At 71.9% G+C, this 56,155-nt stretch carries 53 protein-coding genes and 1 tRNA gene (2 of these 54 only partly in view); 38 read left to right on the top strand and 16 right to left on the bottom strand.

Annotation, left to right across the window (positions count from 1 at the left end; translation table 11 throughout):
* From B4N89_RS51820 to B4N89_RS31760, 4 genes are all read left to right on the top strand, one after another.
* Positions 1–616, top strand: the 3' portion of a protein-coding gene (locus B4N89_RS51820; RefSeq protein ID WP_235619029.1) for an MFS transporter. The gene continues 62 nt to the left of window position 1, outside the view; only the last 616 of its 678 coding nucleotides appear in the window; its start codon lies beyond the left edge, outside the window; the stop codon is at positions 614–616.
* Positions 580–1,311 carry an MFS transporter gene (locus B4N89_RS51825; protein WP_235619030.1) on the top strand — a complete coding sequence of 244 codons (732 nt, stop codon included), beginning with the start codon at positions 580–582 and terminating at the stop codon, positions 1,309–1,311. The genes B4N89_RS51820 and B4N89_RS51825 overlap by 37 nt, the downstream gene beginning before the upstream one ends.
* Positions 1,312–1,416: 105 nt before the next feature.
* Positions 1,417–1,818 (top strand): DUF3224 domain-containing protein, encoded by a 402-nt coding sequence (locus B4N89_RS31755; RefSeq protein ID WP_078979932.1) that lies wholly within the window; start codon positions 1,417–1,419, stop codon positions 1,816–1,818.
* A gap of 151 nt (positions 1,819–1,969) precedes the next feature.
* Positions 1,970–2,761 carry a sugar phosphate isomerase/epimerase family protein gene (locus tag B4N89_RS31760; protein WP_078979933.1) on the top strand — a complete coding sequence of 264 codons (792 nt, stop codon included), beginning with the start codon at positions 1,970–1,972 and terminating at the stop codon, positions 2,759–2,761.
* Between the two features lie 239 nt (positions 2,762–3,000).
* Here the strand turns inward: B4N89_RS31760 and B4N89_RS31765 are convergent, their stop codons facing one another.
* Together B4N89_RS31765 and B4N89_RS31770 are read right to left on the bottom strand one after the other, a co-directional pair.
* Positions 3,001–3,912 (bottom strand): alpha/beta fold hydrolase, encoded by a 912-nt coding sequence (locus B4N89_RS31765; RefSeq protein ID WP_078979934.1) that lies wholly within the window; start codon positions 3,910–3,912, stop codon positions 3,001–3,003.
* 20 nt (positions 3,913–3,932) lie between these two features.
* The gene (locus B4N89_RS31770; protein WP_078979935.1) at positions 3,933–5,198 is read right to left on the bottom strand and encodes an MFS transporter; all 1,266 of its coding nucleotides are present in this window, start codon (positions 5,196–5,198) and stop codon (positions 3,933–3,935) included.
* Positions 5,199–5,337: 139 nt separating this feature from the next.
* On the opposite strand from B4N89_RS31770, the gene B4N89_RS31775 reads away from it, so the two are divergent.
* The 3 genes from B4N89_RS31775 to B4N89_RS31785 all read left to right on the top strand — a co-directional run bounded on the left by B4N89_RS31775 (position 5,338) and on the right by B4N89_RS31785 (position 8,249).
* A complete protein-coding gene (locus B4N89_RS31775; protein ID WP_078979936.1) occupies positions 5,338–5,871 on the top strand; it encodes a CGNR zinc finger domain-containing protein in 534 nt (177 codons plus the stop codon).
* A gap of 192 nt (positions 5,872–6,063) precedes the next feature.
* Entirely contained in the window at positions 6,064–6,543 is a 480-nt protein-coding gene (locus tag B4N89_RS31780) for an HIT family protein (RefSeq protein ID WP_078979937.1), read from the top strand.
* A 257-nt stretch (positions 6,544–6,800) separates the two neighbouring features.
* Positions 6,801–8,249, top strand: a complete 1,449-nt coding sequence (locus tag B4N89_RS31785; RefSeq protein WP_078979938.1) for an amidase — start codon at positions 6,801–6,803, stop codon at positions 8,247–8,249.
* Positions 8,250–8,354: 105 nt separating this feature from the next.
* Here the strand turns inward: B4N89_RS31785 and B4N89_RS31790 are convergent, their stop codons facing one another.
* Positions 8,355–8,978 (bottom strand): TetR/AcrR family transcriptional regulator, encoded by a 624-nt coding sequence (locus B4N89_RS31790; protein WP_078979939.1) that lies wholly within the window; start codon positions 8,976–8,978, stop codon positions 8,355–8,357.
* A gap of 81 nt (positions 8,979–9,059) precedes the next feature.
* Here B4N89_RS31790 and B4N89_RS31795 point away from each other — a divergent pair, with 81 nt between their 5' ends.
* Together B4N89_RS31795 and B4N89_RS50855 are read left to right on the top strand one after the other, a co-directional pair.
* Positions 9,060–9,884 carry a dienelactone hydrolase family protein gene (locus B4N89_RS31795; protein WP_078980645.1) on the top strand — a complete coding sequence of 275 codons (825 nt, stop codon included), beginning with the start codon at positions 9,060–9,062 and terminating at the stop codon, positions 9,882–9,884.
* 141 nt (positions 9,885–10,025) lie between these two features.
* Positions 10,026–10,604 (top strand): hypothetical protein, encoded by a 579-nt coding sequence (locus tag B4N89_RS50855; protein ID WP_201261040.1) that lies wholly within the window; start codon positions 10,026–10,028, stop codon positions 10,602–10,604.
* A gap of 306 nt (positions 10,605–10,910) precedes the next feature.
* Here B4N89_RS50855 and B4N89_RS31805 read toward each other — a convergent pair whose 3' ends face one another.
* Positions 10,911–11,771 (bottom strand): helix-turn-helix domain-containing protein, encoded by an 861-nt coding sequence (locus B4N89_RS31805; RefSeq protein WP_078979940.1) that lies wholly within the window; start codon positions 11,769–11,771, stop codon positions 10,911–10,913.
* Positions 11,772–12,043: 272 nt separating this feature from the next.
* Between B4N89_RS31805 and B4N89_RS31810 the strand changes: the two genes are divergently transcribed.
* Positions 12,044–13,570: an MFS transporter gene (locus B4N89_RS31810; protein WP_078980646.1), complete on the top strand. Its 1,527-nt coding sequence runs from the start codon at positions 12,044–12,046 to the stop codon at positions 13,568–13,570.
* On the opposite strand, the gene B4N89_RS31815 is transcribed toward B4N89_RS31810, so the two are convergent.
* The gene (locus tag B4N89_RS31815) at positions 13,507–14,091 is read right to left on the bottom strand and encodes a CGNR zinc finger domain-containing protein (protein ID WP_078979941.1); all 585 of its coding nucleotides are present in this window, start codon (positions 14,089–14,091) and stop codon (positions 13,507–13,509) included. The genes B4N89_RS31810 and B4N89_RS31815 overlap by 64 nt on opposite strands.
* A gap of 38 nt (positions 14,092–14,129) precedes the next feature.
* Between B4N89_RS31815 and B4N89_RS31820 the strand changes: the two genes are divergently transcribed.
* Positions 14,130–15,512: an MFS transporter gene (locus tag B4N89_RS31820; RefSeq protein WP_078980647.1), complete on the top strand. Its 1,383-nt coding sequence runs from the start codon at positions 14,130–14,132 to the stop codon at positions 15,510–15,512.
* A 2,468-nt stretch (positions 15,513–17,980) separates the two neighbouring features.
* Here B4N89_RS31820 and B4N89_RS31825 read toward each other — a convergent pair.
* A complete protein-coding gene (locus B4N89_RS31825) occupies positions 17,981–19,054 on the bottom strand; it encodes a LacI family DNA-binding transcriptional regulator (RefSeq protein ID WP_078979942.1) in 1,074 nt (357 codons plus the stop codon).
* Positions 19,055–19,217: 163 nt separating this feature from the next.
* On the opposite strand from B4N89_RS31825, the gene B4N89_RS31830 reads away from it, so the two are divergent.
* The 5 genes from B4N89_RS31830 (at position 19,218) to B4N89_RS31855 (ending at position 25,603) form a co-directional block, all read left to right on the top strand.
* On the top strand, positions 19,218–20,387 hold the full coding sequence (locus tag B4N89_RS31830) for a Gfo/Idh/MocA family protein (RefSeq protein ID WP_078979943.1): 1,170 nt from the start codon (positions 19,218–19,220) through the stop codon (positions 20,385–20,387).
* Positions 20,384–21,556, top strand: coding sequence for a dihydrodipicolinate synthase family protein (locus B4N89_RS31835; RefSeq protein ID WP_078979944.1), 1,173 nt, complete (start codon positions 20,384–20,386; stop codon positions 21,554–21,556). Before B4N89_RS31830 ends, B4N89_RS31835 begins: the two co-directional genes overlap by 4 nt.
* On the top strand, positions 21,553–22,527 hold the full coding sequence (locus tag B4N89_RS31840) for a sugar phosphate isomerase/epimerase family protein (RefSeq protein WP_235619031.1): 975 nt from the start codon (positions 21,553–21,555) through the stop codon (positions 22,525–22,527). Before B4N89_RS31835 ends, B4N89_RS31840 begins: the two co-directional genes overlap by 4 nt.
* Before the next feature lie 460 nt (positions 22,528–22,987).
* Positions 22,988–24,097: a glycerate kinase gene (locus B4N89_RS31850; protein ID WP_078979945.1), complete on the top strand. Its 1,110-nt coding sequence runs from the start codon at positions 22,988–22,990 to the stop codon at positions 24,095–24,097.
* A gap of 348 nt (positions 24,098–24,445) precedes the next feature.
* Positions 24,446–25,603 (top strand): methyltransferase, encoded by a 1,158-nt coding sequence (locus B4N89_RS31855; protein ID WP_078979946.1) that lies wholly within the window; start codon positions 24,446–24,448, stop codon positions 25,601–25,603.
* 66 nt (positions 25,604–25,669) lie between these two features.
* Here the strand turns inward: B4N89_RS31855 and B4N89_RS31860 are convergent, their stop codons facing one another.
* The gene (locus tag B4N89_RS31860) at positions 25,670–26,245 is read right to left on the bottom strand and encodes a MarR family winged helix-turn-helix transcriptional regulator (RefSeq protein WP_078979947.1); all 576 of its coding nucleotides are present in this window, start codon (positions 26,243–26,245) and stop codon (positions 25,670–25,672) included.
* A 67-nt stretch (positions 26,246–26,312) separates the two neighbouring features.
* On the opposite strand from B4N89_RS31860, the gene B4N89_RS31865 reads away from it, so the two are divergent.
* The 3 genes from B4N89_RS31865 (at position 26,313) to B4N89_RS31875 (ending at position 30,009) form a co-directional block, all read left to right on the top strand.
* Positions 26,313–27,548 carry an MFS transporter gene (locus B4N89_RS31865; RefSeq protein ID WP_078979948.1) on the top strand — a complete coding sequence of 412 codons (1,236 nt, stop codon included), beginning with the start codon at positions 26,313–26,315 and terminating at the stop codon, positions 27,546–27,548.
* A gap of 86 nt (positions 27,549–27,634) precedes the next feature.
* Positions 27,635–27,706: transfer RNA gene (locus B4N89_RS31870), tRNA-Arg, on the top strand.
* Positions 27,707–27,708: 2 nt separating this feature from the next.
* Positions 27,709–30,009, top strand: coding sequence for a hypothetical protein (locus tag B4N89_RS31875; RefSeq protein WP_078979949.1), 2,301 nt, complete (start codon positions 27,709–27,711; stop codon positions 30,007–30,009).
* A gap of 388 nt (positions 30,010–30,397) precedes the next feature.
* Here the strand turns inward: B4N89_RS31875 and B4N89_RS31880 are convergent, their stop codons facing one another.
* Positions 30,398–31,066: a hypothetical protein gene (locus tag B4N89_RS31880; protein WP_078979950.1), complete on the bottom strand. Its 669-nt coding sequence runs from the start codon at positions 31,064–31,066 to the stop codon at positions 30,398–30,400.
* A gap of 160 nt (positions 31,067–31,226) precedes the next feature.
* Here B4N89_RS31880 and B4N89_RS31885 point away from each other — a divergent pair, with 160 nt between their 5' ends.
* The 7 genes from B4N89_RS31885 to B4N89_RS31920 all read left to right on the top strand — a co-directional run bounded on the left by B4N89_RS31885 (position 31,227) and on the right by B4N89_RS31920 (position 36,914).
* A complete protein-coding gene (locus B4N89_RS31885; RefSeq protein WP_101897394.1) occupies positions 31,227–31,655 on the top strand; it encodes a hypothetical protein in 429 nt (142 codons plus the stop codon).
* Positions 31,652–31,885 (top strand): helix-turn-helix transcriptional regulator, encoded by a 234-nt coding sequence (locus tag B4N89_RS31890; RefSeq protein ID WP_078980649.1) that lies wholly within the window; start codon positions 31,652–31,654, stop codon positions 31,883–31,885. The genes B4N89_RS31885 and B4N89_RS31890 overlap by 4 nt, the downstream gene beginning before the upstream one ends.
* Positions 31,882–32,856, top strand: a complete 975-nt coding sequence (locus B4N89_RS31895; RefSeq protein ID WP_078979952.1) for an NAD(P)-dependent alcohol dehydrogenase — start codon at positions 31,882–31,884, stop codon at positions 32,854–32,856. Before B4N89_RS31890 ends, B4N89_RS31895 begins: the two co-directional genes overlap by 4 nt.
* 60 nt (positions 32,857–32,916) lie before the next feature.
* Complete coding sequence (locus tag B4N89_RS31900) at positions 32,917–33,618, top strand: HAD family hydrolase (RefSeq protein ID WP_078979953.1); 702 nt, start codon at positions 32,917–32,919, stop codon at positions 33,616–33,618.
* Between the two features lie 417 nt (positions 33,619–34,035).
* On the top strand, positions 34,036–34,512 hold the full coding sequence (locus B4N89_RS31910) for a hypothetical protein (protein WP_321170731.1): 477 nt from the start codon (positions 34,036–34,038) through the stop codon (positions 34,510–34,512).
* Between the two features lie 361 nt (positions 34,513–34,873).
* Positions 34,874–36,367, top strand: coding sequence for a LysR substrate-binding domain-containing protein (locus B4N89_RS31915; RefSeq protein ID WP_143658156.1), 1,494 nt, complete (start codon positions 34,874–34,876; stop codon positions 36,365–36,367).
* Positions 36,368–36,536: 169 nt separating this feature from the next.
* Complete coding sequence (locus B4N89_RS31920; RefSeq protein WP_107504191.1) at positions 36,537–36,914, top strand: peptidase inhibitor family I36 protein; 378 nt, start codon at positions 36,537–36,539, stop codon at positions 36,912–36,914.
* A gap of 337 nt (positions 36,915–37,251) precedes the next feature.
* Here the strand turns inward: B4N89_RS31920 and lpdA are convergent, their stop codons facing one another.
* A complete protein-coding gene (gene lpdA / locus B4N89_RS31925; RefSeq protein WP_078979957.1) occupies positions 37,252–38,658 on the bottom strand; it encodes a dihydrolipoyl dehydrogenase in 1,407 nt (468 codons plus the stop codon).
* Positions 38,659–38,745: 87 nt separating this feature from the next.
* Positions 38,746–39,432 (bottom strand): helix-turn-helix domain-containing protein, encoded by a 687-nt coding sequence (locus tag B4N89_RS31930; RefSeq protein ID WP_078979958.1) that lies wholly within the window; start codon positions 39,430–39,432, stop codon positions 38,746–38,748.
* Between the two features lie 213 nt (positions 39,433–39,645).
* Between B4N89_RS31930 and B4N89_RS31935 the strand changes: the two genes are divergently transcribed.
* Together B4N89_RS31935 and B4N89_RS31940 are read left to right on the top strand one after the other, a co-directional pair.
* Positions 39,646–41,079, top strand: a complete 1,434-nt coding sequence (locus B4N89_RS31935) for a pyridoxal phosphate-dependent decarboxylase family protein (RefSeq protein ID WP_078979959.1) — start codon at positions 39,646–39,648, stop codon at positions 41,077–41,079.
* A gap of 299 nt (positions 41,080–41,378) precedes the next feature.
* A complete protein-coding gene (locus B4N89_RS31940) occupies positions 41,379–41,633 on the top strand; it encodes an acyl carrier protein (RefSeq protein WP_078979960.1) in 255 nt (84 codons plus the stop codon).
* Between the two features lie 79 nt (positions 41,634–41,712).
* Here the strand turns inward: B4N89_RS31940 and B4N89_RS50120 are convergent, their stop codons facing one another.
* On the bottom strand, positions 41,713–42,078 hold the full coding sequence (locus tag B4N89_RS50120; protein WP_161500889.1) for a transposase: 366 nt from the start codon (positions 42,076–42,078) through the stop codon (positions 41,713–41,715).
* 173 nt (positions 42,079–42,251) lie between these two features.
* On the opposite strand from B4N89_RS50120, the gene B4N89_RS31950 reads away from it, so the two are divergent.
* On the top strand, positions 42,252–42,647 hold the full coding sequence (locus B4N89_RS31950; protein ID WP_078979962.1) for a Rid family hydrolase: 396 nt from the start codon (positions 42,252–42,254) through the stop codon (positions 42,645–42,647).
* 62 nt (positions 42,648–42,709) lie between these two features.
* Here B4N89_RS31950 and B4N89_RS31955 read toward each other — a convergent pair whose 3' ends face one another.
* Together B4N89_RS31955 and B4N89_RS31960 are read right to left on the bottom strand one after the other, a co-directional pair.
* Positions 42,710–43,975, bottom strand: a complete 1,266-nt coding sequence (locus B4N89_RS31955; protein ID WP_143658157.1) for a hypothetical protein — start codon at positions 43,973–43,975, stop codon at positions 42,710–42,712.
* 309 nt (positions 43,976–44,284) lie between these two features.
* Positions 44,285–44,524 (bottom strand): hypothetical protein, encoded by a 240-nt coding sequence (locus B4N89_RS31960; RefSeq protein ID WP_235619033.1) that lies wholly within the window; start codon positions 44,522–44,524, stop codon positions 44,285–44,287.
* Between the two features lie 524 nt (positions 44,525–45,048).
* Between B4N89_RS31960 and B4N89_RS31965 the strand changes: the two genes are divergently transcribed.
* Positions 45,049–46,281: a porin PorA family protein gene (locus B4N89_RS31965; protein WP_078979964.1), complete on the top strand. Its 1,233-nt coding sequence runs from the start codon at positions 45,049–45,051 to the stop codon at positions 46,279–46,281.
* A gap of 66 nt (positions 46,282–46,347) precedes the next feature.
* Here B4N89_RS31965 and B4N89_RS31970 read toward each other — a convergent pair whose 3' ends face one another.
* Positions 46,348–46,650 (bottom strand): hypothetical protein, encoded by a 303-nt coding sequence (locus B4N89_RS31970; protein WP_078979965.1) that lies wholly within the window; start codon positions 46,648–46,650, stop codon positions 46,348–46,350.
* An 81-nt stretch (positions 46,651–46,731) separates the two neighbouring features.
* Between B4N89_RS31970 and B4N89_RS31975 the strand changes: the two genes are divergently transcribed.
* The 6 genes from B4N89_RS31975 to B4N89_RS32000 all read left to right on the top strand — a co-directional run bounded on the left by B4N89_RS31975 (position 46,732) and on the right by B4N89_RS32000 (position 53,344).
* Complete coding sequence (locus B4N89_RS31975; protein ID WP_078979966.1) at positions 46,732–47,730, top strand: threonine ammonia-lyase; 999 nt, start codon at positions 46,732–46,734, stop codon at positions 47,728–47,730.
* A 376-nt stretch (positions 47,731–48,106) separates the two neighbouring features.
* On the top strand, positions 48,107–48,778 hold the full coding sequence (locus B4N89_RS31980; RefSeq protein WP_078979967.1) for a FadR/GntR family transcriptional regulator: 672 nt from the start codon (positions 48,107–48,109) through the stop codon (positions 48,776–48,778).
* Positions 48,779–49,258: 480 nt separating this feature from the next.
* Positions 49,259–50,650: an L-fuconate dehydratase gene (locus B4N89_RS31985; RefSeq protein WP_235619034.1), complete on the top strand. Its 1,392-nt coding sequence runs from the start codon at positions 49,259–49,261 to the stop codon at positions 50,648–50,650.
* Entirely contained in the window at positions 50,647–51,405 is a 759-nt protein-coding gene (locus B4N89_RS31990; protein WP_078979968.1) for an SDR family NAD(P)-dependent oxidoreductase, read from the top strand. The genes B4N89_RS31985 and B4N89_RS31990 overlap by 4 nt, the downstream gene beginning before the upstream one ends.
* A 66-nt stretch (positions 51,406–51,471) precedes the next feature.
* Entirely contained in the window at positions 51,472–52,413 is a 942-nt protein-coding gene (locus B4N89_RS31995; protein WP_078980653.1) for an aldo/keto reductase, read from the top strand.
* Between the two features lie 190 nt (positions 52,414–52,603).
* Entirely contained in the window at positions 52,604–53,344 is a 741-nt protein-coding gene (locus tag B4N89_RS32000; RefSeq protein WP_078979969.1) for an SDR family NAD(P)-dependent oxidoreductase, read from the top strand.
* Here the strand turns inward: B4N89_RS32000 and B4N89_RS32005 are convergent.
* Positions 53,334–53,783, bottom strand: a complete 450-nt coding sequence (locus tag B4N89_RS32005; RefSeq protein ID WP_078980654.1) for a MerR family transcriptional regulator — start codon at positions 53,781–53,783, stop codon at positions 53,334–53,336. The genes B4N89_RS32000 and B4N89_RS32005 overlap by 11 nt on opposite strands.
* Before the next feature lie 28 nt (positions 53,784–53,811).
* Here B4N89_RS32005 and B4N89_RS32010 point away from each other — a divergent pair, with 28 nt between their 5' ends.
* Entirely contained in the window at positions 53,812–54,669 is an 858-nt protein-coding gene (locus B4N89_RS32010) for a methyltransferase domain-containing protein (protein WP_078979970.1), read from the top strand.
* A gap of 102 nt (positions 54,670–54,771) precedes the next feature.
* A complete protein-coding gene (locus B4N89_RS32015) occupies positions 54,772–55,377 on the top strand; it encodes a short chain dehydrogenase (protein ID WP_078979972.1) in 606 nt (201 codons plus the stop codon).
* A 171-nt stretch (positions 55,378–55,548) separates the two neighbouring features.
* Here B4N89_RS32015 and B4N89_RS32020 read toward each other — a convergent pair whose 3' ends face one another.
* A protein-coding gene (locus tag B4N89_RS32020) for a hemerythrin domain-containing protein (protein WP_078979973.1) crosses the window boundary here: on the bottom strand, positions 55,549–56,155 show its 3' portion. It continues 53 nt past the right edge of the window; the window shows 607 of its 660 coding nt (coding positions 54–660); its start codon lies off the right edge, out of view — the gene reads right to left on this strand; the stop codon is at positions 55,549–55,551.

A 56,155-nucleotide genomic window follows, 5' to 3' on the forward strand; every position in this document is an offset into this window, starting at 1 on the left:
AGCCCTGATCGGCATCTCGCTCGGCTACTTCATGGTGTTGCTCGACATGACCGTGCTGTCCGTGGCCGAACCGGACCTGGCCCGGTCGCTGGGCGGTTCGGTGGCGGGGCTGCAGTGGACGGTGTCCGGGTACACGGTCGTCTTCGGCGCTCTGCTGCTGACCGCGGGGGCGGTGGCCGACCGGTTCGGCGCGCACCGGGCGTTCCGGGTCGGCATCGTCGGGTTCGGTGTCGGGTCGCTGCTGAGCGCGGCGGCGCCGAACCTGTGGACGTTGGTGGCGCTGCGCGGGCTGCTCGGGGCGGCTGCGGCCGCCTGCGTGCCGGCGTCGATGGCGATGATCACCCGGCTGTTCCCGATCCCCGCCGAGCGGGCGAAGGCGGTGTCGGTGTGGGCCGCGCTCAGCGGCGCGGCCCTCGCGGTGGGCCCGCTCGCCGGCGGCCTGCTCGTGGACGCGTACGGCTGGCGCGCCATCTTCTTGGTCAACGTCCCGATCGCCGCGCTCACCCTGGCGCTGACCGCCGGCCGCGCGGTGCGGTGCCCCGGGGCGGGCGGCCGATCGACTGGGCATCCCAACTCGTGGTGTGCGGGGCGCTGGGCCTGGCCACCGATGCGCTGATCGCGGCCGGGTCGGGGTCCGGGACGCACGCGGCCGGCTCGGGGGCGGCGGCGGTGCTCGCCGCACTGGTGTTCGTCCGGGCCGAACGGCGCAGCCCGCACCCGGTGCTGCCGGCGGCCGTGTTGCGCTCGCGCGCCACGAGGTCGGCGCTGCTCGCCGGGGCGGCGGTCAACTTCGCGATGACGGGGCTGCTGTTCGTCCTGCCGCTGCTGTTCCGGCAGAACCTGCACATGTCGCCGATGCGGACCGGGGTGGCGTTCCTGCCGATGACGCTGCCGTTCGCGGTGAACCCGCTGCTCACCGGCCGGATCCTGGCGCGGTCCGGGCCGCGGGCCCCGATGCTGGCCGGCCTGGGACTGCTGACGTCGGGCTGCGTGGTGTTCGCCGTCGCGGTGCTTGCCGGCTTCGGGTATCCGGTGCTGGCGATCGGGCTGGTGTGCACCGGCTTCGGGGTGTCCTTCGCGCTGCCCGCACTGGTCGGCACGGTGATCGCCACGGCGCCGGAGGGCACCGCCGGCGCGGCCGGTGGCCTGCTCAACGCGGTCCGCCAGATCGGTGCCACGGTCGGAGTCGCGGCGATGGGCGCGTTCGTCGGCGTCGACGGCGCGACGGGCACACACGATCCGGCCTGGGCCCTGTTGCTGCCGGCCGCGCTGTGCGCGGTGATGACAGTGGTGGTGGGGCGGCGGGCCTGACCCCGCGGGCGCGCCGGATCCTCGCCGGATGTCGGCGCCGTGTGCGAAGCTGCGTGCGACCAGCGGGTACGGAATCCTCACGCTTCCAGAAACGAGGGCTGCGCAATGGGCAGGGGCACCACCGCCACCGGGACATTCGAGCTCACCTCCTTCCAGCCGGAGGCGATCGACGAGGCCCCGGGCGCCGCACTCGGCCGGGTCGTCATCACCAAGGTCTTCACCGGCGACCTGGCCGGTGAGAGCACGGTGCACATGTCGTCGGTCATGGACGTCGAAGGCGCCCCTGCCGCCTATGTCGCAGTGGAACGCTTCACCGGCGAACTGGCGGGCCGCAAGGGCTCCTTCGTCTTTCTGCACTGCGCACCGGGCACCGCCGGCGAGGAACTGGCGATCCGGGTGGTCGCGGGTACCGGGACGGACGAACTCGCCGGGATCACCGGCTCGCTGGACATCACACGAACCGAGGACGGCGGTCACACGTACGTCCTGGACTACATACTCGGTTGACGTCCCGCTCCGGGGGTCGGGCGCAGGGGACGCCTCGACGCTCCGGTGTCGCCTTGACCCGGGAGCGGCGGCGACCTACGCTCCGAAACGGAAACGGGAAAGCGCTTTCCATATCGACGTGGAGCCCGCGAGGCGAAGGATTCGAGGACACGTGAGCACACCCGAGCGTCCGAGGTGGGCCTTCAGCACCCTCGGCGCCCCCGGCCGGCCGGTGCACGAACACCTCGTCCGCGCCCTCCGACACGGCTGCACCGGCCTCGAACTCCGGGTCCACCAGGACGAGTTCGTACACGTGGACCTGCCCCCGGGCGAGCGCCGGGCAATCCGCGCCCGGATCACGGACGCCGGCCTGGCCGTACCGTGCCTGGCCGGCTACGCGGGCATCTGCGCACCCACCCCCGACCCGGTCGTCCTCTCCGCCATCGACCGCCTCCTCGACCTGGCCTACGACCTGGGCGCATCGGCCGTCCGCATCTTCCCCGGCGGCACCGGCGACGGCGACACCGAACGCGCCCAACGCAGGCTGGCCGCCCTTCTCCCCGACGCCCGCGCCCGCGGCGTCACCATGCTCGTCGAAACCCACGACTCCCACCCCACGGGCACAGCCGTCGCAACCCTGATCCGCCCCTTCGCCGGCGCGGTCGGGGCGATCTGGGACGCCCTGCACCCCTGGCGCCACGGCGAACAACCCCCCGAAACCGCCGAGGCACTCGCGGGATTCCTGCACTACGTGCAAATCAAGGACGCGGCCTCCACGGTGGACACCACCCCGGTCCCCCTCGGCACCGGAGCGGTACCACTGACCACCATCGGCACCACCCTGCAGGAACACGCCTGGCAAGGCTGGGTCTCCCTGGAGTGGGAAAAAGCCTGGTACCCGGAAATCCCCACCCTCGACGAGGTCCTCCCAGGCGCAGCCGAATGGGTAGCCACCTACTTCTGAACCCACCCCGCCGAACGGCCCCGTGCCCACGCCGGGATGGCGCCCGAAGACGCCGAGGACCGAGCATGCTCGGCCTGTCCCGAACACCCGAGACCCGGCCCGCAACCGAGCAACCGACGTACCGCACGCCCCGACGCCTCGCATAAGGCCCGGCAACCCGCACCCGCCTGGCGCGATGCGGCGCCGCGTCCTCGGCCTGGGTGGCCGGGGGCGGCGCCGCGTGCGGGGGTGCGTGGTGGTCAGGCGATGGTGCGTCCGAGGAAGTCGCGGATCAGTGCCGCGATCTCCGGGGTGTGGGTGGCGAGCGCGAAGTGTCCGGCGTCGAGCAGGTGGATCTCCGCGTCGGGCAGGTCGCGGGCGAACGCTCGGGCTCCGTCCGGGCCGAAGATCTCGTCGCCGGCACCCCACGCGACCAGCGTCGGCGGCCGGTGGGTGCGGAAGTACTCCTGGAACGCCGGGTAGCCGTCCAGGTTGAACTGGTAGTCCCAGAACAGTTGCAGCTGGATCTCCTTGTTGCCGGGACGGTCCAGGTACGCCTGGTCCAGAACCCAGGCGTCCGGCGCCACTCGGGCCAGGCGGTCCGCCGGAATGCCGTGCGTGTGCTGCCACTTGGTGGCCTCGGCGGTCAGCAGCTCGCGCACGGCGGGCTCGTGCGTCTCGCGGTCCTGGGCGTGCGCGAAGAGGACGTCCCAGAACGGGGTGAAGCCCTCCAGGTAGGCGTTGCCGCTCTGGCTGATCAGCGCGGTGACCCGCTCGGGATGCGCGGCGGCGATCCGCAGGCCGATCGGGGCGCCGTAGTCCTGGATATACAGCGCGAACCGGTCCAGTCCGAGGTGGTCGACGAGCTTGACGGTGACCTCGGTCAACCTGTCGAAGCTGTACGGGAAGGCGTCCACCGCCGGCGCGTCCGACTGCCCGAAACCGATGTGGTCGGGGGCCACCAGGTGGTACTCGTCGGCGAGTTCGCCGATCAGGTCGCGGTACATCGCGGAGCTGGACGGGAAGCCGTGCAGCAGAAGCAGCGTGGGGTTCGCCGGGTCGCCGGCCTCGCGGTAGAAGACGTTCAGTCCGTCGATCTCCACGGTGACGTGGCGGATGGCGCGGTCGGCGGCGGGTGTGGTGGTGGTTGCGGGGGTGGTGACGGCGTTCATGGGGATCGTCCCTTTCCGGGTCACGAGGTGGATGCAGAGGATGCGAGGGATGCAGAGGACGCGAGGGATGGAGTCGACGCGAGGGATGGAGTCGGCGAGGTGGTGCGCGCGGCGGGGCGCGCCGCGCTCTCGGCGGTCGAGGTCAGGACGGCGGCGAGCAGGCTGAGCCCGACGCCGGCGGCGAAGTAGGCGCGGTAGCCGCCGGTGGCCGCATGTACGGCGGCAGCCAGGGCGAGGCCGAGTCCGGCCGAGCCCTGGTGGACCATCCAGGCGGGGGCGAGCGTGCGGCCCAGGCGTGCCGGGTCGAGGCCGCGGGTGACGATCGCCATGGTCAGTGGGATCACCGTGAACGACGCCGCGCCGAACAACACGGCGGCGACGACGAGCAGTCGCGGGTCGGGAGCCGCCGCCGCGAGCACGAGGGACATCGCGCGCAGCACGTGCATGACGGGCAGCAGGCGTTCGGGCGCGGTGTGACCGACAAGGCGCGCGGTCACCGCGGACGACACCGCGGCAGCGGCGGCGGCCACCGCGACCAGGCTGCCGCCGGCCGCGGCCGACCAGCCCAGTTCGACGGCGTGTTTGGGGAGCAGCAGGACCATCGCGTACAGGGTCGCGGCATGCAGCCCGAACGCGGCGAGGATACGCCCGCGACCGCGCAGCGATTGCCGCTTCGGCAGGTCCGGCCCCGCTCCCCCGGTCGCGAGGGAGGCGCCGGAAGCACCCACGGCCCCCGCAGTCCCGGCAACACCCGGCACGCCTGCGGCCCGGCGGTCCGGCGGGAGCGCCGCCGCGAGCACCGCGGTGGCGGCGAGCCCCGCCACACCGATCGCCACGTACGTACCACGCGTGCCCAACGGCCCGAACAGCCCGGCCGCCGCCCACGGGACGACCAGTTGCCCGAGGTTGATGCCGATCGCGGCGCGGGCCAACGCCGGTGCCGCACGGTCGCCTTCGGCCCGGGCGATCAGGGTGCTGACGGCGAGGCTGGAGGAACCCGCGAAGCCGAGGCCGCCGAGCACCACGTACGCCGCCACGAACTGCCCGGCACCGCGCGCCGCACCGAGCGCCGGGTAGCTCGCCGACAGCAGCAGGAGCGCCGCGACGATCACCCGCTTCGCGCCGAGCCGGTCGAGCAGGACGCCGACCAGCGGCTGGGCGGCGCCGGTGACCACCGTGGACAGCGCCGCCGCGACCGCGAGGGTCCCGGCACCGATGCCGTAGTCCTCCGCGACCGGCGCGAAGAACACCCCGGCGGAGAAGTTGAGGCCGAACGACACGGTCATGGCCGCCAACCCTGCCCCGGTACTGCCGATGCGCGGCACTACGGCCACCCCCTCGTTTCTAACGTCTAACTCGATGCTCAGACATTAGACAGTCGGAATCTAACCTGTCAACACACATTCATCGGTTAGATTGACCGGCATGGACATCCGGCCGCTGACCGGCGAACCCCTGGCGCTGGACCTCGCGAACACGCGTTGGCCGCTGCGCGGCGCCCTGCACGACCACCTGGACGACCCGGCCCTGCTGCGGGCCTGGCTGGCCGAACACGCCTTGGACGAACGCCCCGACACCACGCCCGAGGCGGCCATCGACGCGGTGCGCGACGCACTCGTCGCCACCCGGGAGGCGATCCGCGCGGCGCTGGAGGAAGGGGCGTACCAGGACCTGGACGCGGTCCTCGCACGCGGGACGGTCCGCCTCGGACTCGGCGCGCAGGGCCCGACCGAGCAGGTGGACGTCGTCGACCCGACCTGGCGGCCGGCCTGGGAAGTGGCGCGCGCCTACCTGGAGTTGCTCCGCACCGCGGATCCGGAGCGGATCAGGCGCTGCGCGAACCCGGAGTGCACGCTCTGGTTCGCGGACGTGTCGAAGAACGGACGGCGGCGGTGGTGTTCGATGGCCGAGTGCGGCAACCGGGCCAAGGCCCGGACGCACTACGCCCGGAGCCGGTGACCGCCGCCCGATCCGGGCACCCGAAGGCGGCCCGGGACGGCGCCGGGACGCGGCCATGGCCGTCGGTGGGGGCTTGTCGGATGCGGTTCAGGCCACCGATGCCGAAGCGGCGGCATGCGTGCAGCGGCGAGGCAGACGAGGCGAACTCGACGCCGCTCTCTCGGGTTTCACGCGCGGCCTACGCTCATGGGTATGACGACACCTTCCGAGACCTGCTTCTCCTGCCGGCAGAACGCCTCGTACGACACCCTCCCGCCTCGCGAGCGCATCGTTTCCGACGCACTGTGGAGGGTGACACACGCAGTCGGCACGAGCCTGCCGGGCTGGCTGGTCCTGGTCCCTCGGCGCCATGTGACCTCGATCGCGGACCTCACCGACGACGAGGCCGTCGGTCTGGGGTTGTTGCAGGTCCATGTGTCGCGGGCGCTGCGGGAGGTGACCGGTTGCGCCAAGACCTACGTGGCGCAGTTCGCCGAGAAACCGGGGTTCGAGCACGTGCACTTCCACATGGTGCCCCGTATGGCGGGCCTGGTTCCCGAGTTGCGCGGGCCGGGCGTGTTCGCCCTGTTGAACCCGACCGAGGCGGAGCAGGTGTCGACCGCGGAGATGGACGGCGTGGCCCTCGCGATCCGCGGGCACCTCGGCTCGGTGCCGAGCGCGCCAACGCCGTGAGTACGGCGGCGGACCGGTAGTCGCATATCGCGGCAACGCGGGCGGACGAGGACGGAGACGAGGCCGACCACCCGCCGACGCGACCTCGGGTCGCTGTCCCGAACACGGGACGAAGCCGCCGGTGAAAGTGACCAGGGCCACACGCCGAAATCATCGCCCACGCACGTTAGTCTCGGCCTCGACGGGCCCTGAGCTGGGCTTTTGCGTCGGCCGCAGGGGTGTGTTCGCCGCGGCACAGGTTTTCTCCGGAGGTTCGCATGACCGATCTGGCGTTTCGTTCCGCAGGCCGACTCGCCGCCGCCGTCGCGGCGAAGGAGGTGTCGAGCGTCGAGTTGCTCGACCACTACCTCGCCCGGCTGGAGCGGCTCGGCCCGAAGGTCAACGCCATCGTCGCCCGGGACGAGGAGGGCGCACGAACCGCGGCGCGGGCGGCCGACCTCGCGGTCTCGCGCGGCGAGCCGCTCGGCCGGCTGCACGGCGTCCCCGTAACGATCAAGGACAGTCTCGAGGTCGCGGGCATGCGGACCACCGGGGGTTCGACCCGCTGGGGACATCACGTCTCGACGCGCGACGCCGAGTCGGTCGCGCGGCTCAGGAACGCGGGAGCGATCGTGTTCGGCAAGTCGAATCTGCCGGCCGACGCCCGGGACTGGCAGACCCACAACGAGATCTACGGAACCACGAACAATCCGTGGGACCCGACCCGTGGAGCCGGCGGGTCGTCCGGCGGGTCCGCCGCGGCGGTGGCCGCGGGACTGACCGGCCTTGAACTCGGCGGCGACACGGCGGGCTCGATCCGGGTACCCGCCCACTTCTGCGGCGTCTACGGACTGCGCCCGTCGTACGGGATCGTGCCGAGGTACGGCAGCGTCTCGGGCCACGCACCCGGGACACTGGCGGACTTCGACATGGCGGTGCTCGGCCCGCTCGCCCGGCACGCCGACGACCTCGACCTGGGTCTCGACGTCCTCGCGGGGGCGGACCACGAACGCGCCCCGGCATGGCGGCTGGAGCTGCCCGCCGCCAGGGCCGGCACGCTGCGGGAGTTCCGGGTCGCGGCCTGGCTCGACGACCCGTTCTGCCCCGTCGACCGCGAGTTGGTCGCCATCATGCGGGCGGCGGTGGACGCGGTGCGGGCCGAGGGCGCCGCCGTGGTGGAGGGCGCGGGGCCGGTCGGGCTCGACGAGACGATGGCCCTGTACCAGCCGCTGCTGATGGCGCAGAGCGGATTGGTCGAGTCCGACGAGTCGTACGCCGGGCTGGTGGAACTCGCCGCGGCGGAAGGGCCGGCGGGCGGATTCGCGTCGGACCTGACGCTGCGCTTCCGGGACTGGCACGCGCTCGACGAACGCCGGCAACACTCGCGCCGCCGCTGGGCCGAGTTCTTCCGCGACGTCGACGTGCTCCTGTGCCCGGTGAGCCCGACGGCCGCCTTCCCGCACGACCATCGGCCCGACCCCGCCTGGTCCGTCCGGACGCTGCGGGTCGACGGCGCCGACCGGCCGTATCGCGAGATGCTCACATGGATGGCGCCTTCGGCGGTCAACCACCTGCCCGCGGCGGTGGCGCCCGTCGGGGCGACCCGGGACGGACTTCCGGTCGGCATCCAGGTGATCGCGCCCTACCTGCACGACCGCACGGCCGTTCGGTTCGTACAGTGCCTCGCGGAGGCAATCGGCGGGTTCCGCCGTCCTCCGGGGTTCTGAACACCGCCGACCACTCGCACCGGGACCGCCCGACCGGGCGCCCCCCGGCCCCGCCGGCGCGGGCGCCCGGGTTCCCTCTCGACGTCTCGGACGCCGACGCACCGCTCATCGGACGCCCAGCACGTCCAGGGACAGGCGTTTGGCGCGGTCCAAATCGGTGTCTTCGCCGAAGAGTTGGTAGCGGGTGTTGGCAGCGCGCAGGTACGCGTCGATGCGGAAGGCATCGTCGGCCGGGAAGCGACTGCCGCCGGCGGACAGTTCGGACTCCAGCAGGTGCAGCCACTCGCGGACGAGGTCGCGGACCGCGTCGGCGACGGGCCCTTCGCGGCGGCCGTATTCGACCGAGGTCGAGGTGATGAAACACCCGCCGGGAAAGACGCCGTCGCGCAGGTAGGCCACCCAGTTGTCGAGCAGGGCCCGGAGCCGGGGCCGGCCCGGGGCGGCGGGCCACGACGGCTCGACGACGTGCCGCAGGTACAGGGCACGGGCCTCGGCGACGGCGGCGATCTGGATGGCTTCCCGGTTGGCGAACACCGTGAGGATCCCGCTCTTGCTGTGCCCGGTCCGGGCGGCGAGCGCGCCGACGGTGATGGCGTCCAGCCCGTACACGGTCGCGGACATGGCGGCCTGCCGGGCGACTTCGTGCCGGGTCCGATCACCCCGGGCACGGCGGCCGTCGGCACGCGGCGTGGGGGAATCCGCGGCGGATTCGGTGGTGTCCTGGGCCATGGGCCGATTGTATGCGATCGATCGGTCGTGTAGCGTGCCGCGATAATCACGACCGATCGATCGCATAGCGGAGTGTGGATCATGAGTGTCGACGGCGGTGCCGTGCTGGACGGCTTTGCGAAACGCGTGGTCTCGCTGTCCGGAGGCGAGAAGACCGTCCACGTGGCCGGGAACGGGCCCGCGGTGGTCGTGATGCCGGAGATGCCGGGTATCAGCCCCGACGTGGTGCGCTTCGCCGGGTGGGTACGCGACGCGGGGTTCACCGTCTACGTGCCCTCGCTCTTCGGTGTCGACGGGGCGTATCCCACCGTCGAGCTCGCCGAGCCGATCCTCGAACGGGCGTGCGTCAGCAAGGAGTTCAGGGCGTTCGCGGGCGGCGGCACGAGCCCGGTGGCGGTGTGGCTGCGCGCGTTGGCCAGGACCGCGCACGACGAATGCGGCGGACCGGGTGTCGGCGCGGTGGGAATGTGCTTCACCGGCAACTTCGCGCTGAGCATGACGCTGGAACCGGCCGTCATCGCCCCGGTCCTCGGCCAACCCTCGCTACCGCTGGACGACCCGGCCGCCCTGGAGCTGTCGCCCGAGGACGCGGCCGCCATCCGCGAGCGGTTCGAACGCGACGGGCTCACCGCACTCGGCCTGCGCTTCGACAACGACAAGTGGTGTACCGGCCAACGCTTCGCCGCCTACGCGCGGCTCCTCGGCGACCGCTTCGACGGCCGCGTGCTCCCCGGCGAGTACGCGAACCCCGAGCCACCGCCGTTCTTCCGCGACCTGGTCCAGACCCCCCACAGCGTGGTCACCGCGCACCTCGTCGACGAGGAAGGCCACCCCACCGTGCGAGCCCGCGACGAAGTCCTCGCATTCCTCCGCGCCCGCCTGCTTCCCGATCGCACCACGGCCTGACGGCCGGGGGCAGCTCGAGCGGGAAGTGATTTCGGCAGGCGATGCGTCGCGCCTCCTTGCAAGACCCGCGCGCAACCCCGTGCGTCCCGGCCCGTCGAACCGAACCGAAGCGGGCCGGGCGTGGGCTGAATACCCTGGGTCATGCCATCGATCAGACTGAACAACGACACCGCCGAGATGCTGGCGATCTGGGTCGAGCCGTGGGGCACCGACCACTGGATGCGACCACACGAGAAGTTCACGCTCCTCACCGGCGACGGTCCCGAGCCGGATCCCGACGATGTGCCCTTCGACGTCGTCTTTCACGACGAGGGCGTCAGCGTCTGGGTCAACGGCGCCTACGAGGCCACGGTGCATGACGAAGCGGGTGCCGAGGTGTCGTGCGGACACCAGCGCCCCCTCGACGTCATGCGCGCCTGGACCGAGTCGGCCGAGGCGGCAGCGGTCGCCGACCGTCCGTACCTCACCCCGGATATCCGGGAGATGGCCCGGCGCCACGCCCAGGACATGCGCCGCGCACTCACCGAGGCCGAAGCGGCGGCGGCTGCGGCCTCGGCCCAGGCCGAAGTGGCGGCGGAGGTCGAGGCGCCGGCCGGGGCCGAACCGATAGCGGAGCCGGAGCCGGAGCCGGAGCCCTCAGTCGAAGCCGACACGACCGAACTCCGCGCCCACCCCGAGACCATCGCTCCGAGCGGGGCCGACACAACGGCCGGACACTGAGCAACCGAGAATCCGAGCGGCCAAGGATCCGAGCAGTCAAGAACCTGGGCGGCTGAGGACCGGAGCGGCTGACCTGGACGGCCGAGAACCTGAGCAGCCAAGGACTCGAGCGGCTGAGGACCCGGGCGGCCAAGGCCTTGAGCGGCTGAGGACCCGAGTACCCGAGCACGCGAGAACCCAGGCGCCAAGCCCCCACGGTCCCCAAACCCGCCGCCGCCCCACCCCGAAGCCGCCAGCCCAAGTCCCTTGCCCCGCCCGTCGCCCGCCCAGCGCCGACAACCCCACCACCCCGGGGCCGCCGGCCCCCTACTCCGTGGCCTCCGGCCTGACCTTCGTGGCCAGTTCGGACAGGCCCCGCAACACCCGGCGGCCCTCCTCGTCCGGCTCCTGCGGCTGGTAGATGGTGATCCGCTGGCCGCCCTCCATTCGCAGCACCTCGAACGCGAGTGTGATCTCGCCGAGTTGCGGATGCCGGTACGTCTCCTGGTCGCTACGCCGCCGACGTACGTCGTACCGTTGCCACTGCACCGCGAACTCGGGACTCCCCTCCGTGAGTTCGTCCACCAGTGCGGCCAACTCCCGGTCCCTGGGGTCGGCGGCGAGCAGCGAGCGCAGTTGCGCCGTGGTGCTGAGCGCGGCCCGCTCCCAGTCGGCGAACAACTCCCGTGCCATCGGGTGCAGGAACAGGTACCGAATGCTGTTGCGCCGCTCCGGCGCCCAGTCGGCCAGCCCGGGCAGCAGCGCGAACACCTCGGGGTTGGCGGCCAGGATGTCGCTGGTCCGACCGAGCAGGTACGCCGGCCAGGGTCGGACCCGCTCCAGAAGCGCCCGGATCGCCGGCCGTACCTCTCGATCGGCGGGCACACCACCGGCCGGCACCCGCTCCGCCGCGTGGTTGGCCAGGGCGTACAGGTGCGCGTGCTCCTCCTCGTTCAACCGCAGCGCGCTCGCGATCCCGTCCAGGACCGCACCACCGGGGTTGTTCTCGCGGCCCTGCTCCAGGCGCGTGTAGTACTGGATGCTCAGCCCCGCCAGCGCGGCCAGCTCCTCCCTGCGCAGCCCCTGGGTACGACGGAGTCCGGTGCCGGCGGGCAGCCCGACGTCGCCGGGCTGGAGACGGGCACGGCGGGCCTGTAGGAACTCTCCGAGCGGATGTGGTGACGTCACCTCTCGATTGTCCCAAAGCAGGGGTCTCGGTGCGTGTTCCCCACGGGGACAGGCAGGGCGGGCCGGCACCGGCACAGGGGTGGCCGTGCCGCCACCAGTCCCGGCACCGCACTCGCCGTTGGCGCGAATGACACGGCCTTCATGGCGACCCCGGCACGCGCGAAGCTGACAGCGCCGCCCCGGGCCCGGCTCCCGGCCCGACCTCCGACGCGACACCCGACCCGCATTCCGACCCGAATCCCGGCCTCCGCAGAACGGACGTGCCCGCCGCCATGCCCTCGACGGATCCGCTCCCGCTCCCGACACCCGCGCGCCGGCGCCGCCGATTCGCCGGCCCCGCCCCCGAACAGGCCGGATTCGGGGCCCGGTTCACCGCGGCAGCCGCCCTCGGATCAGTGCTGAATCCGATCAACTCGTCCATCATCGCGATCGCGCTGGTGTCGATCGGCCGGGCGTTCGGCGTGGACGCGGGGGCCACGACGTGGCTGGTGTCGGCGTTGTACCTGGCCACCGCGATCGGGCAGCCGACGGCCGGGCGGCTCGCGGATCTGTTCGGGCCCAGGCGGGTGTACCTCGCCGGCATGGCGCTGGTCGCGCTCGGGGGGCTGATCGGTTTCATGGGCACGTCGATCGGCATGCTCGTGGTCGCGCGTGTGGTGCTCGGGCTGGGTACGTCGGCGGCCTATCCGGCGGCGATGACGATGGTGCGCAGGCAGTCCGAACGCCTCGCTCGGCCCGCGCCGGGACGGGTGTTGAACGCGCTCGCGGTGGCCGGGCAGACCACGATGGCGATCGGGCCGCCGCTGGGCGGGCTGTTGATCGCGGTCGGCGGGTGGCGGTCGATGTTCCTGATCAACATCCCGCTGGCGGCGATCGCGGCCGGGTTCGCGGTGTGTTGGCTGCCGGCGGACGAGCGCCGGCGGCGTACCGGCTCGGCGGCGCGGGAGCTGGATCCCCCGGGCCTGCTGCTGTTCGCCGCGACCTTGACGAGCGTACTGCTGTTCCTGATGCGGCCCACCGCGTCGAGGTGGTGGCTGCTCGCCCTCGGTCTGCCGGCCGGACTGGCGCTGGCCCGTTGGGAGTTGCGTGCGTACTCGCCGTTCCTGGACGTGCGGATGGTGGCCCGCAACGGCGCGCTGACCAGGACGTACCTGCGACAGGCGGTGGCGATGGCCTCGACCTACTGCTTCATCTACGGCTGGACCATGTGGCTGGAGCAGAGCACGGGCCGATCCGCGTCCACCGCCGGACTGCTGATGACGCCGTCGTTCGTGGTGGCCGCCGGGGTCTCGGCCGTGCTGACGGGACCGGGGCTGCGTACTCCCCTGCTGGCCGGTGCGGGCGTGCTGACAGTGGGCAGTGCGACCCTATTGCTGCTGCGCGCCGACTCGCCGCTGTGGCTGCTGCTCGTGGTGAGCGTCGTCTTCGGACTCCAGAACGGCCTGGCCAACACGGCCAACCAGCGGGCGATGTTCCGCCAGGCGCCGGCCGCCGCGACGGGCACGGCGGCCGGGCTGCTGCGTACCTTCTCCTATCTGGGCGCGCTGGCGTCGGCGAGCCTGATCGGCGCGACCTTCGGCCCCCGGGCGACCGACGCGGGGCTGCACCATCTGGCGATGATCCTGACGGTGATGTCGGTCGTATTGGTGGCAGCCACCGCGCTGGACCCGGCGCTGCGCGCGGGGCGGGGGGTCGAGGGACCGGGTGCCGGGAAGCCGGAGGCCGGAAAGCCGCGCTATGCCCGGGCGCGGCGGTGGGCGGCGACCCGTTCGCGCGTGGCGCAGCGCCGGGAGCAGTAGCGGCGGGGCGGCCCTCCGCCCTCGTCGACGAAGACGTGTCGGCAGGTCGCCGAGGTACAGACGCCGCCGGGTGGGCGTTGCCGATCCCACAGCAGCATGGTCAGGGCCAGGCAGGACGAGGCGAGGAACCATTCGCCCCACGGCGCGTCGTCGTCGCGGTCGAGGTGCGGATGCCACGGGCTGCGACCGGCGTGCGAGGTGAGCCGAAGCCTGCCCCGGCCCCGACGAAGCAGGCGATTGAGCGCGTCGGCGGCGGCGTCGACGTCCTCGGCGGCGAAGACCGCACGCAGCAGCAGGGCGGCGGCACGCAGGTCGGCGACATCGGTCGGGGTGAGCTCGATCGGACCGGACTCGCCGTGTTCGCGCAGGAGTTCGGCCACGGCGGCGGGGGACGGGTCGGGCGTCGGATCATCCGCCGTCAGCGCGTTGACCAGGGCGACGGTGCGTCGGGTGACAGCCTGGACGGAGTGGCGGGTGGCCCGCTCGTCATTCGAGTGCAGCACCCGCCAAATGTAACGCATCTAGCCAATGATTGAGTTACTTACGTAACGTGCTGATCATGCAAAAGCGTTACGGAGGAATATGGCCCTACATCGCCGGAGCGGCCGCGGCGCGTACCGGTGACGAGATGTCGGGCCCGGCCCTGCTGCTGGCCGGCTTGGCGGCCACGGGGTCGGCCGCCACCGCCTCGGCACTCCTGGCCGCCGTCACCGCAGCGGCAGCACTCGGCGGTCCCGTCTTCGGCGTACTCCTGGACCGCACCCCCCGACCGGGCCGCCTGCTGACCGTCACGCTCGCGGGCTACGCGGCGGCACTCGGGGCAATCCTGGCAACGCTGGGCCGAACCCCGATCGCGTTCACACTGCTGATCGCCCTGACCGCAGGACTGGCCGGCCCGGCCCTGACCGGCGGCTGGACATCCCAGCTGCCCCACGTGGTCACCCCAGCCGACCTACCGCGCGCAACGACGTACGACGCAATGACATTCAATCTGGCCGCCCTGACCGGCCCGGCCCTGGCCGGAATCATCACGACCCTGGCGGGCGCACAGGCCGCAATGACAACGGCGATCGTCCTGATCTGTCTGGCCCTACCGGCCGCCCGAGCACTACCACCGGCCCGAACGCGGATGCCGTCCCGCACGCAGATGCGGCGGAGGCGCCCGACGCCACCATCAGCCAAGACATCACCCGACACCGGAGTACAGACCCCCCGGAACCACACGGCGCCACAACCGACCAAAGCGTCGCCCTCCACCCGCAGCCACGAACCCCAGGAGCACCCAGAACCACCGCCAGTTCCCGCCCCCACGCCCCGGAACGGCATCGGCGCCGACCTCGTCGCAGGCTTCCGGGCCATCGTGGGCTCACCATCCCTGGCCAGGGCCACGGCGGCGTCGATGTTGTCCTGTGTCGGACAGGGCATCCTGCTCGCCGGCAGCCCACTCCTCGGCGAACGCGCTTTCGGCTCAGCCGCCCACGGGACGACCTTGCTCTCACTGCTCGCCGCCTCGGCATTGGCAACCAACGCGCTCCTGGCCCGCCGACCGCGCCCACTGCGCCCGGAGACGGTGATCCAATACAGCACGCTGGTCCTCACCGGCGCCCTCCTGCTCGCGGCAACCGCCCACCCGATCCCACTGATCGCCGCGATGCTGCTCGCCGGCATGGCCGAAGGCCCGCAACTCACAGCCCTGTTCACAATCCGACACCGCGAGGCCCCCGAGGCCCTACGCAGCCGCATCTTCACCACCGGCGCGAGCCTGAAGATCACCACCTTCGCCCTCGGCGCAGCCCTCACCGGCCCCCTCCTCGCCCACTCCCTCACCACAGCCCTGGCCACGGCAGCCTTGTTCCAGACCCTGGCCACACTCAGCCTCACCGTAAAAATGCCGACCCACCAGGAAGGCGAAAGAACAAACACCGGACCCGAGGCCGAGTAAGTCGAAGATGCCTTCCGGGGTGGGTAAGGACGTATTCGGCGGACGCCGCACTGTCGGTTGCGGAGCGCCGGCGCGGGACCGGCCCGGCACATGGGTGGGCGGCCGTCGGCGTGCAGGACTCGGAGGCTCGAGTTCCCGACGAGGCGGCTGCGTTGGTTGGCGAAACCCGGCCGGCAGCGGGGAGCAGGGTGGGTGGTCGGGTCGAGCCGGGTCGCCGAGTCGCTTCCCCGAGTGGACCGGGTGCTTTGGGCGGGCGTCGCGCTCGTGGTCGCGGGTGGCCGGTGCGGGGTGTGTCCGAGTCGGTGGTGGGCCGCCGCCGGCGTTCGGGGCTCCAAGACAGGTGTTCCCGACGAGACCGGTGTGTTGCTCACCGAAAACCGGCTGGCAGCGGGGGGCAGAGAGGGCTGTCGGGTCGAGTCCCCGGGGTGCCTTCCCGAGTGGGTGGAGCGTTTCCGGCGGGCGTCGCGCTTGTGGTTGCGGGTGGCCGGTGCGGGGTGTGTCCGAGTCGGTGATGGGCCGCCGCCAGCGTTCGGGGCTCCGAGACCCGAAGCTCCCGACGAGATGGGCGCGTTGGTCGGCGAAAACCGGCTGGCAGCGGGGGGCGGGGAGGGCTGTCGGGTCGAGTCCTCCGGCGAGCCTTCCCGAGTGGGCCGGGTGTTTCCGGCGGGCGTTGTGCTTGTGGTTGCGGGGTGGCCGGGTTGGGGTTCGGAATCGGATCTCGGCGGGTGGTTGTGGGCTTCGAGTTTCTGTGACCTGCGGTTTTGTGCAGTCGTGGCGGAGAGTCGGGTGTCGGGTGCCGGTTTGGGGTGTTCCGGTCTTTTCGGTGCGCGTGCGGAGACCGGAACTGCCTGGTCGGCAGTCGGTTTCGCGCGCGGCGACGTCGTGGAGGCCGTCGAGGAGACCGAAAGTGACCACCGAGAGCCGAAACCGGATCCCGAGGCACCTCAAACGCCTCCTCCTTGACGCTGACCTGCGGTTATCCCTCACACCGACGCCACGGCACCTCACACCGTCCGGTTTCGTGAACCCTCGCCACCCACACGCCGACCGCACACCGAAACACCCGACCCACCCGGGAAGGCTCCCCGGCGAACTCAACCCGAGCCCCCTCCCGCCCGCCGCTGCCAGCCGGTTCTCGGTGATCAATGCGCCCGTCTCGTCGGGAGCTTCGGGTCTTGGAGCCCCGAACGCTGGCGGCGGCCCATCACCGACTCGGACCAACCCCGCACCGGCCACCCGCAACCCAAAGCGCAACGCCCGCCGGAAGCGCTCGACCCACTCGGGAACGCTCGCCGGAGGACTCGACCCGACCACCCACCCTGCCCCCGCTGCCAGCCGGTTTTCGGTGAGCAACACGCCCGTCTCGTCGGGAACACCTGTCTTGGAGCCCCGAACGCTGGCGGCGGCCCACCATCGACTCGGACCAACCCCGCACCGGCCACCCGCAACCACAAGCACAACACACGCCGGAAACGCTCCACCCACTCGGGAACGCTCGCCGGAGGACTCGACCCGACCGCTCTCCCCGCCCCCCGCTGCCAGCCGGTTTTCGGTAAGCAACACACCGGTCTCGTCGGGAACACCTGTCTTGGAGCCTCGAACGCTGGCGGCGGCCCACCACCGACTCGGACCAACCCCACACCGGCCACCCGCAACCCAAGGCGCAACGCCCGCCGGAAACACCCGCCCACTCGGGAACGCTCGTCGGAGGACTCGACCCGACCGCTCTCCCCGCCCCCCGCTGCCAGCCGGTTTTCGGTAAGCAACACACCGGTCTCGTCGGGAACACCTGTCTTGGAGCCCCGAACGCCGGCGGCGGCCCACCACCGACTCGGACCAGCCCCGCACCGGCCACCCGTGACCACAAGCGCAACGCCCGCCGGGCACACTCCACCCACTCGGGAAGGCACCCCGGGGACTCGACCCGACCGCCCTCTCTGCCCCCCGCTGCCGGCCGGTTTTCGGTGAGCAATGCGCCCGTCTCGTCGAGGACTTCGGGTCTCGGAGCCCTGAACGCCGGCGGCGGCCCATCACCGACTCGGAGCGGCCCCGCACCGGCCACCCGCGACCAGAGACGGAACGCACGCCTGACGCGCTCGGCATTCCCGTCGACCTGACCCCGCCCGACCGCCAACCCTGCCTCCTGCCGGCCGGTTTCGTCAGCCAACGCACCGCCTCGTCGAGGGCCCCGGGTCTCCGGGCTTTGCACGCCGGCTGGGGGTGCCTGCCAGAGGGGAGAGCTTGGCCGGCCTCTCCCCTCTCCCTCATGCCCCCGGCCCAGTCATCGCACGGGCCAGTGGACGCCACCGGCCGAGGTTCGGTGGGTCGGGGGGTTTGGGGCGTCCGTCGCACGGGGCCGGCTGCGTGGCCTCCCTGCCTTGGCGGTGTCGGGCGGTGCCGGGGTCGGTGATGGGGGCATGGTTCGTTGCGCCCGGTGGGTTGCCCGGATTGTGGGTGGGGTGTGGGGGTCAGGGCTGGGGGGCGGGGGCTGTGCTGCTTCTGGGGACCAGTTCCGCGTCCACGTCCACCGTGCGTGGGGTGACCGTTGGGCCGGTGAGGATCATGTGCATGGCCTGGGTGCCGATGTCGGCCAGGGGGAGGCGGATCGTGGTCAGCGGTGGGTTGAGGTCGGCGGCGAAGGGGACGTCGTCGAAGCCCACCACCGAGACCTGGTCCGGTACGCGCAGGCCCAGGTCCTCCCGCAGGGCGGCCAGTACGCCGGCGGCCATCACGTCGTTGAGGACGACGAGCGCGGTCGGTGCGGACGGGCCGGTCAGCAGGGTGCGGGCGGCGGTCCGGGCCTGTTCCCGGGTGAACCCGCCGTCGACCACTTGACCGGGGGTCAAGGGAAGTCCCAGCGCCCGGAGTTGCCGCCGGGCCCCGTCCAGGCGATCCCGGACCGTGGTCAGCGAGCGGGGGCCGGACACGATGCCGAAGCGCCGGTGGCCGAGGTCGTACAGGTGGCGCACGGCGAGGGCGGCGCCGGCGCGGTTCGCCGGGCGCACCGTGTCGGCCGCGATCCCGTGTGAGCCGACCGCGATGACGTGGCCGCCGTCGGCGCGGTAGGCGTCCGCCTCGGCGGCCAGGCGTCGGGTGAACTCGCGGTCGGCGAAGCCGCTGCCGGCCAGGATTACCGCGCGGGCGCGTTGGGCGCGCAGACGGGCCAGGTAGTCGAGTTCCAGTTCGGGGTCGCGGAAGGTGGCGGCCAGCATCACCAGCAGCCCGTGCTCACGCGCGACGCCCATCGCGCCGGCCGCGATCGCCGCGAAGTACGGGTCGGCGACGTCGTGCACCACCACGCCGACCACGCTCGTCGTGGAGCGGGCCAGTGCCTGCGCCGGGGCGTTGGAGACGTACCTGAGTTCGCGGGCGGCGTCGAGTACGCGCTTGCGCAGTTCCTCCCCCACGATCCGGGTCCCGCTGCTGCCGTGCAGAGCGCGGGAGGCGGTGGCGGAGGAGACCCCGGCGCGCTCGGCCACCTGCTGGAGGGTGACGGGGCCCGCCGGTCGGGCCGCGGGCGCGTCGGGCGTCGGAGTCGGCATGGGCACAGAGTAGCGATTGGAAAGCGCATACCCAAGTGGATGCCGGGAGCGGCATGCGGACAGTGCACCTCCGGCCCGACATCCCTTGACCTCGACGGCCACGCGCCCTAGCTTACGGGAAAGCGCTTTCCCATCCCGGTCCACCGCCTACCGAGAGGCCCCCATGACCACCCACACCCTCGGCGTCGTGATGAACGGCGTCACCGGCCGCATGGGCTACCGCCAGCACCTGGTCCGCTCGATCCTGGCCATCCGCGAGCAGGGCGGCGTGGCGCTGGCCGACGGGTCGCGGGTCGTGCTCGAGCCGGTGCTGGTCGGCCGTGACGCGGACAAGTTGCGCGCGATGGCCGACCGGCACGGCATCGCCGCCTGGACGACGAACCTGGACACCGCGCTCGCCGACCCCGCGAACACGATCTACTTCGACGCGCAGGTGACCACGGCGCGCGAGAAGGCGATCCACGCGGCGATCGCGGCGGGCAAGCACATCTACACCGAGAAGCCCACCGCCGAGACCCTGAGCGGCGCGCTGGACCTGGCCCGGGCCGCCGACGCCGCCGGGGTCAAGCACGGCGTGGTTCAGGACAAGCTGTTCCTGCCCGGACTGCTCAAGCTCCGCCGGTTGATCCAGGGCGGCTTCTTCGGCCGAATCCTCTCCATACGCGGCGAGTTCGGCTACTGGGTGTTCGAGGGCGACTGGCAGGCCGCACAGCGGCCGAGCTGGAACTACCGGGCCGAGGACGGCGGCGGCATCGTCGTGGACATGTTCTGCCACTGGTCGTACGTCCTGGAGAACCTGTTCGGCCGGGTCGAGGCGGTCACCGCCAAGGCCGTCACGCACATCCCCACCCGCTGGGACGAGCAGGGCCGGGAATACCCGGCCACCGCCGACGACGCGGCCTACGGCATCTTCGAACTCGCGGGCGGGGTCGTCGCGCAGATCAACTCGTCCTGGGCGGTGCGGGTCAACCGCGACGAACTGGTCGAGTTCCAGGTGGACGGTACCGAGGGCAGCGCTGTCGCCGGGCTGCGTCGATGCCGGGTCCAGCACCGCTCGGCGACGCCGACTCCGGTGTGGAACCCGGACCTTCCGGTCACCGAGTCCTTCCGGGACCAGTGGCAGGAGATCCCCGACAACGCGGGCGACAGCGGCTTCGACAACGGATTCAAGGTCCAGTGGGAGGACTTCGTCCGGCACGTGGTGGCCGACGCGCCGTTCGCCTTCGACTTCCTCGCGGGCGCGCGGGGCGTACAGCTGGCCGAGTGCGGCCTGCGCTCCTCGGCCGAGGGCCGGCGCATCGAGCTGCCCGTGCTCGACGGGAAGTCCGCATGACCGCCCGCCTGTTGCTGCCCACGATGTCCGGCACGGTCGAGCCGTACGACCTCACCGGCGTGCACCTGGGCGCGGCCCCCGGCGGCCCGGCCTTCCGCGAACGCACCGCGTACGCCGCCGCGCACGTAGTGGCCGACCCGCTCGCCGACAACACCCCGGGCCGGCCGGCGGCACCCGACTGGGACGCCACCCTCGCCTTCCGGCGCCACCTGTGGTCGCACGGCTTCGCCGTCGCCGACGCGATGGACACCGCGCAACGCAACATGGGCCTGGACTGGGCGGCCACCGCCGAGTTGATCCGCCGCAGCGCCGCCGAGGCGGCCACGATCGGCGATCCGTACGCGCTGATCGCCTGCGGCGCGGGCACGGACCACGCCGGCGTCGGGCTGACCGTGGACCAGGTGATCGCCGCCTACACGGAGCAGATCGCGGTGGTCGAGGAATCGGGCGCCAAGGTCGTGCTGATGGCGAGCCGGCAACTGGCCGCGGCGGCGCAGGGGCCGGAGGACTATCGGCGGGTGTACGACGCGCTGTTGCGCCAGGTACGGCGGCCGGTCGTGCTGCACTGGTTGGGCGAGGTCTTCGACCCGGCGCTGGCCGGCTACTGGGGCTCCGCCGACGTCGACGCGGCGACGGAGACGTTCCTGGATCTGGTGCGCGAGCACGCCGATCGGGTCGACGGGGTCAAGGTCTCGCTGCTCGACCGCGACCACGAGGTCCGGCTGCGCGCACAACTCCCCGCCGGAGTACGCCTCTACACCGGGGACGACTTCCACTACCCGGAGCTGATCCGGGGCGACGGGCGGCACTTCAGCCACGCCCTGCTCGGCATCTTCGACGCGATCGCGCCGGTCGCGGCGGGCGCGCTGCGGGCGTTGGACGCGGGTGACACGGATCGGTACGAGGCCCTGATGGCGCCGACGGTGCCGTTGTCCCGGCATCTGTTCGCGGCGCCGACCTACCACTACAAGACCGGCATCGTGTTCCTCGCGTGGCTGACCGGTCGTCAGTCCGCGTTCACCATGGTGGCGGGTGCGCAATCGGCGCGCTCGGTACCGCACTTGGCCGAGGCGTTCCGACTGGCCGACGCCGCGGGCCTGTTCCCGGATCCGGAGTTGGCGGCGTCCCGGATGCGGGCGCTGCTGATCGTGGCGGGGGTGGCATCGTGAGTGCGAACGAGGCGATGGGCGCGGAGGCGCGGGACGTGCCGGCAGCGGCAGGCGCAGCGGCGTCACACCGAACCGCCTCCGACGCGACGGCGCTGGACGTCCCGAGCGGGCGACCCGCCGGCGTGCCCACGCCCGCGGTCGGCGACGCGCGGCTGGCGCGGCTTGCGCTCAACCAGTGGACGACGCGGGAGTGGTCGCTGCGCGAGGCGGTCGAGGGGTGTGTACGAGCCGGGCTGCCGGCGATCGGGCTGTGGCGGGACAAGGTCGCCGACGCTGGGCTCGCCGAGTCGGCGAAGCTCGTGCGCGAGGCCGGGTTGCGCGTCTCGTCGTTGTGCCGGGGCGGGTTCCTGACCGCGAGCGAACCGGCCGCGCGGGCCGAGGCGATCGCGGACAACCGTCGTGCGATCGAGGAGGCCGCGGCGTTGGAGGCGGCCTGTCTGGTCCTGGTCGTCGGCGGACTGCCCGCCGAGGAGCGGGACTTGCCGGGGGCGCGGGAGCGGGTGGCCGAGGCGTTGGCCGAACTCGCGCCGTACGCCGGGGCGCACGGGGTTCGGCTCGCGTTGGAGCCGCTGCACCCGATGTACTGCGCGGACCGCGCGGTGCTCTCCACCCTGGACCAGGCGCTGGACCTGGCCGAGCCGCATCCGGTCGAGCAGGTCGGCGTGGTCGTGGACGCGTTCCACGTGTGGTGGGATCCGTACCTGCCGGCGGCAATCCGTCGGGCCGGCGCGCGGATCGCCTCGTTCCAGATCTGCGACTGGGTGCTCCCGCTGCCTGCCGACACCCTCCTCGCCCGGGGCATGATGGGCGACGGCACGATCGACTTCCGCGCGATGGCGGCGATGGTCGAGGCGGCCGGGTACCGAGGCGACATCGAGGTGGAGATCTTCAACGCCGACGTCTGGTCCGCCGACCCGAACGCGGTCGTGGACACGATGAAGCGCCGGTACGTGACGGAACTGCTGGGCTGAGCCCGCGAGTCGGCGGCTCGGCGGCGTACCGTCGACCGGCTCGCGGATCGACCATGGTCCGCACCCGGTCGGCCTCGGGGTCGAAGCCGAGGACCGGGTATCGATGACCGAGCCGCCGTCCGAGCCTGCCGGGGCGACACCCGCAACCGTGGACACTCGGCGTCGGCGGGGCGGGCGAGGATGGTCTCGGGTCGAGGCAGTGGCCTGGGGTCGAGGCCTTCCGAATACTCGTACGGCCACCCGTCCGCCACGACCACATCGAGCACCGCCTGCCAGTCCCGGACCGAGGTGTCGGGGATCCTGAGATCCGGTAAGGCGCCCATCAGGGCCGGGTCGAAGAGGTCCTCGACCTCGGTCCAGAGCAGTTCGGGCATCGGGCCATCCTGCCCGGGGCACGCCGGCCCGGGCGAAGCGTTTTCGGCGCACGTCGCCGTACCGATACGAAAGTGGACCCGTCTTCATGCGCATCGTGCTTGCTCCCGACTCGTTCAAGGGGACCGTCGAGGCTTCGGTGGTGGCCGAGGTGTGGGCGGAGGGGTGGTCGCGGGCACGGCCGGGGGACGAGGTGGTGTGCGTGCCGTTGGCGGATGGGGGTGAGGGGACGCTCGATGCGGTGGCGCGGGCCGTGCCGGGGGCGGTTCGGGTGCCGGTGGGGCCGGTGCCGGGGCCCGATGGGCGGCCCGTGGACGGCGCGTGGTTGCGGCTGCCGGACGGTACGGGCGTGGTCGAACTCGCCGCCGTGTCGGGGCTGCCGCTGATGGCCGCACCCGATCCGACCGGGGCGCATACCGCCGGCCTCGGCGTGGTCGTCGGCACGGCGCTGCGGGCCGGCGTGTCCGCCCTGGTGGTCGCGGTGGGCGGTTCGGCCTCGACCGACGGCGGCACCGGCGCCCTGGCCGCGCTCGGAACCCGCTTCCACGACTCCGACGGCCGGGAACTACCGTACGGCGGCGGCCCCTTGGCCCGACTCGCCGGCATCGACACGAGCGGCCTCGCGGCGCCTCCGCCCGGCGGCGTACAGATCCTCACCGACGTCACCAATCCACTGCTCGGCCCGACCGGCGCGGCGGCCGTCTTCGGCCCGCAGAAGGGCGCGACCCCGGCCGACATCGCGGTCCTGGACGCCGCCCTCGCCCGCCTGGCCGCGCTCCTCGGCGGCAGCCCGTCCGCCCCCGGCGCCGGTGCGGCCGGGGGTACCGCGTACGGCCTCGCCACCGCCTGGAACGCCTCGATCGTGCCCGGCGCCCTCCGCGTCGCCGAACTCGCGGGCCTGCCGGACGCGCTCGTCGGCGCCGACCTCGTGATCACCGGCGAGGGCCGCTTCGACGCCACGTCCGCGCAGGGCAAGGTGGTCGGCACGGTCCTCGACCTGGTCCACCACGGGGCCGGCGTCCCCGTGGCCCTGATCGCCGGCTCGATCGCCGCCCCCTTGCCTCCGGGCGTGCCGACCGCCATCGACCTGACCGCGTTGTCCGGCTCCTCCACCGAAGCCCGAACCAACCCCACCCACTGGCTCCGCGAGGCCGCCACCCGCTTGGCCGGCGAAGTCCGCCCCACGGCCGCAACCTGACCGCCCTGCGGCCGATTTCGACGCGGCGGCCATGGCGAGCCGACCTCGCGCCGGACCGGCGGCGGGGCGGATGAGGGTCGACGCGAGCGCCGAGGAGCGCGCCGACGAAGGTCCACCGACCCCGGCCGTGCCGGCGGGAGCCGATTCCGGGGCGCGGTGCCGTGGCCGCCCCGAGCCGGATGCCCGTCGGCCGCCCCCGGACCGGCTGCGGCGGGTCGCCGAGGTCACCGCGTCGCCCGACCGCGCAGCCCCGAAATCCGGCCACTCGGCGGCCCGGCGGCCCGGCCTGCCCCACGGCCCCGCGCATGCGTCCGCGTGGCCGGTGCGGGCGGCTAGGGTAAAGGGATAATGAATTGGTTTTCTGCGCCTTCGGGCGAGTTCGAGCTCGGCCGGTACCCCGAGGATCCCCGTGATCTGCTGCGCGCCTGGGATGCCGCCGACGAGTACGTTTTGCGCTACCTCGCCGGCATCGACGACGCCGCGCCGACGGACCTGTCCGGCTCCGTCGTGGTCGTGGGCGACCGATGGGGTGCCCTGGCGACCGCGCTGGCCGAGTCCCGGCCGGTACAGATCAGCGACTCGTTCCTCGGCCAGGAGGCCACGCGGGCGAATCTGGCCCGCAACGACGCCGACCCGGATTGGGTGCGGCTGCTCTCCACGCGGGACGCGCCGCCGGAGCGGATCGACGTACTGATCGTCCGCGTCCCGAAGAACCTGGCCCTGCTGGAGGACCAGCTGCACCGGCTCGCACCCGGGGTGCACGCCGACGCCGTGGTGGTCGGCACCGGGATGACCACCGAGATCCATACGTCCACGCTCAAGCTGTTCGAGCGGATCATCGGCCCGACCCGGACCTCGCTCGCGGTGAAGAAGGCCCGGCTGATCTTCGCCACGCCCGACCCCGCGCTGCCGCGTACCCCGAGCCCGTGGCCGCACGGCTACACGTTGCCGGACGGCCTGGGCGCGGCGTCCGGAATCGTGACCGTCAACCACGCGGGCATCTTCTGTGCCGACCGGCTCGACATCGGTACCCGCTTCCTGCTGCGCAACCTGCCGCGTCGCGTCGGCCGCGACCGGGTGGTGGACCTGGGCTGCGGCAACGGCGTGGTGGGTACGGCGGCGATGCTGGCCAATCGGCGCTCGGAGGTGTTGTTCGTCGACGAGTCGCATCAGGCGGTGGCGTCGGCGCGGGCCACCTTCGAGGCGAACCTCGGGACCGACGCGGGCGCCGAGTTCGTGGTGGGCGACGGGGTGACCGACGTGGCGCCCGAGAGTGTCGACCTGATCCTGAACAATCCGCCGTTCCACACCCACCGGGCCACCACCGAGGGGATCTCGTGGCGGATGTTCGCCGGTTCGCGCGCGGCACTGCGCTCCGGCGGCGAACTGTGGGTGATCGGCAATCGGCACCTGGGCTACCACGTGAAGCTGCGCCGGTTGTTCGGCAACTGCGAGATCGTGGCGAGCGACCCGAAGTTCGTCGTGCTGCGGGCCGTGAAGAAGTAGCGGTCGGGGCCGTCCCTGGGCGGGCCGCAGGGCCCGCCCGGCTTGCCCCGCCCTGGCCGGCCCCGCTCAGTCCTCGTTCTCCACCCGCAACAACATCCGCTTCAGCAGCGCGTTCAGTACATCCCGATCCGCCTCGTCGAGCGGCCCGGCCATCGCCCGCTCGGCCCGGTCGAGCAGTTTCATCGCGGCCGTCCACCGCTCGCGGCCGGTGTCGGTCAGTTCGACGTCGACCCGGCGGCGGTCCTCGGTGCCCCGGATGCGGCGGATCAGGCCGGCCTTCTCCAGAGTGTCCAGCCGCCCGGTGATGCCGGCGGGCGACACCATCAGCTCGCCGGCCAATTCGGACGGGGTGGCCCGGTACGGCGCGCCCCGCGAGGACAGTCGGTGCAGCGTCTCGAACTCGAAGCCCTGGAGCCCCACCTCGGCGAGCACGCGTTCCTTGACCTGTCGCATGTGCCGGTTCAGCATCTGGATGCGGGTGACGATGCCCTCCACCCGTTCGTCGAAGGGCGCCTTGTCCCGCCAGCGCGCGATGTGCCGGTCGACCGAGTCCTCGGTATCGGGCGGCCTCGGCTCCGCGCGCTCGGCGCTTCGCGTCCGCCGATCCTGGTCCGGTGTCCGGTCCCGACGCTCACCTTCCATCCGCTCATTATGCTACGCGGTCGCTGATTCGCTGGCGAAAGATTCGCTGACGAATTATATTCCGGGCATGACGTCCTCGACCCGACGGCTGGTCCTCGGCCGCTCCTGCGCGGCCTTCGCAACCGCGCTGATCCCGACCACGCTGACCCTGGCGCTCGTACACACCGGTTCCAACGGCGATCTGGGCCTGGTCCTGGCGTGCGAGCTGATCCCGATGTTGCTTCTGCTGCCGGTGGCCGGGGTCATGGCGGACCGCTTCCCTCCACACCGGGTGGTACTGATCGCCGACCTGGTACGCGCCGCCGCCCAGTCGGCGATCGGGGTCGAACTGCTCTCGGCTCCGCCCCGGATCGCCGACCTGGCCGTACTGTCCGCGCTCACCGGCGCCGCCGTCGCCTTCGGCACGTCGGCGATCCATACCCTCGTGGTGTCGGTGGTGCCCGAGCCGGAGCGGATGCGGACCAACTCCCGCCTCGGCGTGGTCCAGGGCCTGGCCCAGATGGCGGCGCCCGCGGCCGCCGGCGGGCTGATGCTGGCGGTCGGCGCCGGCTGGTCCTCGCTGCTCACCGGTCTGCTGTTCGTCGGATCGGCCTGCACGTTCGGCGGCCTGCGTCCCGAGCGGGTCGTGCGACGGGCCGAACCGGCGCCGTTCCTCAGCGAGTTGCGGGCCGGGTGGCAGGAGACCAGGCGCCATCCCTGGTTCCTGGCGAGCGTGGTCACGCACGGCGTCTGGCACTTGGCGGCCGGCTTTCTGCTCACCCTCGGGCCGATCATCGCGGTGGAGCGGCTCGGTGGCGACCGGTCGTGGGTGATCATCGCCCAAGTGGGCACCGTGGGGCTGCTGTTCGGCGTATGGGTCTGCTCCCGCCTGCCGATTCGCCGCCCCTTGGTGGCCGCCTCGTTCGGCGCCGCGCTCTACGCCGTCCCGCTCGGCACGCTGGCCCTGCATGCGCCGATGCCGGTCGTCGCGGCCGGCTACTTCGTCGCCATGCTCGGTCTCGGCGTGCTCAGCCCGCTGTGGGAAACCACGGTGCAGCGCCGGATCCCGGCGGAGGCGCTGGGCCGGGTCGGCTCGTTCGACACACTGATCTCCTTCGCGGCCCGCCCGCTCGGCCTTGCCGTGGCCGCTCCGGTCGCGGCGGCGATCGGCAGCACGACACCGCTGCTGGTGGCCGCCGTGCTCGTACTGGCCTCGAACCTGGCCCTGTTGCTGCTGCCGGACGTCCGGATGACCACGCATGCGCCGGAGGACGCCGTCGTGGCGGAAGCCCCGGCCGGGGCCGTCCCCACGAAGCAGGCCTGATCCACCCGACGCGGACCGAGCCACGCCGAAAATGCGATTGTTCCGCCCCCACATCCACCTCTAGCCTGAGCCCGCAACCACGACAACGGCGTGTAGCTCAGCAGTAGAGCACCGGGCTTCGGACCCGGAGGGCGCGGGGGCGGAACCCGCCATGCCGGCTATGGACCACAACGAAGAGCAGCGACAGGGGCCCACGCCCGAGAGCGCCGGCGGCAGCTATGTCGGTGGGCAACTGGCCCGAGCCCTCCGCACCGCCACGACACACGAGGACGCGGACACCCGCCGCCGTGCCGAACTCCGCCTCGGGCGTTGGCGCCGAGTGCTGGACGGCCTGCGCGACGGGTCGTTGCACATCGGCTCGCGTACGCCCGTCGCCGGCTTCCCGGCCTGGGTGACCCCCGAGGTCGTTCGCGGCGGCTTCGCCACCGGAGCGGCGAGCGCCGGCGGCCCGCTGCTGCCGCACGAGGTCGAACTCGCGCGCCGCGCCGGCGTACCCGCCGATCGGCGCGCCCTGTTCGAGTACCACCTGAGCGATGCGGGTCTGGCCGAACTCACCACGATGCTCGACGGCGGGCATTACGAGGTGACCGTGCCGGAGGAGGCCGCGCTGCTCGCGGTGGCCTGGCTGGCCCGGTCGGGTGAGCGGGCTGCGGCGCTCGAACTCCTGGAGGCGATCGCGCCGTTCTCGGACCGTCTGCGCTTTGCGCCGCGCTCGACGTCCGCCCCCGCGCCCGACCCCTCGACGGCCTGCCGGCGTACGGTCGGCGAGGCGCGCGCCGACGTGGCCCGGCGGCAGCCGAAGCACGCGGTCGAGGCGATGCGCGAGGCCCTGGCCGTCTGGAATCCGTTCACGGACGAACTGCTCACGCTCTGGCTGGATGTCACCGACGTCGACACCGGCCATGTGCTCACCCGCGAGCCCACCCCGGACTGGCGGCTGCGCGGACGGGAACTACTCAACCGTTACGAGAAGCTGGCCGCCGAGCATCGCCTGTGCGGCAAGCACCGCGACCCGAAGCAGAACCAGAGCATCCTGCGTACCGCCCTCGCGGACACCCTCGCCGGACGCCCGCTCGACGCGCGCCGGCTCGGACTGGTCCGGCACGGCATCGTGTCGATGGTGGGTCGGCGCGGACTCCCCGGATCGTCCGAACACACACGGCTGCGCGAGTGGCAGGCGGCCGATGCGAAGCGACCGACCCACCACGACTTGGCTCGCGTCGTGGTGCGGCGGCTGGCCGACCTTCCGCAGGATGCCGGGGCAACCGACACCGGCGCGCTCCTCGGGCCGGTGACGACGGCCGAGCAGGCGGCGACCGGTGTGCCGGCCGACGCGGAAATCCCGGAGACGATCCGGCGGTTGGTCGAGCGAGCGCTGAGTGCGCCGATCGGGACGCTGATCGAACGCGGCATCGTGCCGTCGGCCGAGGTGCTGGCCGAGTTGGTACCGCAGTTGGTCGCCTCGACGACCGCGCAGGCGTACCCCGACGCGTCGTTGCGGGCGCTGATGAGCGCGCATCACCGGGCGTTCGGCAGGCGTCGCTCGTTGTTGCTGGTGAATCTGCACCATCAGGTCCGGGCCGAGGAACTGCCCTGGGTGGCGGCGGTGTCCGGACAACGCGAGCGCGGCATCGAGGCCCGGGGGCAGGCCCGTACGGTGCTGACCCACGTCGGCGAGTTGGCCCTGACCGGCTTTCCGGCGACGATCCTGCCCAACCCGATGATCGCTCGGCTGTCCGCGCTCGCCGACGGCGCGGAGGTGCGGATGCCGTGGGTGGAGGAGTTGGCGGCGGACATCTTCATGGGCCGGTTCTCCCGGAAGTTCCTGGGTGCCGCGGTGCTGGCCGGCGGCCTCCTGGAAGGGTCGTTGTACGAGCGGTACTTCGGTATCGACTACGCCGCGATGGCGGCGTGGGTGAACGGGGACCCGGACTGGCGTGCCTACTCCGACGCGTCGGTCGCCCGGTTCGGCGAGATGTGCCGGTCGCGGGGCGATATCGGCACGGAGCGGTCCGTGGCCGCGAACGGCGTGGTGATCGAGCAGTCGCAGATCCTGACCACACACAACCTGGCGGCACTCGCCGGACCGGTCGGGGCCAAGCCGAACTGGGCCGACCTCGCGCGGCGTTCGTTCACCGCGGTGTGCCGGTTGACGGCCCGCACGCAGGGCAACCCGCGGCCGCTGAGCACGGTGAAGGACGCGGCGTACGCGTGGCGGCAGATGGTATTCCACCTGTCGCTGTGCGGCGAGGCGGAGCGGGCCGAGGTGGAGTCCTGGTTGGCCGACGAGACCGCCCGGCACCCCCACCACGTGGGCCGACGGCTCGCCCCCGCGCTGCGCGGCCTGCGCGCGGTCACCGCCGGCGCACACTTCAACGCCAGAGGCACCGTCGACAACGACACGGGCCGACGGCTGGTGGGGTGGACGACGAGCCGGCACTGGTTGTTGGAACCGCGGTAGGGGCATCGGGCCGATTCGTGAGGAGTGCGCGAAATCGGCCCGAGCCGACCCGCGGCAGCGCGCGGACTGCTGAGGTTTGCGCTTGTGGTCGAGAGAGGGCGCTCGGGTCGAGTCCTCCGAGGGACCTTCCCGGGTGGGCCGGGTGGCTTGGGGGTGTGGTGGGTGTGTGGGTGACGAAGGTTCACGGAGCCGGACCGCGTGAGGTGTTGTTGTCTCGCGTGAGAGAGAACCGCGGGTCAGTGCAGGCGGGCCGACCGGTTTTCGCCGACCGATGCACCCGTCTCGTCGGGACCCCGACTCTCGGAGCCCCGAACGCCGGTGGCGGTCCACCCCTCGACCCGGCCGGGCCCCGCATCGGCGTCCGCGATCCGAAGAGGCGCAGGGCTCGCTACGCCGGCGGGAAGCCGTTGGTCAGGGCCGTGCGGGCCTCGTCGATCGAGGGGATGATGCCCTTCGCGGCGGCCGCTTCGGCGAGTGCGCTCGCCTCCTCGATCAGCGTGAGGGCTTCGTCGCGGCGGTCCTGGCCGGCGGCGATGTAGGCCAGGCCGACCAGGTTGGCCGCGACCCCGGCGGGGAAATCGAGATCGCGGCGCAGTCGGGTCGACCGCTCCAAGCGCTCCCGTGCCCGATCGAGCCGGCCGGCCCGGTGTTCGGCGATGCCCAGGTGCCGGAGCGCGTACGACATGGTCCGCCGGTCGTCGGCGCCCGTGGCCAACTCCAGGGAACGTTCGAGTGCGGGCACCGCTGCGGCGTCGTCGTCCCGGATCACCTGGTGCAGCACGCCGATCCAGAACAGCGCCTCCCCCTCGCCGCGTTCGTCCCCCAGGTTGCGGTACAGCTCGGCGGCACGTTCGAACAGGGCCGACTCGCGGGGGTCCTCTCCGTCCGCCCGGCGTTCGAGGAAGCGTGCGTGCAGGACACGGCCCCGAGACAGAGCCAAGTCGGCCTCGATCGCGTCGAGTTCCTGATCGGCGGCAGCCAACGCGGCGGCGTCGCCGCCGAATACCGACCGCTCGTAGCACAGCCTCGCCCGCTCGAAACGTTCGTCGACGCTCATCAAGTCCCCCAGACGTGCGCGGATCGGAAGGCGCGAGTCTAGTGGCGACTGGGGCGCGACGGGAGGGCGTGACACCGAGGGTGATGTAAAGAAAACTGGACTCCATGTCATGCTTGCTTTACATTCGCGGGTGTCATCGTTGTTGTGACCGGGAGTCGGCGTGGCATTCGAAGAGAAGCGTGCGTGGATCATGGCGGCGGTCACGGTCGTCGCCTACGGGGCCTACGTCGCCCTGATCCTGGGCCGGGCCGGGGACACCCCGCTCGCCGAGGTGTCCTACGCGGCGATCCTGCTGTGGTGCGTCGGTGCCGCGATCGTGGCGACCATCGTGCTGCACATCGTGGTCTCGATCGTGTCCCCCGAGGGGGCCGATCGGAAGGACCAACGCGACCGGGAGATCGGCCGGTTCGCCGAATACGTCGCCGGCTCGTTCGTGGTGGTCGGCGCCGTGACGGCGCTGGGTCTGGCGCTCGTGGAGGCGGAGCCGTTCTGGATCGCCAACGCGATCTACCTGGGTTTCTGCCTATCGGCGGTGCTCGGTTCGGCGACCCGGATTCTCGCCTATCGACGGGGTTTCCTGCCGTGGTGAACAAGCCGACCCGGGTCACCAACACCATCCGCGCGTTGCGCTTCGCCCACGGCGAGATGACCCAGGCCGACCTGGCCGGTCGGATCGGGGTCACCCGCCAAACCGTCATCGCGATCGAACAGGGCCGCTATTCACCGTCGTTGGAGATGGCGTTCCGGATCGCGCGGGTGTTCGGCGTGCGACTCGACGAGGTCTTCCAATACCCGGACGAGACAGAGGAGTTGCCGTGAGAGCCTTCGTACAGGACGAGTACGGGCCGCCGGACGTGCTCCGGTGCGCGGACGTCGAGCGGCCGGTGGTGGGCGATGCGGACGTACTGGTGCGAGTCCGCGCGGCCGGCGTCGATCCGGGTGTGTGGCACCTGATCACGGGTCGGCCGTATCTGCTGCGGCTCACCGGGTTCGGTCTGCGCGCGCCGAAGGTGAAGGTACGCGGCGTGGACGTCGCGGGCGTGGTCGAGGCGGTCGGCCCGAAGGTGACCCGATTCCGGCCCGGAGACGCGGTGTTCGGGACCTGCCGAGGCGCCTTCGCCGAGTACGCGTGCGCGGAGGAGGACAGGCTCGCGCCGAAACCGGCGATTCTCGACTTCGAACAGGCCGCGGCCGTCGCGGTATCCGGCTACGCCGCGCTCCAGGCGCTGCGGGACGCGGGGCGGGTGCGGTCCGGGCAGTCGGTGCTGATCGTCGGCGCGGCGGGCGGCATCGGGACGTACGCGGTCGGGTTGGCGAAGGTGTTCGGCGCGCGGGTCACCGGCGTGTGCGGCGCGGGCAAGGCGGACCTGGTGCGCTCGCTCGGTGCGGACGAGGTGATCGACTACACGCGCGAGGACTTCACCGACGGAGCACGCCACTGGGACCTGATCGTCGACACCGCGGGCCACCGCCGATTGGCGGACCTGCGCCGCGCGCTCACTCCCCGGGGCACCCTCGTACTGGTCGGCAGCGAAACCGGGGGCCGATGGCTCGGCGGTACCGACCGCACCCTCCGAGCCGTGCTCCTGAGCCCGTTCGTCCGCCATCGCCTGCGCGGCCTCGTCTCCACCGAACGCCCGGACGATCTGCGCTTCCTCCGCGAAACGATCGAGAGCGGCCGACTGACCCCGGTACTCGACCGCACCTTCCCCTTCACCGAAACCCCGGAGGCCGTACGGTACATCCACGCCGGCCACGCACGAGGCAAGGTCGTCGTGAAGATCCCTTAGCCCACGGGCCACTCCCGACCGAGCCGAAGCCGGGGCGCCCCGCCGTGCGAGAATCTCGCCATGCGTCGGCGCTTGGTGCTCTTCGACCTCGACAACACCCTGATCGACCGCTCCGCGACATTCACGCGCTGGACGGCGGAGTTCGTGAGCGAGCGCCGATTGCACGACGCGGCGGCGGCCTGGTTCGCCGACAACGACGGGGACGGATTCGTGCCCCGGGAACGGCTCTTCGCCGAGGCGCGGATCCGATTTCGGTTGCCGGATAGCGTCGAGGCGCTGTGCGCGACGTATCGCGACCGGATGCCGCAACTGGCCCACTGTCGGCCGGAAGTGCTCGCCGGGCTTGCCGACTTGCGGCGTGCGGGTCGGCGGGTGGGCGTGGTGACGAATGGTCATCCGCGCCAACAGGTTGCCACGATGCGATATACGGGTGTGGCCGAGTGTGTCGACGGGTGGGCCGCCTCGGTCGAAGAGGGTGTCCGCAAGCCCGCGCGGCGCCTCTTCGAGATCGCGGCCGCGCGGTGTGGCGTTGCTTCGCTCGCCGACGGTGGGTGGTGCGTCGGGGACGACCCGACGGCCGACATCGGGGGCGGGCGTGCGGCCGGGCTGGACACGATCTGGGTGCGACGGGTCTCGGAGTGGCCCATCGGGCCGGCTGGTGCGGAGGATCCGCCGGACCATCAGGTCACGGACGTGGTCGACGCGTTCGCGATCATCCGCGCGGAGGACGCCACCGAGGCGTCGTCCCGATCCGGCGGCTGAAACCGGGGCGCGGTCGAACGCCCGCGCGTTTGGCGCTGGTTCGGGCGAAGGCCGCAACGTGGCGTCGAACGCCGCCGAAGCACCCCGTAGTTCGTGAAGCATCTCACCCCCAGCCGACCCGTCCATCGATGCGACCCAGGTCGAGGCCGGCCATCCGCCCGTCACCCTCCGGTCGGACGACTTCGTGCGCCACGAAGCGCACTCGGCTCAGCCCGGCGAGCGATCCGCGAGCGCGTCGCCGGCTGCGACCTTGGTCGGCGAACGGGTCGTCCGACGTCGGCCCACCGAACACGGGGATCCCACATGCAACCGCTGCACCACACCGAAGCGCGAGACGGAACCCCGTCCCCTTCCACCGCCGCCCGCTCGGGTCGACTTCGCGCCGCGTGGCACGCCGCCCACGAGCCCGTGCCCGGCGTGTCCCGTCGCACGCAACTCATCGCCTATGTCGTCCCGTTCACCGTCCTGCCGGCCGGCCTCTGGCGACTGGCGGCGGTCTTCGACGGCAGCATCGGCATCGGCGAGCGGTGCTACATCGTCTTCCTGTCCGCCTTCTCCGAGGCCGTCGCCTTCACCGCGGTCGGCCTGGTCGCCCGCTGGGGCGAGGTCTTCCCGCGTCGGATCCCGATCCTCGGCGGCCGTCGAGTACCCCCGAAGCCGGTCACGATCGTCGCCGCCCTCGGCGCCACGTTCCTGACCCTCCTATGGACGGTCCTGACCCTGGTCACCGAAATCATGGGCACCACCATCCGCGGCGACGACCTGCCCGACGACTTCCCGAGCCGGGCGGGCGGCTGGGAAGCCGCCTCCTACTACATCTGCTACGCCCCGCTGATCCTGTGGGGCCCGCTACTCGCCGTCCTCACCATCGCCTACCACCGCCGCCGGAAGTGACCCGAACGGCCCGACCGGATCGTCGAAGCCGTGCACGTCAGTCGGCATCCGGCCACGCGCGACCCGGACCGGCCTTGGCCAGGTACGCCTCGGTCTCGGCCCGGGTCCTCGTTCCAAATCCACGAGCCATCCGCCCCGCACGGGTTGAACACCCCGGTCGCCTGCAGGCGGGTTCGGGTGTGGGTGGGGACTCGGCCGGGCAGCAGGCCGGGTCCTCTCCGTGTCGGGTGTTCGGTGCCTGTGGTGCCGGGCGCCGCTCGTCGGGTGCGGGGGTGCGGGGGTGTCATGGCCGGAAAAAATCCGCCGCGCTCCGGCCGGGCGGGTTGGTACGTTCGCGCGGGCGCGAGTGGTGGTCGGCGGTGTGAACGAGTGCCTGGAGGACGCGGTGGGCCGGTCGTATGTGAACTGCGGAATCCTGGGCGACCTGTACGTGCGGTCGGGTGGGACGTCGGTGACGGTGACGCGGCCAGTGGTACGCGGTCTTCTGGGGACCCTCCTGATCGCGGAGGAGACGCTCTCCGTCGAATGCCTGACCACCGCGGTGTGGGGCCCCGGGGGGTGCAGTCCGGGCACACTGCACACGACCGTCTCGCGATTACGCGAATGGCTCGCGGAACACTGTGGTGATTCCGTGACCGTCAGCAGGAACGAGCGCGGCTACCGCCTGGACTACGTCCGCGCGGACAGCGATCTCCGCGAATATCGGCGCCTGGTGGACGGGCCCCGCCCGAGCGATCCCCGCGAACGGAAGCGGATGCTGCATCGCGCCCTGGACCTGTGGCGCGGGCCCTTGTTCGCGAACGGACCACACGGACTACGCGACGATCCGCTCGTGGTGCGGTGGGAGGCGTCCCGCATCGCACTGGCGCTGGAACTCGCCGACGCGACGGTCGAGGCCGGTGATCCCACGGATCCGGTCGTCGAGCGCCTCGAGTGTCTGGCGAAGGAATACCCGTACGAGGAGCGCGTGTACGCGGCGCTCCTCCACGGCCTGCGACTCGGCGGCCGGCGAGCGGAGGCGCTGCGCCGATTGGAGTCCGTACGGCGGATGCTCGCCGACGAACTCGGTATCGGCCCGGGCGTGGTCCTGGCCGAGGCGCAGGCGGAGCTGCTGCGGGATTCCGCTCCCCCGCCGGCGGCGGGCTCCCGGTACCGGACGGATGCTCCGGCGGATGCCCGGGGTTCCGTGCCGACCGCGCGGGACGGCCGGCTGGTGCTCGGTTCGTTCGAGGCCCAACTGGCCCTGCCACACGTGCGCGCGTTGATCTCGGGGGCGCGGGAGCGCCACCCCGGGGTCGTGGTCGAGGTTCGTCATCTCGATTTCGTGGGACAGACCGCCGCCCTCCTGTCCGGGGAGGTCGACGTCGTTCTGTGTTATCTGCCGGTCGCGCCGGGGATTCGCGCGGAGCCCCTGGTCGTGGAACCACGGGTCGCATGCGTGGCCGCCGCGGATCCGTTGGCGGCATGTTCCGAGGTCGCGTTCGCGGATCTCGCGGACCGCACGGTGGTGAGCGTCGATCCTCGTGTGCCCAGGGAGTGGCGGGACTTCTGGGCGGTCGACCCCCGCCCCGACGGCGGGCGCGTCGTCTACAGCGACGACCGTGTCTCCAACGTGGAGGCCCTCTTCGCCGCCGTGTCCGCCGGGAACGGCATCGCGTTCTTGCCCGCCGCCGGGCGCCGGTTGTACCCCAGGCCGGGCATCGCGTACGTCGACGTCACGGGACTCCCGCCGTGCACGGCGGGCGTGGCCTGGATACCCGACCGTGAACGGGACGCGGTCCGGGCCTTCGTCGAGGGCGCGCGTGCTCACGTCCTCGCGGGTGACGGCGAATCCCCGGGCCCGGCCGAGCGGTAAGTGAACGGTAAGCGTGATCGGACAGAGTGTTGCCGCGCCCGATGTACCCGGGCGCCGCGCCGCCGGTCCTGCCCGGCCGGCGCGGACGGACCATCCGGTGGACGTGTCGACGGGGAGCGAAGCCTCGGCCCCCGCTCCGGTGGACACGACACGATCGAAAGGAGATGCCATGCCTGCCATGCGCAAGACTCTGCTCGCGGCCGCGGCCACGGCTCTGGCCGGCACGTTCGTCATCGCTCAACCGGCATCCGCTCACCAGACGTCCGCTCAGCCGTCGTCCGCGCGACTCGCGGCCGGGAGCTGGACCGGCTGGGCCGGTACCAATTACAGCGGTCTGGACAGGTCGTGGTCCGGAGACGTCGGCGTGTGCAATTACGTCGGCGACAACTGGAACGACAAGATCCGTTCGGCCAAAACCGCGAGCGCCACCACCAGGGTGGAGCTGTGGGACACGTGGAACTGCAACGGTGGTGCGATCGTCATCGACGGATCCGGCTACTACAACATCGGAGCGTGGGTCAGCTCCTACAAGGTCACCGCCGTCTGACCGAAACCTGGAGACGGTTCGACCATCGTGGGTACCGGCCCCACGCGTGCGAGCGTCTGCGACGTGCGGACCCACCGGCGTCGTCGGAGCATCACACCCGGGCACGACCGAGGCCGTCTCTCGCCACCCGCGAGAGGCGGCCTCGCCTCGTCGACGGTCGTGTACGGGACGGCCGGACAGGTCGGCCCGCGGATGTGGCCGGTGATCCCGCGACAGCGCCCGAGGCCGGATGGATATCGGCCCGGCGGAGTCGAGGAGTCGCGTGGCGAAGGAGGCTTGCGGCAGAAAGCGGCCGCCTCGCCCGGGGGGCGAGGCGGCTTGGTCGGAGGGGCTTCGGTTACATGTTGATCATGTGGCCGGCGAGGCCGTGGATGGCTTCCTTGACGGCTTCGCCGAGGGTCGGGTGGGCGTGGACGTTGCGGGCCACCTCGTGGACGGTGAGGTCCCACTGTTGGGCCAGGGTGAGCTCCGGGAGGAGTTCGGTGACCTCGGGGCCGATCAGGTGGGCGCCCAGGAGTTCGCCGTGGGTGCCGTCGCTGATCACCTTGACGAAGCCGACCGGGTCGCCCAGGCCGTGGGCCTTGCCGTTGGCCGTGAACGGGAACTTGGCGACCTGTACGTCGAAGCCCTTCTCCCGCGCCTGCGCCTCAGTCCAGCCGAAGCTGGCGATCTGCGGCTGGCAGTAGGTGGCGCGCGGGATCATCGGGAAGTCGAGTTCCATCGTCTCGGCGCCCGCGATCGTCTCGGCGGCGATCACCGCCATCGACTCGGCCGCGTGCGCGAGCATCAGCTTCGCGGTGACGTCGCCGATCGCGTAGATGTGCGGGACGTTGGTCCGGCCGCGGCCGTCCACGTCGATCGCGCCGCGCTCGGTGAGGGCGACGCCGGTGTTCTCCAGGCCGTATCCGCTCACGCGCGGCGCGAAGCCGATCGCCTGCAGGACCTTGTCCGTCTCCAGCACCTGCTGCTGCCCGTCGCGGGTCACGGTGACCCGGACCTTGGCGTTCGGGTCGCTGTCGTCGATCGACTCGACTCGCGTGGAGGTCAGGATCTCGATGCCCAACCGCCGGTAGCGCTTGGCCAGTTCGGTGGATACCTCGACGTCCTCGAGCGGCACGACCCGGTCGAGGAACTCGACGATGGTCACCTTCACGCCGTAGTTGTGCAGGACGTACGCGAACTCCACGCCGATCGCGCCGGCGCCCGCGATGACGATGCTCTCCGGCAGCCGGTCGGTGAGGATCTGCTCCTCGTAGGTGACCACCCGCTCGCTGAGCGAAGTGCCGGGCAGCAGGCGGGTGGTGGCGCCGGCCGCGATGATGCAGTGGTCGAAGGTGACGGTCTGGACGCCGCCCGCGGTGAGCGACACGTCCAGGGTGTGCGTGTCGACGAACGTGCCGAGCCCGTCGAACTCGGTGATGCCGTTCTTCTTCATCAGGTAGTGCACGCCGTTGACCCGGCCGTCGGCCACCTTGCGGCTGCGCTTGAACGCGGCCTCGTAGTCGAACGTGACCGAGCCCTCGACGCGGATCCCGAAGGCCTTCGCCTCCTGCGTGAAGATGTGCGCCAGCTCCGCGTTGCGCAGCAGCGCCTTGGACGGGATGCAGCCGACGTTCAGGCAGACGCCTCCCCAGTACTTCTGCTCGACGACCGCGACGCGCAGTCCGAGTTGCGCGCTGCGAACCGCCGCGGTGTATCCGCCGGGACCGGCACCCAGGACGACGACGTCAAAGTGATTGCTCATGATCCATACGATATGCCGCCGGCGTCGGGCCCGGGACGGCCGGGGCGCCCTCGCGAGCATGTGTTCCGGACGCCCCGATCGGGCCCGCTACGCCTCCCCCGCCGGCGGCCGTACCCGCCGCCCCGTCATGCGCTCGGCACGGATCCGGATGCACACGTCGCGGCGCCCGGCCGGCCACGGGCCCTCGTCCGCGCCCGGCGCGTCGGCGGGGTCGTCGTCGGGCTCCGCCGTGCCCCGGATCAGTACGCTCCAGCCGATCCGCGCCGCGCCGACGATGTCGTCCACCTCGAACAGCACCGGGCCCGCGACGCGGGCCAACGACGAGTCGGCGGCGGTGCAGAACACCACGTCGCGGCCGAGCAGGACGTAGTTGACCGGCAGTACGAACGGATCCGGAGCATCGAGCGCGGCCACCCGGCCGACCAGTTGCAGGGCGATCCGAGCCAGGCACTCCTCCTCCGTCATCACCACCACCTCCCGCTCCGGAGCCGGCTCCCGACCCGGCGGCGCGGGCGCGAGCCGATGCGTGAAGGCCGCGGACGACGGGGCCAGCAGGTCGTCGACGGTGGTTTCGAGCGCGTCGGCGAGTCGCGACAGGGCCGGCGCCGACGGCGCGGTCGAACCGCTCTCGACGGAGTGCACCCACCCGCCGGGCAACCCCGTACGTCGCGCGATGTCCGTGACGGACAACCCGAGTTCGCGCCGCCGGGCGCCCACCCGCTCGGGCAACGCGTCGGTGGATGGACGGACGGTACCCGCAGTCTCCTCTGTCATCACCCCAGCCCACTCCCCACGACCCGGTTCGACCGGGCATTGCGCCGATCGGCGGCGCGCCCCCTCGGGCGGCGGCCGTACACCGCGCGTCGATCTCTACAGACATCCCGCACCCGCCGCGCTACCGTGCCCGAACCCCCGGTCGAAGCGCGTGGGAACACCGCCGGATCGGGTCGTGATCGATCGCGTCGAGAAAACGATCGGGAGGCACGAATGGGCGGATTCGCGGACGGGCGGCCGGCGGCCGAGGTCCTGGCGGAGTTGACCGCGCTGCACGCCGGGGACGAACCCGCGCGCGGGCGGCCGGGAGTGGCCAATACCTTCGACTCGGGCTCGGCCTCGGTCGAGGACGTCGCGGTCCGCGCGTTCGAGCTGTATCTGCACGTGAACGGCCTGTATCCGACCTCCTTCCCGAGCGTGGCCACGCTGGAGCACGAGGTCGTCGCGATCGTCGGCGGGCAACTGCACGCCCCGCCGGGCGCCGCCGGGAGCTGGACCAGCGGCGGCACCGAGAGCTGCCTGCTCGCGGCGAAGGCGGCCCGGGACGCGCGCCCCGACGTGGCACACCCGCGCATCGTGTTCGCCCGCTCGGCACACGCGGCCTGGGCCAAGGCGGCCGGATACTTCGGTCTCGACCCTGTCATCGTGGACATCGACCCCGTCACGATAACCGCCGACGTCGCCGCGATCGAGCGGGCGATCGACGACGACACCGTCCTGGTGGTCGCCTCGGCGCCGTCCTACGGCCACGGCGTCGTCGACCCGATCCCCGAGATCGCCGCGATCTGCGCCGGGCGCGGCGTGCGCTGCCACGTGGACGCGTGCATCGGCGGCTGGGTGCTGCCCTTCGCCGAACAGCTCGGATACCGCGTCCCGCCCTGGGACTTCCGGGTCCCCGGGGTGGATTCGATCTCGGTGGACCTGCACAAGTACGGCTACACGCCCAAGGGTTGCTCGATCCTGCTGTATCGCACCGCGGCGCTGCGCCGGACCCAATACTTCGTCGGCTCCGACTGGACCGGCTATCCGGTGGTCAATCCGACCATGCAGAGTTCCAAGTCGGGCGGACTGATCGCCGCCGCGTGGGCGGTGCTGCGCCACCTCGGGGCGGACGGCTACCGGGAGTTGGTCAGCCGGACGCTGGCCGCCACCCGCGAACTGGTCGAAGGCCTCGGCGAAATCCCGGAACTCCGCATCCTGGGGACCCCCGCCGCCAGTCTGGTCGCGGTGACCACGGACGGCGTCGACTTCTTCGCCTTCCTGGACGAACTGGAGCGCCTGGGCTGGGCCGTGCAGCCCCAGCTGTCCCAGCCGAACATACCGCCGACGATCCATCTGACCATGACCGCGACCCACGGCCCCCACGTCCCGGATCTGCTCCACGCGCTCCGAACCGCCGCGCGCACCGCGGCCACCCGCGAACCGCTCCCCACTGCCGAGCAGTTGTGTGCGGTCGACCGGCTCACCGCGCTCGCCGTCGCCGACGGCGGGGTGTCGCCCGACGCGCTGACCGAACTCATGCTCGGGTCCGGCCTGTTGACCGACGGCCGACTGGCCCCGGTGCACGCGCTCCTGGACCATCTGCCGCCGGCTCTGCGCGAGGCCGCGTTACTCGCCTTCTTCGAGGGCCTCAACCCGCCCCTGTAGGCCCGGCCCGGCACCCGCGCGCAGCCGCCCACCAGGCCCGGCCGAACCGCTGCCGGCCTGGTCATCACGGCGATTCGCCAGGCTTCGCCACCCGCACCGAGCCGATTGTGTCCTACCGCCGGAACCTGAGCGCCGACTAGCGTTTCCTCCGGTACGACAGGAGCCGATGCCGTCGATCGGCAGCCTCGGGCGTGGGGCCGGCCCGGAACATTCTCGCCGTCGACCGCCTCGCCCGTGTCCGTGTACCGCCCCCCTCTCCCCGTCCGGGACACATCCATGACCCGCCAAGGAGCCACGCCATGTCCGTGAACGCCGCTCTTCTGGACGAGATCGTCGATCAGACCGCCCGACTCATCTCCCTCGACGTGACCCGGATCGACCCCGACGACACCTTCGCCGAACTGGGCGTGGACGCGACCCTCGCGGTCGAGTTCGCGGCCGTGCTCGGCAAGCGGTACGGCATCTCCGTCGCGCCGGCGGCGATCCTGGCGCGGGTCACGCCCAGTGGCCTGGCCGAGTTCGTCGACCAGGTGCGCGCGGGCGGCACGGCCTGACCGCGGAGCGGGCGGCCGGCGATCACCGCCGCGCTCGGCCCGGGCGGACACTCCGTTGCGCCCGGACACCCGCCGGGCATCACGACACCGCCGGCTCGTCCGCCCGCTCGACCCGCGCACCGGCCGCCCGAGCCGCGAGCGCCGCGTCGATCTCGACCAGCCAGTCCAGGTTGGCGTCCGGGTCGGGACAGTGTTGGAGCCGTGTCAGGATGCGATGCCAGGTGCCGTCGTTCCCCCACACGGTGTACCGGTGGTAAACGGTCCGCCACGGGCCGAACCGATCCGGTAGTTCCCACCACGCGCACCGGCGCTCGTATTTCCAGGCCACCGCGTCGATCACAGCCCGCCGATCGAGCCATCGGCCGCCCCGCCGCCGCGCCCGTTCCGGCAGCAGGGGCTCGACCAGCGCCCACTGACCATCCGTCAGCCCATCCCAACGACCCACACCCCACCAACGACGCACCCACCCGTCCGACACGGCATCGATGCGGGGATCTCGGACGGGGCGGCGTGTTCGGTGGGGGTGAGCATGGAAGTTGGTTAGAGTCCATGGGGCGACTTGCACGATTTTGTCGATTTTGTCTATCCCCAACCCCGTGGGCGAAGGATGGTGATGCGATGCACAGGCAGGACATCGGACCTCGAATGTTCGGCGATCGACTCGGCTACAACCGGGCCGTCTCGGTGGACCGCCCGGATCGGTGGCTGGTGTTGGCCGGTCACGAATCCCGCGGCCCCGACGGTGCGATCGTGCATGTACGGGATCTGCGCGGCCAGATCGAGACCACCTTCGACCGGATCGCCGAAACTCTGGACGAGGCCGGCTTCACCTTCGCGGACGTCGTGCAACTGCGCTACTTCGCGCTCGACGTCGCCGCCGTCACCGCCCACTTCGACGTGATCACCGCCCGCCTGGAACGCGAGAACTGCCGCCCGGCCACGGTCCTGGTCGGCGTCACCGCCCTCTCCGACCCGGACATGCTGATCGAAATCGAGGGCCTGGCCGTCCGATAGGACCGGGCCCGGCCCGGGAGCCGTACGACTCCCGGACCGAACCCGAGGGCCGTCGTTCACCGTCACCCGTACAGAGCGCCCGCCTCCTCGAAGTCCGCAACGCCCTCGGCCGCCCGGCCCACCGTGGCCAGAAGCAGGGCGTGGTCGGTGAGGGCACGGACCAGCAACGGCGTGCCGACGTCCGGATCGGCGACGGCGAACGCCCGCGCGTGGTCGACGGCCTTGGCAAACGCCGGCACGAGCCGATCGGTCACGTCCGCCCGGGGCATGAACGCGAACGCGGCCCGGACGTTGAGCCGACGTTCGAGCACAAGGCGTTCGGCGGCGCCGGTGGTCGAGGCATCGAGCGCGTCACGAAGCGCGGGTTCGGCCCGGACATACCGATCCAGGCGTGTCGGCGACCAGTGATCGCGAGTCGTGGCGCACGCAACATCCGCCGGCTCGTCGGGGGCGCCGAAGACGGCCAGGTGGTGGGCAAGTTCGTCGTGGCGCAGGCTGTGTACCGAACTGCGGAACGGGCCACGAACCGGACCCCGATCCAGGCCCGGATCAACTCCTCGGCGATACACCTCGACGGCACGCGCAAACACCGTCCGCCCCTCCGCGTGCCGTTGCGCGGCGGCCAGCAGATGGGCGCCGTAGAGCAGGATCGGCACTCGACGGTCCTCCGGCATGGCGGCGGCGGAACCGGCCACGCCACTGCCGCCACCGCCGAGTAGTGGGGCGTACACCTCGGCCGCCTCGGCAAAGCGGCCGCGCGTGGCGAGGTGGCCCGCGTGGGCGGTGACGTACCAGTGCCGGTCGGCCGCCAACCGGTGATCCCGCCGCGGCCCGGCGGTGACCACGACCGCCTCGGCGAACAACGACTCGGCCTCGTCGTCCCGTCCGTCCTCGACCAGTCCGACGGCAAGACCCAGGATCGCCTCCGCCAGGACCCGGCGGTCACCCCCGCCGGCGCGGGCGAGCACAACGAGTTCGCGTCGCACGGCAAGTGCCTCCCGTCGCCGCCCGTAGCGGTACAGCGCCCATTGGTGCGTGGCCTGTATTCCCCGCAACACCGCGTCCCGATCCCGGTGTTCGACCGGGTCCAGTCCTCGGCACAACTCGATCGCCTCGGTCAGCCGCCCGAGGGCGAGGCCCATGTCGGCCCCGTGCCGGGTGAAGACGTGCCCGGTCGTGTGCAATGCCTCGGCCAACCGGCGCGCATAGTGCCGCGGCCCGTCGACCTCCCCCAACACTCGGTAGATCCCGACCAATCGCTCCGCCGACAACTGCTCGACGTCGAACAGCGCAACTCGCGCACGAGCCACCACATCGGAATTCGCCACATGCACCCCTGTTGTTCGTGTCCACCCCGTCGCGCCACTCGGCACGACACCACAACGCACCCCGGAAACGCGCATGCCGTCGAAACCGCCGGACTCCCCCGGCGGCACGATCGATCCGACATGTACGAACACCCGATGCCGCGCCCGTCCCCGGCGGCTCGTTGTCGCGGAACCGTACAGCGAGCGATGCGCCTTCAGGCCGCACGCAAATTCCCATAGGGTAAGGGCGTATCAACCCCGAGGCCCCGAGGCCCCGAGAGCCGCGCGCCGGTTCCCGGAACCACGCTCGACAGTTGGCAGCCGGCAGCGTCAGGGCACCTGGCGGAGGTAGAGGGCGCCGCACGTGTGGCAGACGGGGTGGATGGTGCCCCATTCGAGATCCGACCTGGTTTCGGCGTGCGGCCGGAGGGCGCGGCCACACAGGGCGTCGGTTCCGGCGTTGCGGATCATGTGCCAAAGCTTGATCGGGGTGGCGGTGTCGCCCCCGGCGGCTCCGGCGGCCCCGGCATATTCGGCGTACTCAGCGCACAGTTCGTAGACCACGAGCATGATCGCACCACCTCTGCGGGGGCTCGGCCGGGTTGCACATCTCACCCTTTCATCCACTTTTGCACGCAGTGCCTCGATAGACGACCAAGAGCTGTCCATGTTTCCGATGAGGCGTCAAAAAACGTCCCTGACCTGCAACTTGCATGGCGAGCTACAACGGAAGCTGCATCAAAGGATGTTCGGGAGATAGCAGCGGCACTCGCAACGCACAGTGCAACGAAGCATGTAGCGACATCCAGAGCGCCGACCGCAACGGCGTTGGCAACGGGGCCGGTTGCGGTCGCCTCCAAACCGATTACCGACCCGGGCGAACACCGGGTCGATGAACGCTGGTTCGAGTGAGGCGCAACAGCTCGTACGCCCGATATACCACGAACCAACCGTACTGAGGCAGGAATCGTGGTATCTGGCGCAATCCGTTGCGAATCCTGGTGGGGTACGGGCCAACAGGTCGCGTGCGCCGACGCGACGGGGGGACATCCGGCCCTCCCGGGGCCATCTGGCGACCTGCGGAGGCTGGTCTGATGAGAAAGACGTCCTGGTATCTCGGTGCCGCCGCCACATTGCTGGTGACGGCGAGTGCGGTGACCCGGTTCGCCGTGCTGCCCGCCGTGCACCAGGTGCCCGACGACGCCGACTTCACGATGCACTTCGCCGGCGGCATGACCATGTTGGATCCCCAGGCGTTGCAGGCGGGCAATCTGTCCGGGGCCATCGTGCGCGATCTGCCGGTCAAGGTGGACCGGCACGTGCGCGCCGTGCACACCTCCGGTTCGACGATCGTGCTGAGCGACCGGACCGTGGTGTCCGGTCCGCAGAAGCAGACCCTGACCGATGTGGACAACCGCTGGGCGGTGGACCGCAAGACACTGCTGGAGCGGTCCATCCCCAAGGGTGTCCGTGCCAATCCGCACAAGGGTCTGACCGCGGGCTTCCCGTTGGAGCCGAAGAAGAAGAACTATCCGTTCTGGGACTCGCCGACCCAGACCACCGTTCCGGCCACGTACATCCGCACCGAACAACGCGCCGGCCGCGAGACGTACGTGTTCTCGATCCGCACGAGCGGCCCGCTCGCCGATCCGGACACGCTGCGCTCGCTGCCGGCCGCGATGCCCAAGGCGGCCGTGCAGGGCCTGGCCGGCGTCGCGTTCCCGAATCGGCCCGCGGATCTGACCGGCGGGGCCGATCCCACGCCTCTCGCGTACACGTCGACCACCGACCTCACCGGCTGGGTCGACAGCGAAACGGGCACCACGGTGGACCTCGAATCCACCCAGTCGGTCACCGCGACCGCCGTGACCGCGAACGGCACCCCGACCGAGGTCTTCCCGGTGGTGGGGCTGAAGATGACCACCACACCGGCCTCGCGCGCGGAGTTGGCCGACACCGCCGCCGACGGCGCGCAGGCCCTGTGGCTGCTCGGCGTCGTGGGTCCGCTGGTCGCGCTGCTCCTCGGCCTGGCACTGCTCGGCCTGGCCGTGTACCTCGAACTCCGGGCCCGGCGGACGCAGCCCGACCCGACCGTCCCGGGGCCGCGCACCGAGGCCGATGCCGCTCCCGAACCGTCACCGGATCGGGCAACGGTCGGGGCTGCGCCCGGGTCCACGGAATCGAACCCGAACGCTGATACCAACACCGCCTCGTCGGCCTCGACCGGCGGTTCCGACTCCGACCCGGATGCCGGAACCAACCACAAAACCAACCACGACACCAATCACAAAACCAACCACGAAACCAACAACGCATCGACCACCTGAACCACGCACCCACAAGCGGCCCGGCCCCGGGAACCCCTCCCCGGCGGCCGGGCCGCACCCCTCCGATCACCCCTCGGCCAACACGCCCGCCGCCGCACGGCCCGGTTCCGCGAGCAACGCGGCCGTGCGCACCGGATCGGGCGCGGCGCCGTGTACCGCCGCGTCCACCAGGCGCACCTGATCGGCCGTCCGCACCGTCCGCACCGCCGCGTTGCGCTGCGCGCTCAGGGCCGGGCCGGGCTGGACCGCGCAGCGTCGTGATCCCGAGGCCGGCGGCGACCAGTGCCTGAACGAGCGCCCGGGCCGCGTCGGTGACCGACCCGTACCGGGCGACGGCGGCGAGCACCCGCAGTGGGCGATGTCGAGCATGCGGCCAATATCGATGCCATCGATGGACAACCCGAAAAAATGGCATTGGACCGATGATCGGCAACACCAGAGGATGGCCCCATGACAGCCGACCCGACCGCTCCTGCTCCGGCGCCTATCCCCACACCCACCTTCGCCGACATCGTCACCGCCCGCGATCTCCTCGCCACCCACCTCCCGCCGACCCCGATGTGGTCCTATCCCGCGCTCGACGCGGCCACCGGCGCCGAGGTGCACGTCAAACACGAGAACGTGCAGCCGGTCGGCGCCTTCAAGGTGCGAGGCGGCCTGACCCTGCTCGCCGGCCTGGACCCGACCGAACGGGCCCGCGGCCTGGTCACCTATTCGACGGGCAATCACGCGCAGTCGATCGCCTACGCGTGTGCCGCCTTCGGCGTGACCGGCACCGTGGTGATGCCGGCCGGGGCGAATCCGGCCAAGGTGCGGGCGGTGCGCGCGCTGGGGGCGGACGTGGTGCTGCACGGCGCGGACATGGCCGGCGCACAGCGGCGGGCCGAGCGGTACGCGGACGAGACCGGCGCACTCCTGATCAGCCCGGGCGACACCCCGGCCCTGGTGTCCGGCGTCGGCACCGCGTACCTGGAGATCTGCGCCGCCCGACCCGACCTGGATGCGATCGTGGTCCCGGTCGGCAGTGGCACCGGCGCCGCGGCCGCCGTCCTGGTCGCCGCCGAACTCGCCCCGAACTGCCGGGTGATCGGCGTGCAGTCCGCCGCCGCGCCGGCCGCGCACGACTCCTGGCGCGCCGGCACGTGCGTCACGCGCGCCAACACCACCGTCGTGGACGGGCTGGCCACGGGCCGCGGATTCGCCCTGCCACAGCGGCTGTTGCGGCAGGGGCTGGCCGACTTCCTTCTGGTCTCCGACGCGGACATCGCCGTCGCGCAGCGGCTGTTCGCCACCCACGCCCACACCCTGGCCGAGGGCGCGGGGGCCGCGGCACTGGCCGCCGTACTGACCCACCCGGCCGAGTTCGCGGGGCGTCGGATCGCGGTGATGTGCTCCGGGGGCAACGCGTCGCCGGCCGAGATCGCGGCGCTCGGCGGTAGGCACGAGTGAACGATCCCGGGAGATCGGACGACTGACGGGAGTCCCGGTCCGGTACAGCACCCGGGACGGTGACCGGATCGCGAGGCTGCCGCACCGGCGCGGCTCCCGCGCGGTGGTTCCGGCGGGGGCTGCCCGATGGACCCGGCCATACTGTCCCCGGGGGCCGAGGTGGGGCCGATCGACGGGTACGAGGCGGCCGAGTCCTGTCGTCGCCGCCCTCCGTACCCGGGCTCCCCGCTTCGACGACGCCGCGGATCAGCCCCGCGCCCGCCCCGGTCCGACCCTCCCCGATCCCGCTCCCGCGCACGCCGGCGGGCGGCCCTGTCCATGTACGGGCCGACCCGCCATACTGGGGAGTCATCGGATCTCTGGAAGGGTCATCGGCGTGGCGGTCACAGACGAAGCCATCGACAAGATCAAGGGCATGATCGTCTCCGGGGAGCTTCAGCCGGGCGAGAAGTTGCCCAAGGAGGCCGACCTTGCGGCGAAGCTCGGCCTGTCCCGGAATTCGCTGCGCGAGGCGGTCAAGGCGCTGTCGCTGATCCAGATCCTCGACGTGCGCCAGGGTGACGGTACGTACGTGACCAGCCTGGAGCCCAATCTGCTGCTCGGCGCGATCTCCTTCGTGGTCGACTTCCACCACGACAAGAGCGTGCTCGACTTCCTCCAGGTACGCCGGATCCTGGAGCCGGCGGCGACCGCGCTGGCCGCCGAGCGGATCGACGCGGAGGGCATCGCCAAGCTGCGGGCGCTCGCGGACGCGCCGAGTCCGGACGCGGGACACGAGGCGCTGATCGAGCAGGATCTGCGTTTCCATCACGAGATCGCCGTGTTCAGCGGCAACCAGGTGTTGTGCTCGCTCCTCGAGACGTTGTCGAGCCCGACCACGCGTGCCCGGATCTGGCGCGGACTGACCGAGGACGACTCGTGGCTGCGCACGATCCGCGAGCACCACTCCATCGTGGACGCCCTGGAGAACCACGACGCGGCGGCGGCGCACGCGTGGTCGACGGTGCACACGAGCGGGGTCGAGCAGTGGCTGCGGCGGATGGCCTGAGTCCGAGGGGCGTGAGCGCCGGCGCGGGCGCCCTGCGGGACGGGCGGCGGTCGAGGCGTGAGCGGTCGACGAAGCGGCGGGGCGAAGTGCCCGGGCCGGGACCGTGCCGGATGCACCGGATGCGCGGGATACGCCGGATGCGCCGGATGCGCCGGGCCGCGTCGAACCGTACCCGGCCGGGGTCGACCCCGGCGTTGACGCGGGAGGCGGCGGGTCAGGCGGAGCGATCGATGCCTCTGCCCTCCTCACGAGCATCATGTGCCTTCCCGACAACTCCCATTGACCCGATGTATCAAGCCATCCCAAGGATAATTGCAGCATAAACATGGCATTTCTCGGTCAGCCATCCGATGAATCGTAGACGAGCGACGGGAAACGGGGTATACATCGGATGTCTGATCGTCCTTCACCCCGCTCGGGCGCATTCCCGTTCCCGCGCTCGGCGATCGGGTCGCACGGTCGAGAACCGAGGAGTCGCACGTGATCCCGCACCACTCCGATGATCCGCCCCGGCGGGTCGCCGGCGCCGTCCCCCGCGTCACCGAACTCGTCACCGCGGACATCCGCTTTCCCACCTCGCGGGAACTGGACGGCTCCGATGCGATGAACCCCGACCCGGACTACTCGGCCGCGTACGTGATCCTGCGCACCGACGCGGGCGACGGGCACGAGGGGCACGGGTTCGCGTTCACCATCGGGCGTGGCAACGATGTGCAGGTCGCCGCGATCGAGACGCTGCGCCCCTATGTGGTCGGTCGGCCGCTCGCCGAACTCCTCGACGATCTGGGCGGGTTCTCGCGCGACCTGATCGGCGACAGCCAACTACGGTGGCTCGGGCCCGAGAAGGGCGTCATGCACATGGCCATCTCGGCCGTGGTCAACGCCGCCTGGGATCTCAAGGCCAAGCGCGCCGGGCAGCCGCTGTGGCAGTTGCTCGCCGAGATGAGCCCGGAACGGATCGTCGATCTGGTCGACTTCCGCTACCTGGGCGACGCGCTCACCCGCGAAGAGGCGCTGGAGATCCTGCACCGTGCCGTGCCCGGTCGGGCCGAGCGGGTCGAGACGTTGCGGGCGCAGGGCTATCCCGCCTACACCACGTCGCCCGGTTGGCTGGGCTACGACGATGCCAAGCTCGCCCGGCTGTGCCGCGAGGCGGTGGCCGACGGCTTCGGTCAGATCAAGCTGAAGGTCGGCGCGGACGTCGAGGACGACGTCCGTCGGCTGCGGATCGCCCGTGCGACGGTCGGGCCGGACATCCGCATCGCGGTGGACGCCAACCAGCGCTGGGAGGTGGCGGAGGCCATCTCGTGGATGAGCCGGCTCGCCGAGTTCGATCCGCACTGGATCGAGGAACCCACCAGTCCCGACGAAGTCCTCGGCCACGCCGCGATCCGCGCCGCGATCGCCCCGGTCAAGGTCGCCACCGGCGAACACGTGCAGAACCGGATCGTGTTCAAGCAGTTGCTCCAGGCCGGCGCGATCGACTTCCTACAGCTCGACGCGTGTCGGGTCGGCGGGGTCAACGAGAACATCGCCATCCTGCTGCTGGCCGCCAAGTTCGGCGTGCCGGTCTGTCCGCACGCGGGCGGGGTGGGGCTGTGCGAACTGGTCCGGCATCTGTCGATGTTCGACTACGTCGCGGTCAGCGGCACGCTCCAGGACCGGGTCATCGAGTACGTCGACCACCTGCACGAGCACTTCGTCGACCCGGTGGTGATCGAGCGTGGGGCCTACCGCGCGCCCACCGCGCCCGGTTTCTCCGCGACGATGCACCCCGCGTCGATCGACACCTACCGCTACCCGGACGGCCTGTTCTGGATCGCCGACCGGGCGGCCGAACTCGCCGAAACCCATGTCGGAGCCGCCTCGTGAGCACCCATCAGGAATTCACCGGCCTGCGGGCCCTGGTCACGGGCGGCGCGTCCGGCATCGGCCTGGCCACCGCGCGCCTGCTCGCCGCGCGCGGGGCCGCCGTAGCCGTCCTGGACCGCGACCTCACCGGACTGCCGGACGAACTCGCGGGCCACACCGCCGACGTCACCGACGACGCGTCGGTGGTCCGCGCCGTCGAGGCGGTCGGCGTGGCGCTCGGCGGCCTGGACATCCTGGTCAACAACGCCGGCATCGGCGCCGCGGGGACCGTCGCGGACAACGACGACGCGGAGTGGCACCGGGTCCTGGACGTCAACGTGCTCGGCCTGGTTCGGGTCACCCGCGCGTGCCTGCCGTACCTGCGGGCTTCCGCGCACGCGGCGATCGTCAACACGTGCTCGATCGCGGCGACGGCGGGGTTGCCGCAGCGGGCGCTCTACTCCGCGTCCAAGGGCGCGGTACAGGCGCTCACGCTGGCGATGGCGGCCGACCACGTGCGGGAGGGGATTCGGGTCAACTGCGTGAATCCCGGCACGGCCGACACGCCGTGGGTGGGGCGGTTGTTGTCCGCCGCGGCCGACCCCGACGGGGAGCGGGCGGCGCTCAACGCTCGGCAGCCGCTGGGGCGGTTGGTCAGCGCGGAGGAGGTCGCCTACGCGATCTGCACGCTGGCCAGTCCGCTGGCTTCCGCGACCACCGGGGCTGCGCTGGCGGTGGATGGCGGCATGCAGGGTTTGCGGTTGCGGCCGTCGTGAGACCGGGCTGTGGACGGCTGCCGGTGAAGGGGATGGGATTCGGAGTGCAAGTGGGAGGTGATGGTTTTGAAGTGGCGTGTGGTTGGTGGGACCGATGTGTTGGTGAGTGAAGTGGGGCTCGGCGCCGCGCCGTTGGGGAACCTCGGAGCGCCGGTCGACGATGAGACGGCCGGCGCGGTGGTGGATGCTGCCTGGCGGGCCGGAATCCGGTACTTCGATACCGCGCCGCACTACGGTGTCGGGTTGTCCGAGTCCCGACTCGGGGACGCGTTGCGGGGGCGGCCTCGCACCGAGTTCACCGTTTCGACCAAGGTTGGCCGGCTCCTCGTGGACGACCCCGACGCGCCCACTTCCGGGGAGGGGTTCGTCGACACGCCCGCGCGGCGTCGGGTACGCGACTACTCGGCCGACGGTGTGCGGCGCAGTCTCGAAGCGAGCCTGGACCGGCTCGGGCTGGACCGGATCGACATCGTGCTGATCCACGATCCGGACGAGCACTGGGCCGAGGCCGTCGGCGCGGCGTATCCCGCCCTCGCCGAACTGCGCGCCCAAGGCGTGATCGGCGCGATCGGCGTCGGTATGAACCAGAGCGCGATGCCCGCCCGGTTCGTCGCCGAGACCGACCTCGACTGCGTCATGCTCGCCGGCCGCTACACCCTCCTCGACCGCACCGGCGCCGACCTGCTCGACCTGTGCGCCCGCCGAGGCGTCTCCGTCCTGGGCGCCGGCGTCTACAACAGCGGCCTCCTCGCCAACCCGCGCCCGGGCGCCACGTACGACTACGCGCCCGCGGACGGCGACCTGCTGGCGCGGGCGTTGCGGCTGCGCGACGTCTGCGAGGCGTATGACGTACCACTGCGCGCGGCGGCCCTGCGCTTCGTCGCGGCGCACCCGGCGGTGGCCGGCATCGTGGTCGGCGCCCGGGACGCGGCCCAGATCACGGACACCGTCGCCCTCGCCGCCGAACGCATCCCCGACGAGCTGTGGGAGGAACTGGCCGCCCTGTGAGGGGGCCGGTGCCGACGTCCGCACCGGATCGTCATCGGCTTCGTCACCGGGGTCGGCGGCCGTGCCCGCCACAGGCGGGAGGCCGCGTTTCGACCGCGAACCGACTACCTCCCGAACCGGGCGGGGCGGGCGAAATGCCAGGGCGGTTTTCCGCCGGCTCCGCGGAGGGGGGTCGGCCAGGCTTGGGGACATGAACGAGATCCAAGGAAGAATCGCGTTGGTCACCGGTGGCAGCCGAGGCATCGGGGCCGCGTCGGTGCGGGCGTTGGCCGCGCACGGAGCCGACGTGGCGTTCACCTACCGGTCCGACGTGGACGCGGCGGCCGGTGTGGTGGAGCAGGTGAAGGCGCTGGGGCGGCGGGCGTTGGCGATCCGCGCGGACGCCGTGGACACGGACGCGGTGGTCGCGGCCGTGGACGAGACGGTCGCCACGTTCGGCCGGTTGGACATCCTGCTGAACAACGCGGCGGTGTTCCGCCTCGGCCCGATCGAGGAGCTGGGCGCCGCCGAGCTGAACGAGACGCTCACGGCCAACGTGAGTGCCCCCTACCTGGCTTCGCGGGCGGCGGCCGGACACATGGTCGACGGCGGCCGGATCATCACCATCGGCAGCAACGTCGCGGGGCGCACCACCTTCCCGGGCTTCACCCTGTACACGCTGAGCAAGTCCGCCGTGGTCGGCATGACCAAGGGCCTGGCCCGGGAACTGGGTCCGCGCGGGATCACCGTCAATGTGATCCAGCCCGGCCCGACCGACACCGACCTCAACCCCGCCGACGGCCCGAACGCCGAGGGCGTACGCGGCCTCACCGCGCTCGGGCGCTTCGCGTCCCCGGACGAGATAGCCCGCACCGTCGTGTACCTGGCCGGTCCGGGCGGCGACTACATCACCGGCACCGCCGTCGAAGTCGACGGGGGGTTCAACATCTGAGCGACTCCTCGCGCCGCGCCCCCCGCGCCGTGCCGGGGCGGGCGCCGCCGAGTGTGTCCCGGAAGTGCGGGCAGTGGGTCGGGTCGTCGTGGGTGCAGGACAGGGCACACGTGACCAGGTCCAACGCGGCTCGGGTGCGCGCGAGTTCGGCTTCGAGGGCGGCCTGCCGGCGGCGCAGGGTGGCCCGGCGGGTGCGCGGGTCGGCGTCGGCGAGCAGGGCCGCGATGTCGTCCAGGGGCAGGCCGGCCTCCTTGGCGCGCAGGATGATCCTGATCCGGGCGGCGTCCGCCTCGCCGTAGCGGCGGCGACCGGCTCCGTCGCGGTCCGGGCGCAGCAGGCCGACGTGTTCCCAATGGCGCAGTACGTGTGCGGCGAGTCCGAAGCGTGCGGCCGTGTCGCCGATGGCGAGGGTCGGTCCGGGTTCGGGGGTTGACTTCATGTCGTCATTAAGTCGCACGGTGGTCGGCATGACCAGTACGAACCGGACCGGCCCCGCCGACACCCGCCCCGCCGACGCCCGCCTCGATAGGCCGACCACCGAACCCGACCACACCCTCCGTGCCCTCCTCGCCCGCCTCGACGCCGTGGACGCCCGGCCCGAGGCGGTACGACTGCGCGCCCGTACCTATGCGCTGCTCGCCGAAACCGGTGGCGACGGAGACCGGGGCGGGGGCGGGGACGCCTCGCCCGCGCCGGTCCTGGACGTCGGCTGCGGCGCGGGGCTCGCGGTCGCCGAGTTGGCCGCGCGCGGGGTACGGGCGGTCGGCCTGGACCTCGATCCCCGGATGCTCGCGGCGGCCGAACTCCGTCATCCCACCGGCGAGTTCCGGCGCGGCGACGCCCACGCGCCGCCCTTTGCCGACGCGTCGTTCGGCGGCTACCGCGCGGACAAGGTCCTGCACGAATCGGCCGACCCGGCGGCCGTGGTGGCCGAGGCCCGACGGGTGTTGCGACCGGGCGGGCGGATCGTGTTGACCGGGCAGGACTGGGACACGATCCTCGTCGACGCCGCCGACCCGGCGCTCACCCGCACCCTGGTACACGCCCGAGCCGACCGTGTCCCCGGCCCCCGCACCGCCCGCCGCTACCGGGCGCTGCTGCTCGACGCGGGTTTCCGGGATGTCCGGGTCGAGGCGGACACGTGGGTGGTGGTGGACGGTTCCCTGCTCCCGCTGCTCGTCGGCCTGGCCGAATCGGTCCGGGCGAACGGCACGATCACCGCCGACCGGTGCCGCGCCTGGATCGCCGACCAACACGAACGCGCAAACGCGAATCGCTCGTTCGTGGCCGTGCCGATGTTCGTCGCGGCCGGCACCCGTCCCTGACCCCCGGACCCCCGGGCCGGTCGCGTTCGTCGTTTGCCCATCCGCGACGAACCGGCGAGGATCACAGCGGTATTCGTTCGTAGTCCCGCGTCGGAGGTCGTCGTGAAGGTCCTCGTGGTCGGTGCCACCGGCACTCTCGGTACCGCAGTCACCACATTGCTCGCCACGCGACACGACGTGGTCACCGCGTCGCGGACGGGGCGCACCGACGTGGTGGTGGACATTACCGACCCGGCGTCGATCGCGGCGATGTACGCACAGGTCGGCCGCGTCGACGCGGTCGCCTGTACCGCCGGCAGTGTGCCGTTCAAGGAGATCGGGGAACTCTCGCGCGAGGACGTCGAGAGCGCGGCGCTGAACAAGCTGCTCGGACAGGTCGAACTGGTCCGTCGCGGCCTCGACTCGGTCGCGGACAACGGTTCGTTCACGCTGATCACCGGCATCCTGTCGGGCGAGCCGGTCCGCACCGGATCGATGTCCTCGATGGCCAACGGCGGCGTCGACGCATTCGTCCGGGGCGCGGCGGTCGAACTCCCGCGCGGGTTGCGGATCAACTCGGTCAGCCCGACGGTGTTCACCGAATCCGTCGAGGTCTACGACGCGACCTTCCCCGGGTTTCCCCCGGTCGACGTTTCCGCCGCCGCGCTCGCCTACCGACGCTCGATCGAAGGCGCCCAGACGGGGCAGACGTTCCGCGTGGGCTGGTAGCCGACGGCGTGGTGCGCACGACATTCGGGTGACCGTTCGGGCGGGCGTGCCGCCGAGGCCGGGTGAGGCCCGGATCACCGCCGTGATCCGGAGCCGCACCCGGTCGATCGGTGTGGGCGCCTTGGTGGGGGGTGGGGCGTGGGGGGCTGCGGCCCCGGTGCGGAGTGTGGGTCATGCGGTGGTGGAGCCGTTCTTCGGGCCCCAGATGTCGCGGGCTGCGTAGGCCGGCTTCCATTCGGCGAGGTAGGCGGCGCGCACCGGTTCCGGCAGTACGCCGAGGGCGATCGCGATGTGTTCGTCGCTCGCCCCCTGGAGGAGCCAGGGAAGGTATTCGGGGGTGCCCGGCCCGATCCGTACCTGGTGCTCGGCGCCGAATCGCTGGAGCAGTTCGGGTGTGCAGTGTTCGTCGACGATCGCCAAGGCTTCGTCCTCCTCGTGCGTGAGGTGCCCGCCGAGGCCGCCGACCAGGCGCTCGACGATCATCGCCAGGCGTTCCGGGCCGCCCTCGTGGTCCGCCAGCGCGGCGTCGACGGCGTTCAGGCCGGGGTCGACGATCGCGTGCTCCGCCTCCATCGCGTCGATCACCGCGAGCTGGTCCGGCAGGTTCCGGGTGGCCAACCGGATCGCGGGCCACAGCACGTCGTCCTCGGCGCCGTGGTGCACGTGCAGATACCGCTTGAACAGCTCCCAGCCGACCGACGCCTGGAGGACCACCCGGGGATCGTCCGTGGCCTCGGCGGTGATCCGCGCGATCTGTTCCAGTTGGCGACGAAGCGCA

This window comes from Embleya scabrispora, from assembly GCF_002024165.1.
GTDB classification, from domain to species: domain Bacteria; phylum Actinomycetota; class Actinomycetes; order Streptomycetales; family Streptomycetaceae; genus Embleya; species Embleya scabrispora_A.

Bases quoted from the DNA above. Each gene is read 5' to 3' on its own strand.
- B4N89_RS31755 (WP_078979932.1), top strand. From the start codon at position 1,417: ATGGGCAGGGGCACCACCGCCACCGGGACATTCGAGCTCACCTCCTTC.
- B4N89_RS31765 (WP_078979934.1), bottom strand. From the start codon at position 3,912: ATGAACGCCGTCACCACCCCCGCAACCACCACCACACCCGCCGCCGAC.
- B4N89_RS31770 (WP_078979935.1), bottom strand. From the start codon at position 5,198: ATGACCGTGTCGTTCGGCCTCAACTTCTCCGCCGGGGTGTTCTTCGCG.
- B4N89_RS31775 (WP_078979936.1), top strand. From the start codon at position 5,338: ATGGACATCCGGCCGCTGACCGGCGAACCCCTGGCGCTGGACCTCGCG.
- B4N89_RS31780 (WP_078979937.1), top strand. From the start codon at position 6,064: ATGACGACACCTTCCGAGACCTGCTTCTCCTGCCGGCAGAACGCCTCG.
- B4N89_RS31785 (WP_078979938.1), top strand. From the start codon at position 6,801: ATGACCGATCTGGCGTTTCGTTCCGCAGGCCGACTCGCCGCCGCCGTC.
- B4N89_RS31790 (WP_078979939.1), bottom strand. From the start codon at position 8,978: ATGGCCCAGGACACCACCGAATCCGCCGCGGATTCCCCCACGCCGCGT.
- B4N89_RS31795 (WP_078980645.1), top strand. From the start codon at position 9,060: ATGAGTGTCGACGGCGGTGCCGTGCTGGACGGCTTTGCGAAACGCGTG.
- B4N89_RS50855 (WP_201261040.1), top strand. From the start codon at position 10,026: ATGCCATCGATCAGACTGAACAACGACACCGCCGAGATGCTGGCGATC.
- B4N89_RS31810 (WP_078980646.1), top strand. From the start codon at position 12,044: ATGCCCTCGACGGATCCGCTCCCGCTCCCGACACCCGCGCGCCGGCGC.
- B4N89_RS31815 (WP_078979941.1), bottom strand. From the start codon at position 14,091: ATGCGTTACATTTGGCGGGTGCTGCACTCGAATGACGAGCGGGCCACC.
- B4N89_RS31820 (WP_078980647.1), top strand. From the start codon at position 14,130: ATGCAAAAGCGTTACGGAGGAATATGGCCCTACATCGCCGGAGCGGCC.
- B4N89_RS31825 (WP_078979942.1), bottom strand. From the start codon at position 19,054: ATGCCGACTCCGACGCCCGACGCGCCCGCGGCCCGACCGGCGGGCCCC.
- B4N89_RS31830 (WP_078979943.1), top strand. From the start codon at position 19,218: ATGACCACCCACACCCTCGGCGTCGTGATGAACGGCGTCACCGGCCGC.
- B4N89_RS31835 (WP_078979944.1), top strand. From the start codon at position 20,384: ATGACCGCCCGCCTGTTGCTGCCCACGATGTCCGGCACGGTCGAGCCG.
- B4N89_RS31850 (WP_078979945.1), top strand. From the start codon at position 22,988: ATGCGCATCGTGCTTGCTCCCGACTCGTTCAAGGGGACCGTCGAGGCT.
- B4N89_RS31855 (WP_078979946.1), top strand. From the start codon at position 24,446: ATGAATTGGTTTTCTGCGCCTTCGGGCGAGTTCGAGCTCGGCCGGTAC.
- B4N89_RS31860 (WP_078979947.1), bottom strand. From the start codon at position 26,245: ATGGAAGGTGAGCGTCGGGACCGGACACCGGACCAGGATCGGCGGACG.
- B4N89_RS31865 (WP_078979948.1), top strand. From the start codon at position 26,313: ATGACGTCCTCGACCCGACGGCTGGTCCTCGGCCGCTCCTGCGCGGCC.
- B4N89_RS31875 (WP_078979949.1), top strand. From the start codon at position 27,709: ATGGACCACAACGAAGAGCAGCGACAGGGGCCCACGCCCGAGAGCGCC.
- B4N89_RS31880 (WP_078979950.1), bottom strand. From the start codon at position 31,066: ATGAGCGTCGACGAACGTTTCGAGCGGGCGAGGCTGTGCTACGAGCGG.
- B4N89_RS31900 (WP_078979953.1), top strand. From the start codon at position 32,917: ATGCGTCGGCGCTTGGTGCTCTTCGACCTCGACAACACCCTGATCGAC.
- B4N89_RS31920 (WP_107504191.1), top strand. From the start codon at position 36,537: ATGCCTGCCATGCGCAAGACTCTGCTCGCGGCCGCGGCCACGGCTCTG.
- lpdA (WP_078979957.1), bottom strand. From the start codon at position 38,658: ATGAGCAATCACTTTGACGTCGTCGTCCTGGGTGCCGGTCCCGGCGGA.
- B4N89_RS31930 (WP_078979958.1), bottom strand. From the start codon at position 39,432: ATGACAGAGGAGACTGCGGGTACCGTCCGTCCATCCACCGACGCGTTG.
- B4N89_RS31935 (WP_078979959.1), top strand. From the start codon at position 39,646: ATGGGCGGATTCGCGGACGGGCGGCCGGCGGCCGAGGTCCTGGCGGAG.
- B4N89_RS31940 (WP_078979960.1), top strand. From the start codon at position 41,379: ATGTCCGTGAACGCCGCTCTTCTGGACGAGATCGTCGATCAGACCGCC.
- B4N89_RS31950 (WP_078979962.1), top strand. From the start codon at position 42,252: ATGCACAGGCAGGACATCGGACCTCGAATGTTCGGCGATCGACTCGGC.
- B4N89_RS31960 (WP_235619033.1), bottom strand. From the start codon at position 44,524: ATGCTCGTGGTCTACGAACTGTGCGCTGAGTACGCCGAATATGCCGGG.
- B4N89_RS31965 (WP_078979964.1), top strand. From the start codon at position 45,049: ATGAGAAAGACGTCCTGGTATCTCGGTGCCGCCGCCACATTGCTGGTG.
- B4N89_RS31970 (WP_078979965.1), bottom strand. From the start codon at position 46,650: ATGCTCGACATCGCCCACTGCGGGTGCTCGCCGCCGTCGCCCGGTACG.
- B4N89_RS31975 (WP_078979966.1), top strand. From the start codon at position 46,732: ATGACAGCCGACCCGACCGCTCCTGCTCCGGCGCCTATCCCCACACCC.
- B4N89_RS32000 (WP_078979969.1), top strand. From the start codon at position 52,604: ATGAACGAGATCCAAGGAAGAATCGCGTTGGTCACCGGTGGCAGCCGA.
- B4N89_RS32005 (WP_078980654.1), bottom strand. From the start codon at position 53,783: ATGAAGTCAACCCCCGAACCCGGACCGACCCTCGCCATCGGCGACACG.
- B4N89_RS32010 (WP_078979970.1), top strand. From the start codon at position 53,812: ATGACCAGTACGAACCGGACCGGCCCCGCCGACACCCGCCCCGCCGAC.